The 57,671-nt window shown below is 38.5% G+C and carries 63 protein-coding genes and 1 riboswitch (1 of these 64 running past the window's edge); of the genes, 52 read left to right on the top strand and 11 right to left on the bottom strand.

Annotated elements, in window-relative coordinates:
• The first annotated feature begins 605 nt into the window (after positions 1 to 605).
• Both AC4D4B_RS00005 and rsgA read left to right on the top strand, forming a co-directional pair.
• Entirely contained in the window at positions 606 to 1,166 is a 561-nt protein-coding gene (locus AC4D4B_RS00005; RefSeq protein WP_490998832.1) for a histidine phosphatase family protein, read from the top strand.
• A gap of 282 nt (positions 1,167 to 1,448) precedes the next feature.
• On the top strand, positions 1,449 to 2,537 hold the full coding sequence (rsgA, locus tag AC4D4B_RS00010) for a ribosome small subunit-dependent GTPase A (protein WP_490998833.1): 1,089 nt from the start codon (positions 1,449 to 1,451) through the stop codon (positions 2,535 to 2,537).
• A gap of 229 nt (positions 2,538 to 2,766) precedes the next feature.
• On the opposite strand, the gene AC4D4B_RS00015 is transcribed toward rsgA, so the two are convergent.
• Both AC4D4B_RS00015 and AC4D4B_RS00020 read right to left on the bottom strand, forming a co-directional pair.
• Positions 2,767 to 3,690 carry an alpha/beta hydrolase gene (locus AC4D4B_RS00015; RefSeq protein WP_490998834.1) on the bottom strand — a complete coding sequence of 308 codons (924 nt, stop codon included), beginning with the start codon at positions 3,688 to 3,690 and terminating at the stop codon, positions 2,767 to 2,769.
• Positions 3,691 to 3,823: 133 nt separating this feature from the next.
• Positions 3,824 to 4,459, bottom strand: a complete 636-nt coding sequence (locus AC4D4B_RS00020; RefSeq protein ID WP_490998835.1) for a class I SAM-dependent DNA methyltransferase — start codon at positions 4,457 to 4,459, stop codon at positions 3,824 to 3,826.
• A 179-nt stretch (positions 4,460 to 4,638) separates the two neighbouring features.
• Here AC4D4B_RS00020 and AC4D4B_RS00025 point away from each other — a divergent pair, with 179 nt between their 5' ends.
• The 3 genes from AC4D4B_RS00025 (at position 4,639) to AC4D4B_RS00035 (ending at position 8,449) form a co-directional block, all read left to right on the top strand.
• On the top strand, positions 4,639 to 4,881 hold the full coding sequence (locus AC4D4B_RS00025) for a YqkE family protein (protein ID WP_490998836.1): 243 nt from the start codon (positions 4,639 to 4,641) through the stop codon (positions 4,879 to 4,881).
• A gap of 238 nt (positions 4,882 to 5,119) precedes the next feature.
• Positions 5,120 to 6,817 (top strand): methyl-accepting chemotaxis protein, encoded by a 1,698-nt coding sequence (locus tag AC4D4B_RS00030; protein ID WP_490998837.1) that lies wholly within the window; start codon positions 5,120 to 5,122, stop codon positions 6,815 to 6,817.
• A gap of 132 nt (positions 6,818 to 6,949) precedes the next feature.
• Positions 6,950 to 8,449, top strand: coding sequence for an aminotransferase class V-fold PLP-dependent enzyme (locus tag AC4D4B_RS00035; RefSeq protein ID WP_490998838.1), 1,500 nt, complete (start codon positions 6,950 to 6,952; stop codon positions 8,447 to 8,449).
• Between the two features lie 55 nt (positions 8,450 to 8,504).
• On the opposite strand, the gene AC4D4B_RS00040 is transcribed toward AC4D4B_RS00035, so the two are convergent.
• Both AC4D4B_RS00040 and mciZ read right to left on the bottom strand, forming a co-directional pair.
• On the bottom strand, positions 8,505 to 9,425 hold the full coding sequence (locus AC4D4B_RS00040) for an aldo/keto reductase (RefSeq protein WP_490998839.1): 921 nt from the start codon (positions 9,423 to 9,425) through the stop codon (positions 8,505 to 8,507).
• Positions 9,426 to 9,489: 64 nt separating this feature from the next.
• Positions 9,490 to 9,624, bottom strand: coding sequence for a Z-ring formation inhibitor MciZ (gene mciZ / locus AC4D4B_RS00045; protein ID WP_490994001.1), 135 nt, complete (start codon positions 9,622 to 9,624; stop codon positions 9,490 to 9,492).
• An 80-nt stretch (positions 9,625 to 9,704) separates the two neighbouring features.
• Here mciZ and AC4D4B_RS00050 point away from each other — a divergent pair, with 80 nt between their 5' ends.
• Together AC4D4B_RS00050 and AC4D4B_RS00055 are read left to right on the top strand one after the other, a co-directional pair.
• Positions 9,705 to 10,256, top strand: a complete 552-nt coding sequence (locus tag AC4D4B_RS00050) for an NUDIX domain-containing protein (RefSeq protein ID WP_139891700.1) — start codon at positions 9,705 to 9,707, stop codon at positions 10,254 to 10,256.
• Positions 10,256 to 11,431 carry an endonuclease Q family protein gene (locus tag AC4D4B_RS00055; protein ID WP_490998840.1) on the top strand — a complete coding sequence of 392 codons (1,176 nt, stop codon included), beginning with the start codon at positions 10,256 to 10,258 and terminating at the stop codon, positions 11,429 to 11,431. Before AC4D4B_RS00050 ends, AC4D4B_RS00055 begins: the two co-directional genes overlap by 1 nt.
• Before the next feature lie 44 nt (positions 11,432 to 11,475).
• On the opposite strand, the gene AC4D4B_RS00060 is transcribed toward AC4D4B_RS00055, so the two are convergent.
• Positions 11,476 to 12,045: a GNAT family N-acetyltransferase gene (locus AC4D4B_RS00060; RefSeq protein ID WP_490998841.1), complete on the bottom strand. Its 570-nt coding sequence runs from the start codon at positions 12,043 to 12,045 to the stop codon at positions 11,476 to 11,478.
• A 137-nt stretch (positions 12,046 to 12,182) separates the two neighbouring features.
• Between AC4D4B_RS00060 and spoIIM the strand changes: the two genes are divergently transcribed.
• From spoIIM to lysA, 15 genes are all read left to right on the top strand, one after another.
• Entirely contained in the window at positions 12,183 to 12,824 is a 642-nt protein-coding gene (spoIIM, locus tag AC4D4B_RS00065; protein ID WP_490994005.1) for a stage II sporulation protein M, read from the top strand.
• Positions 12,825 to 13,002: 178 nt separating this feature from the next.
• Positions 13,003 to 13,488: a ferric iron uptake transcriptional regulator gene (gene fur / locus AC4D4B_RS00070; RefSeq protein WP_490994006.1), complete on the top strand. Its 486-nt coding sequence runs from the start codon at positions 13,003 to 13,005 to the stop codon at positions 13,486 to 13,488.
• Between the two features lie 112 nt (positions 13,489 to 13,600).
• Positions 13,601 to 13,831: a YqzK family protein gene (locus tag AC4D4B_RS00075; RefSeq protein WP_490994007.1), complete on the top strand. Its 231-nt coding sequence runs from the start codon at positions 13,601 to 13,603 to the stop codon at positions 13,829 to 13,831.
• A gap of 6 nt (positions 13,832 to 13,837) precedes the next feature.
• Positions 13,838 to 14,728: a site-specific tyrosine recombinase XerD gene (gene xerD, locus AC4D4B_RS00080; RefSeq protein ID WP_490998842.1), complete on the top strand. Its 891-nt coding sequence runs from the start codon at positions 13,838 to 13,840 to the stop codon at positions 14,726 to 14,728.
• A gap of 315 nt (positions 14,729 to 15,043) precedes the next feature.
• The gene (gene deoB, locus AC4D4B_RS00085; RefSeq protein WP_490551301.1) at positions 15,044 to 16,219 is read left to right on the top strand and encodes a phosphopentomutase; all 1,176 of its coding nucleotides are present in this window, start codon (positions 15,044 to 15,046) and stop codon (positions 16,217 to 16,219) included.
• 14 nt (positions 16,220 to 16,233) lie between these two features.
• Positions 16,234 to 17,058 (top strand): purine-nucleoside phosphorylase, encoded by an 825-nt coding sequence (locus AC4D4B_RS00090; protein ID WP_139891702.1) that lies wholly within the window; start codon positions 16,234 to 16,236, stop codon positions 17,056 to 17,058.
• Between the two features lie 798 nt (positions 17,059 to 17,856).
• The gene (locus tag AC4D4B_RS00095; protein ID WP_490998843.1) at positions 17,857 to 19,035 is read left to right on the top strand and encodes a D-alanyl-D-alanine carboxypeptidase family protein; all 1,179 of its coding nucleotides are present in this window, start codon (positions 17,857 to 17,859) and stop codon (positions 19,033 to 19,035) included.
• 123 nt (positions 19,036 to 19,158) lie between these two features.
• The gene (gene spoIIAA / locus AC4D4B_RS00100; protein ID WP_490994011.1) at positions 19,159 to 19,509 is read left to right on the top strand and encodes an anti-sigma F factor antagonist; all 351 of its coding nucleotides are present in this window, start codon (positions 19,159 to 19,161) and stop codon (positions 19,507 to 19,509) included.
• 1 nt (position 19,510) lies between these two features.
• Positions 19,511 to 19,957, top strand: coding sequence for an anti-sigma F factor (gene spoIIAB / locus AC4D4B_RS00105; RefSeq protein WP_490998844.1), 447 nt, complete (start codon positions 19,511 to 19,513; stop codon positions 19,955 to 19,957).
• 13 nt (positions 19,958 to 19,970) lie between these two features.
• Positions 19,971 to 20,726: an RNA polymerase sporulation sigma factor SigF gene (gene sigF, locus AC4D4B_RS00110; protein WP_490994012.1), complete on the top strand. Its 756-nt coding sequence runs from the start codon at positions 19,971 to 19,973 to the stop codon at positions 20,724 to 20,726.
• A 137-nt stretch (positions 20,727 to 20,863) separates the two neighbouring features.
• Positions 20,864 to 21,481, top strand: a complete 618-nt coding sequence (locus AC4D4B_RS00115) for a stage V sporulation protein AA (protein WP_490994013.1) — start codon at positions 20,864 to 20,866, stop codon at positions 21,479 to 21,481.
• Positions 21,474 to 21,887, top strand: coding sequence for a stage V sporulation protein AB (locus AC4D4B_RS00120; RefSeq protein WP_490994014.1), 414 nt, complete (start codon positions 21,474 to 21,476; stop codon positions 21,885 to 21,887). Before AC4D4B_RS00115 ends, AC4D4B_RS00120 begins: the two co-directional genes overlap by 8 nt.
• A 21-nt stretch (positions 21,888 to 21,908) precedes the next feature.
• Positions 21,909 to 22,511 carry a stage V sporulation protein SpoVABEA gene (gene spoVAEA, locus AC4D4B_RS00125; RefSeq protein WP_490998845.1) on the top strand — a complete coding sequence of 201 codons (603 nt, stop codon included), beginning with the start codon at positions 21,909 to 21,911 and terminating at the stop codon, positions 22,509 to 22,511.
• Positions 22,471 to 23,943, top strand: coding sequence for a spore germination protein (locus tag AC4D4B_RS00130; RefSeq protein ID WP_490994016.1), 1,473 nt, complete (start codon positions 22,471 to 22,473; stop codon positions 23,941 to 23,943). The genes spoVAEA and AC4D4B_RS00130 overlap by 41 nt, the downstream gene beginning before the upstream one ends.
• A 107-nt stretch (positions 23,944 to 24,050) precedes the next feature.
• Positions 24,051 to 25,358: a diaminopimelate decarboxylase gene (lysA, locus tag AC4D4B_RS00135; protein ID WP_490998846.1), complete on the top strand. Its 1,308-nt coding sequence runs from the start codon at positions 24,051 to 24,053 to the stop codon at positions 25,356 to 25,358.
• Between the two features lie 39 nt (positions 25,359 to 25,397).
• Here the strand turns inward: lysA and AC4D4B_RS00140 are convergent, their stop codons facing one another.
• Entirely contained in the window at positions 25,398 to 26,270 is an 873-nt protein-coding gene (locus AC4D4B_RS00140; RefSeq protein ID WP_490998847.1) for a DUF1002 domain-containing protein, read from the bottom strand.
• Positions 26,271 to 26,652: 382 nt separating this feature from the next.
• Between AC4D4B_RS00140 and AC4D4B_RS00145 the strand changes: the two genes are divergently transcribed.
• Positions 26,653 to 27,018: a GNAT family N-acetyltransferase gene (locus AC4D4B_RS00145; RefSeq protein ID WP_490994019.1), complete on the top strand. Its 366-nt coding sequence runs from the start codon at positions 26,653 to 26,655 to the stop codon at positions 27,016 to 27,018.
• Between the two features lie 32 nt (positions 27,019 to 27,050).
• On the opposite strand, the gene AC4D4B_RS00150 is transcribed toward AC4D4B_RS00145, so the two are convergent.
• Together AC4D4B_RS00150 and AC4D4B_RS00155 are read right to left on the bottom strand one after the other, a co-directional pair.
• The gene (locus tag AC4D4B_RS00150) at positions 27,051 to 27,575 is read right to left on the bottom strand and encodes a DUF309 domain-containing protein (protein ID WP_490998848.1); all 525 of its coding nucleotides are present in this window, start codon (positions 27,573 to 27,575) and stop codon (positions 27,051 to 27,053) included.
• A 176-nt stretch (positions 27,576 to 27,751) separates the two neighbouring features.
• The gene (locus AC4D4B_RS00155) at positions 27,752 to 27,847 is read right to left on the bottom strand and encodes a YjcZ family sporulation protein (RefSeq protein ID WP_066107625.1); all 96 of its coding nucleotides are present in this window, start codon (positions 27,845 to 27,847) and stop codon (positions 27,752 to 27,754) included.
• 175 nt (positions 27,848 to 28,022) lie between these two features.
• Between AC4D4B_RS00155 and AC4D4B_RS00160 the strand changes: the two genes are divergently transcribed.
• From AC4D4B_RS00160 to AC4D4B_RS00190, 7 genes are all read left to right on the top strand, one after another.
• Positions 28,023 to 28,790 carry a segregation/condensation protein A gene (locus AC4D4B_RS00160; protein WP_490994021.1) on the top strand — a complete coding sequence of 256 codons (768 nt, stop codon included), beginning with the start codon at positions 28,023 to 28,025 and terminating at the stop codon, positions 28,788 to 28,790.
• Entirely contained in the window at positions 28,777 to 29,355 is a 579-nt protein-coding gene (gene scpB, locus AC4D4B_RS00165) for an SMC-Scp complex subunit ScpB (protein ID WP_490998849.1), read from the top strand. Before AC4D4B_RS00160 ends, scpB begins: the two co-directional genes overlap by 14 nt.
• A gap of 13 nt (positions 29,356 to 29,368) precedes the next feature.
• Positions 29,369 to 29,746 carry a hypothetical protein gene (locus AC4D4B_RS00170; RefSeq protein ID WP_490994023.1) on the top strand — a complete coding sequence of 126 codons (378 nt, stop codon included), beginning with the start codon at positions 29,369 to 29,371 and terminating at the stop codon, positions 29,744 to 29,746.
• Between the two features lie 222 nt (positions 29,747 to 29,968).
• A complete protein-coding gene (locus tag AC4D4B_RS00175) occupies positions 29,969 to 30,457 on the top strand; it encodes a DUF3907 family protein (protein ID WP_490994024.1) in 489 nt (162 codons plus the stop codon).
• Positions 30,458 to 30,615: 158 nt separating this feature from the next.
• A complete protein-coding gene (locus AC4D4B_RS00180; protein ID WP_490998850.1) occupies positions 30,616 to 31,485 on the top strand; it encodes a superoxide dismutase in 870 nt (289 codons plus the stop codon).
• A gap of 147 nt (positions 31,486 to 31,632) precedes the next feature.
• Positions 31,633 to 32,145: a MogA/MoaB family molybdenum cofactor biosynthesis protein gene (locus tag AC4D4B_RS00185; RefSeq protein WP_490998851.1), complete on the top strand. Its 513-nt coding sequence runs from the start codon at positions 31,633 to 31,635 to the stop codon at positions 32,143 to 32,145.
• 195 nt (positions 32,146 to 32,340) lie between these two features.
• On the top strand, positions 32,341 to 33,360 hold the full coding sequence (locus tag AC4D4B_RS00190; RefSeq protein ID WP_490998852.1) for a ThiF family adenylyltransferase: 1,020 nt from the start codon (positions 32,341 to 32,343) through the stop codon (positions 33,358 to 33,360).
• Positions 33,361 to 33,497: 137 nt separating this feature from the next.
• Here AC4D4B_RS00190 and moaC read toward each other — a convergent pair whose 3' ends face one another.
• Positions 33,498 to 33,986, bottom strand: coding sequence for a cyclic pyranopterin monophosphate synthase MoaC (gene moaC / locus AC4D4B_RS00195; RefSeq protein ID WP_490998853.1), 489 nt, complete (start codon positions 33,984 to 33,986; stop codon positions 33,498 to 33,500).
• A 64-nt stretch (positions 33,987 to 34,050) separates the two neighbouring features.
• Here moaC and AC4D4B_RS00200 point away from each other — a divergent pair, with 64 nt between their 5' ends.
• The 19 genes from AC4D4B_RS00200 (at position 34,051) to AC4D4B_RS00290 (ending at position 51,715) form a co-directional block, all read left to right on the top strand.
• Positions 34,051 to 35,307 (top strand): molybdopterin molybdotransferase MoeA, encoded by a 1,257-nt coding sequence (locus AC4D4B_RS00200; RefSeq protein ID WP_490998854.1) that lies wholly within the window; start codon positions 34,051 to 34,053, stop codon positions 35,305 to 35,307.
• A gap of 167 nt (positions 35,308 to 35,474) precedes the next feature.
• Positions 35,475 to 35,900 (top strand): molybdenum cofactor biosynthesis protein MoaE, encoded by a 426-nt coding sequence (locus tag AC4D4B_RS00205; RefSeq protein WP_490999045.1) that lies wholly within the window; start codon positions 35,475 to 35,477, stop codon positions 35,898 to 35,900.
• 17 nt (positions 35,901 to 35,917) lie between these two features.
• A complete protein-coding gene (moaD, locus tag AC4D4B_RS00210; protein ID WP_490994031.1) occupies positions 35,918 to 36,151 on the top strand; it encodes a molybdopterin converting factor subunit 1 in 234 nt (77 codons plus the stop codon).
• Between the two features lie 109 nt (positions 36,152 to 36,260).
• Positions 36,261 to 37,277 (top strand): GTP 3',8-cyclase MoaA, encoded by a 1,017-nt coding sequence (gene moaA / locus AC4D4B_RS00215; RefSeq protein WP_490999046.1) that lies wholly within the window; start codon positions 36,261 to 36,263, stop codon positions 37,275 to 37,277.
• A gap of 130 nt (positions 37,278 to 37,407) precedes the next feature.
• Positions 37,408 to 38,190 carry a molybdate ABC transporter substrate-binding protein gene (gene modA, locus AC4D4B_RS00220; RefSeq protein ID WP_490998855.1) on the top strand — a complete coding sequence of 261 codons (783 nt, stop codon included), beginning with the start codon at positions 37,408 to 37,410 and terminating at the stop codon, positions 38,188 to 38,190.
• A gap of 10 nt (positions 38,191 to 38,200) precedes the next feature.
• Positions 38,201 to 38,857 carry a molybdate ABC transporter permease subunit gene (gene modB, locus AC4D4B_RS00225; protein WP_490994033.1) on the top strand — a complete coding sequence of 219 codons (657 nt, stop codon included), beginning with the start codon at positions 38,201 to 38,203 and terminating at the stop codon, positions 38,855 to 38,857.
• A 326-nt stretch (positions 38,858 to 39,183) separates the two neighbouring features.
• Complete coding sequence (locus tag AC4D4B_RS00230; RefSeq protein WP_490999047.1) at positions 39,184 to 40,299, top strand: serine hydrolase; 1,116 nt, start codon at positions 39,184 to 39,186, stop codon at positions 40,297 to 40,299.
• Positions 40,292 to 40,885, top strand: coding sequence for a nucleoside recognition domain-containing protein (locus AC4D4B_RS00235; protein ID WP_490994034.1), 594 nt, complete (start codon positions 40,292 to 40,294; stop codon positions 40,883 to 40,885). The genes AC4D4B_RS00230 and AC4D4B_RS00235 overlap by 8 nt, the downstream gene beginning before the upstream one ends.
• Complete coding sequence (locus AC4D4B_RS00240) at positions 40,885 to 41,415, top strand: spore maturation protein (protein ID WP_490998856.1); 531 nt, start codon at positions 40,885 to 40,887, stop codon at positions 41,413 to 41,415. The genes AC4D4B_RS00235 and AC4D4B_RS00240 overlap by 1 nt, the downstream gene beginning before the upstream one ends.
• A 225-nt stretch (positions 41,416 to 41,640) precedes the next feature.
• Entirely contained in the window at positions 41,641 to 42,369 is a 729-nt protein-coding gene (gene rluB / locus AC4D4B_RS00245; RefSeq protein WP_490994036.1) for a 23S rRNA pseudouridine(2605) synthase RluB, read from the top strand.
• Positions 42,370 to 42,455: 86 nt separating this feature from the next.
• On the top strand, positions 42,456 to 42,983 hold the full coding sequence (gene resA, locus AC4D4B_RS00250) for a thiol-disulfide oxidoreductase ResA (protein WP_066107578.1): 528 nt from the start codon (positions 42,456 to 42,458) through the stop codon (positions 42,981 to 42,983).
• Positions 42,984 to 42,998: 15 nt separating this feature from the next.
• A complete protein-coding gene (resB, locus tag AC4D4B_RS00255; protein ID WP_490998857.1) occupies positions 42,999 to 44,657 on the top strand; it encodes a cytochrome c biogenesis protein ResB in 1,659 nt (552 codons plus the stop codon).
• Positions 44,638 to 45,816 (top strand): c-type cytochrome biogenesis protein CcsB, encoded by a 1,179-nt coding sequence (gene ccsB, locus AC4D4B_RS00260; RefSeq protein WP_490994038.1) that lies wholly within the window; start codon positions 44,638 to 44,640, stop codon positions 45,814 to 45,816. Before resB ends, ccsB begins: the two co-directional genes overlap by 20 nt.
• A gap of 336 nt (positions 45,817 to 46,152) precedes the next feature.
• The gene (locus AC4D4B_RS00265) at positions 46,153 to 46,872 is read left to right on the top strand and encodes a response regulator transcription factor (protein WP_490998858.1); all 720 of its coding nucleotides are present in this window, start codon (positions 46,153 to 46,155) and stop codon (positions 46,870 to 46,872) included.
• Positions 46,872 to 48,644: an ATP-binding protein gene (locus AC4D4B_RS00270; RefSeq protein WP_490998859.1), complete on the top strand. Its 1,773-nt coding sequence runs from the start codon at positions 46,872 to 46,874 to the stop codon at positions 48,642 to 48,644. The genes AC4D4B_RS00265 and AC4D4B_RS00270 overlap by 1 nt, the downstream gene beginning before the upstream one ends.
• Positions 48,645 to 48,736: 92 nt before the next feature.
• Positions 48,737 to 49,057, top strand: a complete 321-nt coding sequence (locus AC4D4B_RS00275; protein WP_490994041.1) for a hypothetical protein — start codon at positions 48,737 to 48,739, stop codon at positions 49,055 to 49,057.
• Between the two features lie 680 nt (positions 49,058 to 49,737).
• Positions 49,738 to 51,183 carry a D-xylose transporter XylE gene (gene xylE, locus AC4D4B_RS00280; protein WP_490994042.1) on the top strand — a complete coding sequence of 482 codons (1,446 nt, stop codon included), beginning with the start codon at positions 49,738 to 49,740 and terminating at the stop codon, positions 51,181 to 51,183.
• Between the two features lie 161 nt (positions 51,184 to 51,344).
• Positions 51,345 to 51,455, top strand: a complete 111-nt coding sequence (locus tag AC4D4B_RS00285; RefSeq protein WP_490998860.1) for an SDR family NAD(P)-dependent oxidoreductase — start codon at positions 51,345 to 51,347, stop codon at positions 51,453 to 51,455.
• Positions 51,452 to 51,715 carry a hypothetical protein gene (locus AC4D4B_RS00290; RefSeq protein ID WP_490998861.1) on the top strand — a complete coding sequence of 88 codons (264 nt, stop codon included), beginning with the start codon at positions 51,452 to 51,454 and terminating at the stop codon, positions 51,713 to 51,715. The genes AC4D4B_RS00285 and AC4D4B_RS00290 overlap by 4 nt, the downstream gene beginning before the upstream one ends.
• Before the next feature lie 482 nt (positions 51,716 to 52,197).
• On the opposite strand, the gene serA is transcribed toward AC4D4B_RS00290, so the two are convergent.
• Positions 52,198 to 53,781, bottom strand: a complete 1,584-nt coding sequence (serA, locus tag AC4D4B_RS00295; protein ID WP_490994045.1) for a phosphoglycerate dehydrogenase — start codon at positions 53,779 to 53,781, stop codon at positions 52,198 to 52,200.
• Positions 53,782 to 54,161: 380 nt separating this feature from the next.
• Positions 54,162 to 54,292: riboswitch (FMN riboswitch) on the top strand.
• Positions 54,293 to 54,467: 175 nt separating this feature from the next.
• Between serA and AC4D4B_RS00300 the strand changes: the two genes are divergently transcribed.
• A complete protein-coding gene (locus AC4D4B_RS00300; RefSeq protein WP_148629896.1) occupies positions 54,468 to 55,055 on the top strand; it encodes an ECF transporter S component in 588 nt (195 codons plus the stop codon).
• A gap of 55 nt (positions 55,056 to 55,110) precedes the next feature.
• On the opposite strand, the gene AC4D4B_RS00305 is transcribed toward AC4D4B_RS00300, so the two are convergent.
• Complete coding sequence (locus AC4D4B_RS00305) at positions 55,111 to 55,359, bottom strand: ferredoxin (protein ID WP_066107552.1); 249 nt, start codon at positions 55,357 to 55,359, stop codon at positions 55,111 to 55,113.
• 219 nt (positions 55,360 to 55,578) lie between these two features.
• Here AC4D4B_RS00305 and AC4D4B_RS00310 point away from each other — a divergent pair, with 219 nt between their 5' ends.
• Both AC4D4B_RS00310 and AC4D4B_RS00315 read left to right on the top strand, forming a co-directional pair.
• Positions 55,579 to 56,634, top strand: coding sequence for a YpbB family protein (locus AC4D4B_RS00310; RefSeq protein WP_490994046.1), 1,056 nt, complete (start codon positions 55,579 to 55,581; stop codon positions 56,632 to 56,634).
• Positions 56,635 to 56,636: 2 nt separating this feature from the next.
• Positions 56,637 to 57,671: the 5' portion of a RecQ family ATP-dependent DNA helicase gene (locus AC4D4B_RS00315; protein WP_490994047.1), read on the top strand. The gene runs 441 nt beyond the window's last position; only the first 1,035 of its 1,476 coding nucleotides appear in the window; the start codon lies at positions 56,637 to 56,639; the stop codon falls past the right edge of the window.

Consider the following 57,671-nt stretch of genomic DNA (forward strand, 5'->3'; position numbering starts at 1 on the left):
GGCATACCCAAAAACAGTATAGCATATAAAAAAATGAAATATACAGAGAGATATTGACAACCTATTAGCTGGTTTAGTTCAAGAAGGAATATCTGAACTATACATATTGTGGAATGTAAGGGTGAGTAGATGATTAAATATATTAAAAGTATTAATAATACTTTTTTTACAGTAACACTATCTAGCTTAGCTGTGTATTTAGGAAATAAAACAAGAGATATTGATTTACCTGGTTTTCTGTATGTAGCTTTAGTTTCGTTAGCAGGCCTCATAATAACTTCTTTGATAATTCATTCGAAAAAAAGGAAGGAAACACACAAAAAATAAAAAATCAGGCTAACTTCTCCTGCTTCTTTATGCGGTTATAAATTCTTGATAGATTCTCATACTCGTTTAATCGCTCAATTTCTTCACCTTCCAACTGATGTAGCTAAAAAGTTGTGGAGTGAGCGTGGTGAAATTTATAAACGGGAGCGTTGATCCAAGGGTGAACTGCCCCGTTCTGTTGAACTCTTTATGTTACTAAAGGGGCCAGGTTAGCTGAAGAAGGAAATTGTTAGCGATGTTGAAATACATAAAGAAAAATAAAATGGGAGATGGCTTTTTTGGTAACTAATTTGTACTTAGTAAGACACGCACATTCAACATATACGCCCGATGAAATTGGAAGACCTTTGTCTACTAAAGGTTTTACTGATGCAGAGAGAATTAGTGACATTCTTGAATACGAAAATATAGAGGTTATTATTTCTAACCCCTACAAAAGAGCTGTTCAAACAGTCGAGAGAATCGCAAAAGACATAGGGAAAGAAATTATAATTGAGGAGGGCTTTAAGGAAAGGACCTTATCTTTAAAGCCGGTTGAAGACTTTAATATGGCTATAACAAAAGTATGGGAGGAACCCACATTTTCTTGGGAAGATGGAGAATCAAATGTTATAGCTCAGAAGCGTGGTATTAAGGCATTATTAAAGGTATTAAAAATGTATGAAGGTAAAAACATCGCAGTGGGAACACACGGGAATATAATGGTACTTATAATGAATTACTTTGATAGAATATATGATTTTAGTTTTTGGAAAGGCCTAGATATGCCAGATATTTATAAATTAACTTTCGATAATGTAAATTTAAAAGAAGTAAATAGGGTTTGGAATAGGAAATAGGAATGTTATTAACTATCGGGCGTTGATTAAAGAAAGATTAGGGTCCTTTTATATTAAACTTCTTATTGTAGAAACGGGGCAGGTTAGTGGAAGAACATTGTTTAATTTGTGTTGAACATTAGAGTTGGATTGTACTAATATAAAACTTATAAGTAATGAAAGGAGCTGCTGTGTTTATGTATAGCAAGCGAAATGTGGAGATTGTAACAAATAGGGAGGTATGCACAAAATAAACTAATGCATAAAACCTCCCAAAAGTTATTATCTAAACTTTAGGAGGAAATGAAATTGAATAATATTGATATGAAAAATTTAGGACTTACTGAAGAATTCATACAGGAGTCTACAATATATAAAGACCTTTTTATTGGGCGAATTTCATCACAATCTAAAAATTTATATAAGGTGATTACAGAAAGTGGTGAGGTTGTTGCTGAGATATCCGGTAAGTATCACTATAATGTAACAGGAATTTCTGAATATCCTGCTGTTGGAGATTTTGTTATGATCGACAGAACAAATAATTCAAAGGGGAACGGAATTATTCATCATATACTTTCACGAAAAAGCGTGTTTAGACGTAAAATGGTAGGAACCAAAAAAGATATTCAGATTGTCGCTACAAATATTGATACGGTTTTTATTTGTATGTCACTGAACAATGATTATAATCTGCGTAGACTAGAGCGTTATCTTTCTATCGCTTGGGACAGTGGTGCAAACCCAGTTGTTGTACTTACAAAGTCAGATTTATGTGATGATATAGCATCAAGACTTAATGAAATATATTCTATTGCAATTGGTATAGATGTGATTGTTACAACAAATACTTCTGATGAAGGATGCCAATCTTTAAAAAAGTATCTTTCAAATGGGAAGTCAGTAGCGTTTATAGGTTCATCTGGAGTTGGGAAATCAACCTTAATTAATTGCCTTATCGGCCAAAACTTATTAGATACAAATGAAATAAGGAATGATGATAAAGGCAAACATACTACTACAAGCCGTGAATTAATTATGTTGCAAAATTTAGGTGTTGTTATAGACACTCCTGGTATGAGAGAGCTTGGAATTATAAGTGCAGATTTAACCAAGTCTTTTTCTGATATTGAAGACCTTGCTAATGATTGTAAATTTAATGATTGTACACACCAACATGAGCCAAACTGTGCAGTACAAAAAGCAATGAAAGATGGATTTTTGTCAATTGAAAGGCTAGAAAGCTACTGGAAACTAAAAAAAGAGACTAAGTATCAAGGTTTGAATTCTAAAATGATTGAAAAAGAAAAGGCAAATGAAATGTTTAGTAGCATAGGCGGCATGAAAAATTTCAAGAAATTTAAAGAACAAAATAGAACGAAAAGAAGATGAAGTTTTATAGCTCTTTGAAGTGAAAAATAGGTAACAGCTCGATGTTGAGCTGTTACCTTATTTTTTGGTAAATAGTATAGTTAAATGAGATTTTATTTATAATATTTGTGAAGTAATGTACTTAAACAAACGTGGGCTTTAGTTGAATAACGAGTACAGCCACCACTTCCTTCCAGGCGGTGTCTGTATTCGCAACCTAGAAAACAAACAGCCATAAAAAAGTGCCACCCTAAAAGAAAGGGGGCACATGTGCTTTGAGAAAAGCATCGATTACTTTTTCATAAGCTTCAGGGTTCGTATTATAGGATTGGGCGTGTTGGCCTTTTTCGGCCAGGTACAGCTGTTTTGGTCCTTTTTTGTGTTCATATAATTCCTCGCTCATGGTTGAGGGGATATATGCATCCTCTAAACTATGGATAAAAAGAACAGGGCTTTTTATATTCTCTACTGCCTTTAAAGGAGAAACCTCTCTAAATGAATAGCCATCTCTCCGTTTAAGCCACCAATCCCCAAAGGGGAGAACCATCCATTTTGGAAGATGGAAGTCTTTTTTTAGCCGGTAAGCAATTTGCTCGGAGAATTCGGAGAATGGACAATCCGCTATGTAAAAATCAGCTCCATCCTCAACGGTGCCTGCATATAGTAACAGGGTGACCGCACCCATCGATTCACCATGGATGCCAAGCAAAATATCATGACCCTTTTGAGCCTTTAATTCATCTACAATAGCGGCAAGGTCGTCTTTTTCATAATACCCGTAGCTGCTTGTTTTTCCTTCCGAATCACCATGGCGGCGATGGTCATAAATGACGGTATTAAATCCTTTTTTGGCAAATAAATTGACATAGCGAATAGAATTCCACTTATTTTCAGTGATTCCGTGCGCAATGATCATCCATTTTTTTGATTCTTTATGTGGTTCTGTAAATATGGCATGAATCCGGTATCCGTGTTTGGACTGAATCCATTTCTCCTCCTGAGGCAGTTTTTGAAAGGAAGCAGTGTCAAAACGGCCTGCCTCGATTTCACGTTTCCGAACGACCTCCACATCTTTTCGTTTCATATACATAAGCATGTTAGAGAAGAATACACCAATACCGATTATGTATGTGATGATTACACCGAAGATAAAATACCATCTTTTCTTTTTCAAATGAAACCCTCCGAAAACACATTATCATCCTTTAGTTTACCATTCTGCAGAGAAAACAAACACAGAAATAATAGGCAGATTCACAAACGAAAAAAAACCCTATATTGCTATAGGGATAGAGGCTAGTATTTAATTATTGTTTAGTGGCATGCATGAGCCATACAAATTCATTAAGCTGTTCAAATGTTACGTGAAATTGATGCTTTTCCAGGATTGATTTCATGTAAGGAATCGTCGTGTAATATTCAGTTCGCAGATCCTCTGCTAATCGATCGAAATTGTTGCGATCAGCTTTATCAATGGCCGCCTGCTGATCCTCTTTCGTTAAAAACATCGTATCCGCAAAAACGATTTTACCGCCTGGTAGTAGAAGAGTGGAGTATAGAGCAAAAGCTTTCTCTTTTTCCTCATCGGTTAAATGATGAAAGGCATATGTGCTTACAAAGGTGTCGACTCCATTTTCAACTGGAAAGTGAAAAAAATCACCGTCTACAATGGATAAGGAGCCCAGCTTTTTCTTTGCCTTTTTTCTCATTTCTGTAGAAGGCTCGATTCCGAGAACTTGGTTCCCTTTTTCCAGTAGCCGTGCAGTCAAATTCCCTGTTCCAACTCCGAATTCGATTACAGACCCTTCCGTATGGGATGCAACTGTTTCAAGGATTTGTTCATAATGTAAAAAAACATCGGTATATTGGTCATCAGAACCGGATACCGTTTCATCATAATTAGCAGCCCATTCATCAAATAGCTGGTCAAATTCTCTGCCCATCATACCCCTCCTTTAGTTCCTAATAAATCATATCATATTTATATGAATAATATGGTATAAAGTTACAATTTTTACCTGAAATAAGAAAAAGGGATTAGAGGCTATTAAAAAGTATTAAACCTACCTGACTTAATTTGACTGACCTATTATAATAGAAAGAAAAAAGGAGCTATTATCCGATGATGAAACATAAGCCATCCAAGAAAAACGATGACGGCTCAATTAGCCTGGGAGATCTGCTTAATCAAGATGTTTTGGGCCAATTGCAGAATAAAAAAAGTGAATTAAAGGAAGAAGAGCAACGTCGAATACAGCAAATGGAAAAACAAAAGCGCGAGGAACGTAAACGCCGCGAGAAAAATAAAAGCTTTGAAGAGCTATTGAATGAGAGCAATCTGAACTGGAAGCAGTTTAAGGGCTAAAGGAAGGGACCGCCTAACTGTAATGCATTCTTAAAGGAAGTTGTAACACTACCTTTAAGAATGCATTGCGAAGCAGGGTGGTCTTTTTTTTTATTTGCACGAGCCAATAGTTCTACTCACTTTTGACTATCAGCCTGCAAAAATCATAGGTTTCTTCATAAAATGGTTACATATTACGTCGAACTGGCCGATATAGATAACGGGAAGATATATCGGAAATTATGGAGGAATTTTGAAAATGAATATCAGGCGGAAAATCGTTATTACTTTTATCAGCGTTACTGTTTTAAGTTTAATAGTTGCTGCTGTTCTCGCTTACAATCTGTATTCGAATGAAAGGCGCATTCAGGATATAAATAAGAGTTCTTTAAAGATTGTACTACATACAGATCAAATGAAAGTGAATGTTATACAGGTGCAGCAGGTATTCAAAGGAATCAGTGCGACGAAAGGCTCGGACGCGATCGATACATATTCGTTGGCTGATACGTATGCGGAAGAATTTAAGAATCATGCAGAGGAATTAAAAGAATTGGGTGTATCATCTGGAAAATTGGATTCGTTAGCAGATTCCTTTACCGAGTTTTATCAATCCGGGCAGCTAATGGCTGAGAGTTTCACAGAAAAGGGGATAGAAGCTGGTAATGAGTCTAAGGTGATCTTTACTCAATTTGAACAAACCATGGAACAGCAACTTGTTGATTTACAGAAACAGGCTGTTGATGGAATTCATAAGGATATAAATCAGTTGACAGAGCAGACGAGAAAGGCATTAACGACTGCGTTAACGGTTTTTGTTATGAACCTAGCGATCGGCTACACCATGGTTTATAGAGTGACACGTCCGGTTACGCGGGGAATAGAAAAGTTATCTAAGCAAGTCATGTTGATTGCCAAGGGAGATTTAACAAAACCAATTGTTGCAGAAACAAAGGATGAAGTCGGTACACTTGCGAGTGGAATGGAACAAATGCGTACAGAGCTTGTGTATTTAATAGGTGCCATCAAGGAATCATCTGATAAAATCCATGCCAATACCGTTAAGATGGCAGAGGGTACTCAGCAAACCGGTGTGGCTGCTGATCAAATTGCCACCACTGTTTCGTATATCGCATCCGGAATTGATACTCAGTCACATAAAGCCAACCATATCTTTGAGACAATGGTAAATATCACAAAACAGGTTGAAACAGGGACCTATTTTACAAAAGAAACATTAGGCAATGCCGAGGAATCATCCGTTATAGCAAGGGATGGACAAGTGATGATTCTTGAAGGACTACAGGTATTAGTAGCACTTGGTGATGATATTGCTCATGCCAATGAACAAGTGAAGCATTTAGGCGAACGAGCAAATGAAATTGAAAACATTATTCGGTTTATTACAGATATTTCGGCCCAAACGAACCTATTGGCTCTAAATGCCGCTATTGAAGCCGCAAGAGCGGGAGCGCAAGGGAAAGGCTTTGCTGTAGTGGCAGATGAGGTACGTAAGCTGGCAGAACAGACAAATAAGGCTACTGAAGAGATCAAGGATTTAATTAATAAAATTCAAAAAGACACATTTAACACCATGAACGTTATGGAAAATAATTTAAATCAGTTCCGTACTCAGGTTGATACAGTGATGGAAGGCAGCAGTACGCTGACAATCATAAATGATAAGGTCGGATATACAAAGAATCATTTAGAGAAATTAACTGAGTCCTTTCAAATGATTAATGAAGATGTTAAGAGAGTGGAGGGCATGATCGAAGAGACATCCACAACCATTCAGGAATCGGCGGCTTCTGCCGAAGAAGTTTCTGCATCCGCAGAGGAACAGAATGCGATGGTAAAAGAGACAGCTGAATATGCTAGTGGACTAGCTCAGATTACAAATGAACTTATTGCTCTTACAGGGAAATTTAAAACTGAGAAATCAATGGAAGAATAATTAAAGGCCCTCATCACTGAAAAAGTGATGAGGTTTTTTTTGTGAAAATCACTATTTTCTCCACTGTCAATAACCAATAGGCCATTTATTCATATACTGTTACTGACTTATGCAGATAGAAGGTGAACAGGATTGCTGAGGGCAAGAATTGGAAATCATCAGCGAGAATGGTTTGGAGAGCTGGAGCAATATTTCCATGGATTTCGCAAACATATTATAGGAAATGATCAAACGTTCTCAACCCCATACGGAGAAAAGCCGATTATATATGCGGATTGGACAGCAAGCGGAAGATTATATAAACCGATAGAGGACAAAATCACGAAGGAATTTGGGCCATTTATGGCAAATACCCATACGGAATCAAACCAAACCGGCTCGTTCATGACGAATGCATATCATCACGCGAAGAAAATCATAAAAGAGCATGTAAATGCAGATCCAGATGATGCGATTCTCCTTGATGGCTTTGGCATGACGTCGGTCATTAATAAATTTCAACGTATACTTGGTTTGCGCGTGTCGGAAAAATGGGAAACGAGGCTTAAACTAGAGCATGAGGAACGACCGGTTGTATTTACTACTCATCGAGAACATCATTCCAACCATACCTCCTGGCTTGAGACGATTTCCGATGTAGTTATCGTAGAACCTGATCGAGAAGGGAATGTGCGTCCGGAGCAATTAGATCGGCAGTTACAAACGTATTCAAACAGACCGTTGAAAATCGGTGCTTTTACGGCATGCTCCAATGTAACCGGACTCATTACTCCATATTATGAACTGGCACGTGTGATGCATAAGCATGGCGGTATCTGTGTAGTTGATTTTGCTGCGAGTGCCCCCTATGTAAATATGAATATGCATCCCGGGAATCCTGCAGAACAGCTGGATGCGATTTGTTTTTCACCGCATAAATTCCTGGGAGGACCCGGGACGAGTGGTGTTTTAATTTTTAATAAAAATCTGTATCACAATCACATACCTGACCATCCTGGCGGCGGCACAGTCAATTGGACGGATCCGTGGGGAAACAAAAGCTATTATGAGGATATTGAAACGCGGGAGGACGGTGGAACACCAGGAATCCTGCAATGCATTCGAACAGCATTATGTATAAGGCTAAAGGAGGAAATGGGGGTAGACAATATGTTGGCAAGAGAGAAAGAATTGCTTTCCATCCTTCTTCCGGGATTGTTATCCATACCTGAAATTAAGGTTCTTGAACCAGAGAAAGAAGAACGATTGGGGATTATTTCATTTATGGTTCCGGGGGTACACTATAATCTAATTGTCAAATTATTAAATGACCGGTTTGGAATACAGGTGCGGGGCGGTTGTTCCTGTGCGGGAACGTATGGGCATTATTTATTGGGAATCTCCAAGGAGAGTTCCAAACAAATCATGGAATTGGTTGATCAGGGCAATTTAGCGGTTAAACCTGGATGGATTCGATTTTCTATTCATCCAACCATGACGAATGCGGAAGCCTACCAATTTATTTCAGCTATGAAATGGATTGTTGATCACTTGGAAGAGTGTCAGCAGGATTATGTGTATGATTCAAAGACGAATGATTATTTTTATTGTGATTACCAACGGGAAGATTTTGATTGGTTATTCTATGTATAGGAAAAAATTAAGAAAAGGAATCAGGCTATTTAGATGGAAATAGCCTGATTCCCGTTTAATCGCGATGTGTCTCATATTTATTTGCTTTAGTTAAGGAACGCAATAGTTCCAGTTCTTCGGCGGTTAACGGTTTGCTGTTTATAGCCTTCATATTTTCAAGTAATTGTTTTTCGCTGCTTGCCCCGGGAATCACAGCAGCTACCGCTTTAGAAGAGAGAATATATTGTAAAGCCAGTTCATTCATGGAACGGCTCGCTAATTTTTCTTGAATGGATGGAAGCAGAGACTCTAGCTCCTCATATGTATAGTCTAAATATCCATTTTCTCGGATAGAGTCGGATGCTTTATTTAACATTTCCTCTGTTAAAAGGCCTTTTGCTACAGGGCCTCTGGCAATGATGCTGATTTGATGATCCTCCAGTAACGGCATCCATTCCTCCGCTCTTCGATCGAGAAGGCTGTATTGCATCATGACCGAGATGATGCCTGAGTGGTTTGCAAATTCCTTGATGACATTGGGACGGATGGAGGAAATGCCGTACTCACGTATATACCCTTCTTTCTTTAATTCTTCAAAGGCGGAAATGGTTTCATCCAGGGGATCGTCTATTGTACCACCATGAAGCTGGTATAAATCGATATAATCGGTCTGCAAACGCTTTAGGCTATCCTTTACGGCCTGCTTAATATAGGTTCGCGAAGGGTCCCAGGACCATGAAGTTTTCTCGTCATTCCATCTGTTACCTGCCTTCGTAGCCAATATCAGGTTCTGTCGATATGGTTTTAACACCCTTCCGACTATCTCCTCATTAAGGCCAAAATCATACAAATCGGCTGTATCAAAATAGTTGATTCCGTGTTCGATGGCTGTCTCCAGTATTAGACGGGCTTGTTTTTCGTCTTTGCCGAGAGACATGCATCCAAGTCCCATCTCCGTAACATATAAGTCAGATTCTCCAATTTGTCTCTTTTTCACAGGAAATCTCCTTTCGCTATTACAGTTTGTCTTTTCTTTATTGTAATAGAAGGAGTTAAATCCGTCATTTTATTTGCCGAGCGGCCTGCAGCCAGTCCTTGACATACACATATTGATTGCCATATTGCTTTAATTTCGCCTTTACTTCCCAAGCTTTTCCGCTCAGAATGATTTGATTGTCACTGATCCATATTTTCATAACGCACCCCTTTGGACATGCTATATGGTAAAATGTATGAACAGAGGAATGCTTTTTAGAACAAAAGGAGAGATTTAACGATGTACAAATATGAAGAGAAAACGATCAAATCAGAACCTATTTTTAAAGGAAGAATTCTAGATGTACGCGTGGATGAAGTGCTTCTTCCGAATGGAAAGACATCGACCAGAGAATTAATTAAACACCCTGGAGCGGTCGCAGTAATTGCCGTGACAGATGAAAATAAGCTCGTGCTTGTTGAACAATACCGTAAGCCGATGGAAAAAGCGTTAGTTGAAATTCCTGCCGGTAAATTGGATGCCGGTGAAGATCCAAGAGATTGTGTGGTTCGCGAGATGGAAGAGGAAACCGGATATGCTTGCGAGTCCATTGAACATATTATTTCCCTTTACACATCGCCTGGATTTGCAGATGAGATTGTACATATTTACCTGGCTAAGGGTCTTTCTAAAAAGGAAGATGCAAGAGGCCTGGATGAGGATGAATTCGTTGACTTGATGGAAGTCACATTGGAAGAGGCTTTGGAACTGATTAAAGAAGAGAGAATTCAGGATGCCAAAACAGCCTATGCGGTTCAATATTTACAGCTCCAAGAGGCACTGTCTAAATAATGAAGACGTATTACGCAGATTTTCATATTCATGTGGGGAGAACGAAATCTGGGAAGCCTGTCAAAATTACAGGAGCGCGGACCTTGACGATTTCAACTATTCTTGAATATGCTGCGACAAGAAAAGGACTTGATATGGTTGGAGTCATCGACTGTCATGTTCCTGAGGTGATAGAAGAACTTAAGGAGCTCATGGCAAAAGGAGAGATGAAAGAACTCGAGGGCGGCGGTCTTCAACATAAGGACGGCACGGTTTTGATTCCGGGCAGTGAGATTGAAATCAATGATGAAAACTGCAAAGGGCCCATACATGTGCTGGCTTATTTCCCTACTCTTGAAAAAATGAAGCTGTTTTCGGAATGGTTTGCAGCTAGAGTTAAAAATAATACTCTCAGCTCTCAGCGTATTTATGAGAGTGCTACCGTATTACAGAAAAAAGTAAAGGATTTGAGCGGGTTATTTATCCCTGCGCATATCTTTACTCCCCATAAAAGTTTATATGGCAGAGGGGTCTTAAAGAGCTTAGGTGAGGTTCTGAATCCAGACTGGATTGACGCTGTTGAGCTGGGACTCAGTGCAGATACTGCTATGGCATCCAGGTTAAGCGAGCTGAACCGCTATCCCTTTTTAACAAATAGTGATGCCCATTCATTACCAAAGCTGGCACGTGAATATCAAAAACTGTTGCTGCAGGAGCCTAACTTTACCGAATGGCATAAAGCACTTCAACAAGAAGATGGCCGTGCCATTTTAGCTAATTACGGACTGAATCCGTATTTAGGTAAATACCATGAAACAGTTTGCGAGAATTGCGGCGAAACTCTAGCTGTGTATTCAGAGCGCTGTCCTTATTGCGGCTCTAATCAGGTGACACGTGGAGTAGCCGAACGTATCGGTGATCTTGCAGATGCAGAGCCGGGAGATGTTCCGGAGGAGAGACCGCCTTATATTCATCATATTCCGCTTGAGTTTATTCCAGGGCTCGGTCCAAGAACGTTGGATAAACTAGTAGCTGGCTTTGGTTCAGAAATGGCTGTAATCCATGAAGCCAGCCTGGACGAGCTAAAGAGGTTGGTCCCTGAAAGAATAGCCATGCTCATCTATAAAGCACGGGGTGGCACATTGTCTTTGCAAAAAGGTGGAGGCGGTATTTACGGTAAAATTATTACGGATTAATGAAGAAAATGGGCGTGAATAGCATTCATAGCCCTTTTTCTATTTTACAAATCATTTCTGATTTTAGAGAAAATGCATGTGTCACGGAGGGAGGTGCCTGTGGAATCATAGCTGTCGTGTCTTAATGTCCCTTCAAGAGTGTAAGCCAGTTTTTCAGGAATCCGTCTGGAGTTTATGTTTTTTGGATCACAGCGAATTTCCACCCGGTTAGCCAGTAATTCATCGAATGTAAAGTTCGTCAATAATTCAACAGCCTCCGTCATATACCCTTTTTTAGTGTAACGAGAATCCATCCAATATCCGATCTCGAACTTTCTTGTTTCCCAATTCATTCTATGTAAACCGGTGGAACCAAGGAAGATATCATCTTCTTTTCTCATTACATAAAGACGTATATCTTCTCTTAAAATAAACTCTGCCTGTGCTCTTCGTAAATTTTCCTCCGTCTCCTCTAATGTCTGATCCCGATTAGCCCAGGGCATCCAGGGTTTTAACTCTTCTTTTGAATCCAATATGGCATCATGGACCATAGGCCCGTCTCCCGGCTTGCAAGAACGCAGATAAATTCGGTTTCCATCAAGTCTTTCTGGTATGTCCAGCAGAATCGGATTCATGCCAATATCCTCCTTTTGTGTAAATTAAAGAGATTGTATCATACTATTTAGACTAGTAAGAATTTATTTTTTACTAGAATACAATCTCTAGTAAATACATAGAATCTAGTAATGGAACCGGAGAGGAGAATTCCCCTGTGAAAAAATCGTATTATAAAAGAGCTTTACTTTTTAATATTAAAGATCATTTATCTATTTTCATTTTTATTATGGTCCTATTCCTGATGGGAATCATTTTTGGGGCAATCATTGTCAACAGCTTATCTTTAACTCAGAAAGAGGATCTGTTTTATTATTTGTCTCAGTTCTTCGGAGAATTAAAGCAAGGGAAAGTCAGTGCAAGCAGTGAAATCTTCATCTACAGCTTTAAGGAGAATGCGAAGTTTATTATCTTAATGTGGATTCTAGGAATCTCGATTATCGGGTTACCAATGATTTTAATTCTTCTTTTTATAAAAGGAATCGTGATCGGTTTTACTGTCGGTTTTCTGGTTAGTCAAACAGGGTGGCAGGGTTTTATGCTTGCGTGCGTATCAATTTTACCTCAGAATATCATCCTTGTACCCGTAACCATTATCATGGCCTCCTGCGCGGTCGTTATCTCAATTAAAATGATTAAACGCCAATTTTTAAAATCAAGCCGCGAAAAATTAAGGCCTTATTTTTTTCAGTATTCTCTGTTGCTTGGGATGGCCTTAGTGTCTTTTGTCGTTGCAGCCTTGATTGAATCCTTTTTATCACCAGGACTAATGAAAGCGGTAATTGATAATATGGGTTAATAATTATTATTAAATAATAATCATTATTATAAGTTGTTTATAATTATTATATTTTACATGGACGTATTTTTTGCTATACTATAAATGGTGATAGAAGGCCGGACTCATAATCCCTTTTGCCTTCTTCTATAATATGATGATGAAATCCGGACAGATTCAGCGGCGAGGAGGAAAAGGGTTGGAATCTAGATTAGATCGAATAAAAAAGCAATTACATTCTTCAAGTTACAAGCTGACGCCGCAGCGAGAGGCCACGGTTAGAGTGTTGCTCGAGAATGAAGAAGACCATTTAAGTGCAGAGGATGTATATTTGCTCGTTAAAGAAAAAGCACCGGAAATCGGTTTGGCAACTGTATATAGAACGCTTGAATTGCTTACTGAGCTTAAAATAGTAGATAAAATTAATTTTGGTGATGGGGTTTCCCGTTATGATTTGCGACAAGAGGGAGCAGCGCATTTTCATCATCATTTAGTCTGTATAGAATGTGGAGCAGTAGATGAAATTCTTGAAGATTTATTAGATGATGTAGAACCGATTGTTGAACAGAAATTCAGATTTAAAATTAAGGATCATCGTCTAACATTTCATGGGATTTGCCATCGCTGCCAAGATAAAAAAGAAGAGCCGGAGACTGCAGGGTCCGGGAATAACCATGCAAGATAAGCCTTTCCGTTATGGAAAGGTTTTATCTTTTACTCATAAAACGTAGATGATACGTATAAAACATGTCCAAACAGGCATAAATTGATAAAAAAGCCTGGAGGACTAGAGAATTATGAGAAACTTGATTAAATTATTTTGGCAAACAAGCAAGGTATTCATCATGTTTGTTGGCTTTACGATATTATTTTATTTTGCTATTGTTTGGTTTAATGAGGAATATGAAAATTTTCATCGCTATGACGAGCCTAAGGGAACGGCTGTAAAGGTTTTTCAATCCATCAATGATGAAGGGGAGCCTGGATGGAGGGAAAGACTCTTTCTATTTTATTTAGACGGGGAGTGAATGAAAATGAAAGATCCATTACAGGATTTTATCCATTATTTATCAATTGAAAAAGGGTTGGCTAAAAACACCCTATTATCGTATAAACGAGATTTGGATTCCTATTATAAGTTTTTGAAAGCTCAACAAATCGAGAACTGGAAGGATGTTTCCCGTGTTCATATTGTCCAGTTTCTGGGTAAATTAAGGGATGATGGGAAATCATCCAAAACGCTGGCACGCCATACAGCATCGATTCGATCCTTCCATCAATTTTTATTAAGGGAACGTATTTCGGAGACGGATCCGTCTGTCCTGATTGAAAGCCCTCATACTGAGAAATCATTGCCAAAGGTTTTGAGCCAGGAGGAAACGGAGGCATTGCTGAATGCACCTAACCCAGCTGACGCTTTCGGTATACGGGATAAGGCTATACTAGAGCTGCTCTATGCAACTGGTATGCGGGTGAGTGAATTAATAGATTTAAATATTGATAATGTACATATAGAAATGGGATTTGTTCGCTGTATAGGGAAGGGAAGTAAAGAGCGAATTATCCCGGTGGGGCAAATGGCCCTTGATTCAATTACCACCTACTTAACATCAGGTAGACCCAGATTGGTTAGCCAAAAGAATAAATCGGATGCTTTATTTTTGAACCATCACGGCGGACGTCTCAGCCGCCAAGGGTTATGGAAAATCATTAAGAAGCTTGCCGAGCAGGCGAATATTCAAAAGTCATTGACACCGCATACCCTTCGTCACTCATTTGCCACCCATTTACTTATGAATGGTGCGGATTTGCGGGCTGTTCAGGAGATGCTCGGACATGCTGATATCTCGACAACACAAATCTATACACATGTCACGAATGTCCGTTTAAAGGATGTATACAGTAAGTTCCATCCTCGAGCTTAAAAGGGGATTCTCATTGTTTGGGTTTGTTACGGCGGCATCCAATAAGGGATGCCGTTTTTTATTTTTGGGCACGTTTTTAAAGAGAAATAAGCAGTAGGTCTAATTGACTTTTTGAATATTGCGTGAATACCGAAAAATAAAACTATTAAAATTTGGTAAACTTAAATTGGCAACGTTTCCCCGGTGATGTAAAATAAAGAAGTCAGACCTCTGACGCCTGCAACTTTTGACCCGTAAATTCTGCTGAAATTTATGGAAGATTACAGGCGCTGAGAAAGGGTAACCTACATATAAAAGAAGCTGGAGGTTTCATGTATGAAATTTAAGCGAGTATTTTTAACTGTAATGGATTCTGTTGGGATTGGCGAAGCGCCAGATGCAGAGAAATTTGGCGATAAAGGTTCAGATACACTTGGACATATTGCTGAAAAAATGAATGGGTTGAACATGCCTGTCATGGGTAAATTAGGCCTATCAAACATCAGAGAAATTAAAGGAATTCAAAAGGCAGAAAAGCCAATGGCTTATTATACAAAAATGCAAGAGGCTTCCAATGGGAAAGATACGATGACTGGTCACTGGGAAATTATGGGGCTTCGTATTGATACACCATTCCGTGTATTTCCGGATGGATTTCCACCGGAATTAATTCAGGAGCTGGAAGAAAAGAGCGGCAGAAAAATTATTGGGAATAAACCGGCGAGCGGTACAGAAATCCTGGTAGAATTGGGAGAAGAGCACGTAAAAACCGGAGCGTTAATCGTGTACACTTCTGCTGATTCCGTTCTGCAAATTGCAGCTCATGAAGATGTAGTACCTCTTGAAGAACTCTATCGCATTTGTGAAATTGCCAGAGAAATGACTCTACGTGAAGAGTATATGGTAGGCAGAATCATTGCTCGCCCATTTGTTGGAGAGCCTGGTGATTTCAAACGTACGCCAAATCGCCATGACTATGCGTTAAAACCATTTGGACGCACGGTTATGAATGAGCTGAAGGATAGCAATTTTGACGTAATCTCTATTGGTAAAATTGCTGATATCTACGATGGCGAGGGCGTAACAAAAGCGCTTCGCACAACAAGTAATATGGATGGAATGGATAAGCAGGTCCAAACATTGGATATGGACTTTACTGGCCTAAGCTTCCTGAACCTTGTTGATTTTGATGCCGTATTTGGCCACAGACGCGATCCTATTGGATACGGTAAAGCATTAGAAGAGTATGATGGAAGATTGCAGGAAGTACTGGATAAAATGAAGGAAGACGATCTGCTGATTATTACGGCAGACCATGGTAATGATCCGGTTCATCCTGGAACAGATCATACGAGAGAATACGTTCCTTTACTTGTATACTCCAAACAATTTAAAGAAGGTAAAGAACTGCCGATCCGCAGTACATTTGCGGACATTGGTGCAACCGTTGCTGATAACTTCGGTGTGAAAATGCCTGAGCATGGAGTAAGCTTCCTTAAGGAACTAAATTAAAAGGAGAGAACAGAATGTTTGAAAAAGTAAATGAAGCAGCAGCGCATATTTTAGAGGTATCCGGTCAAAAGCCTGAACTAGGATTGATTCTTGGTTCAGGGTTGGGAGTATTGGCTGATGAAATCGAAAATGCCACTGTAATCCCATACAGCGAAATACCTCATTTCCCAGTTTCTACTGTTGAAGGACATGCTGGCCAACTTGTTGTTGGTACGCTGGCAGGCAAAACAGTAGCGGCTATGCAGGGGCGTTTCCACTATTATGAAGGATATTCCATGCAAGAAGTTACGTTCCCAGTACGTGTTATGAAGGCAATGGGAATGACGCATATCCTTGTAACAAATGCAGCAGGCGGAGTAAATGAAAGCTTCAAGCCTGGTGATTTGATGATTATCACAGATCATATTAATTACATGGGCGCACACCCATTAATTGGACCAAATCACAGTGAGTTTGGACCAAGATTCCCTGATATGACAAGTGCTTACACAAAATCATTAGTGGAATTGGCAGAACAAGTTGCTTCTAAACAAAATATTGCGATTCAAAAAGGTGTTTACATTGGATTTACAGGTCCTACTTACGAAACACCTGCAGAAGTGAGAATGGCACGTATTTTAGGCGGAGATGCAGTTGGAATGTCAACAGTTCCTGAAGTTATCGTTGCTGCTCATGGAGGCATGAAAGTACTCGGTATTTCATGCATTACAAACATGGCTGCTGGAATCCTGGATCAGCCTTTGGCGCATGACGAGGTAATTGAAACGACTGAAAAAGTAAAATCTACGTTCTTGAACTTAGTAAAATCAATCGTATCAGAAATGAAAATTGAAGCTTAATAAGTTTTAACAGGAGGCTGTCTAGTAGTTTTTATTAGATGGCCTCTATTTTTTTATGGTTAATAATAGGAGTAAGATGCCGTGAGTAGTGACATATTAGGGTAAAAGAATAAATGAATTCACTTTGGCCTGATATAAATTGCTCTGTTGTCCAAATTTGGTTCAATCACTGTGTAAATCGTTCAAATGCTTACATGATCGCACAATCAACATGCACATCGCACAAAGGCTTACATAATCACTCAATCACTATGCAAATCGCTCAATGCCTTATATGATCGCGCAATCACGATATAAATCGCTCAATCACCGGAATTCCCGCTCAATTAACCTCATTTTTCGCTAATCTCCTTATGGTTCGCTCAATAAATTAAAATATTGCTCAATTCCTCTCAAAATCGCAACTATTACTATAAAATATCGCTCAATTGTTTATAGGTTGCCTGTTATATAGAAAATTTAAATACTGATTATAAAAAGCAGACTGAAAAGTCTTCACTTTAACCAATTTCCTTTAAAAATATGGATTTTTTTATGATTTACAGGCTTAAATTTCTCTCCTCTCGAGTTTTCCTCGATAATTTAATTTCAGAACATCTAATGTTAGTTAATATGGTTTCTACTAACACAGAGATAGCTAGAATTCCCTTTGAAATTAAGACTGCGTATTTAAAATTTTCATTCAAATTAGTCGGGTCCTAATCAGGAAATATAATTTTATCTGAGATAAGATTCTGGACTGTATAAAAGTAGTGTTGTTGGTAAAACTGGAATTTATCATGAGTAGGAGGTCTGTCCATGAAACGGTATGTTTCAGCTTTATTAGTAGTAGTGTTCACTTTAAGTATGTCTGTACCATCATTTGCAGCCGAAAAAACAAAAACGGCGGAATTAGATTTAGCACCTAAAACGAAGTCAGCAATACTGATAGAAAAGGATACGGGTTCTGTCATATATGATAAAAATAAAGATGAGCGGCTGTCTCCCGCCAGCATGACGAAGATTATGACCATGCTGTTAATCATGGAGGCATTAGATCAAAAGCGTATAACGATGGAAGATAAAGTTCGAACAAGTGAATATGCGGCCTCAATGGGTGGTTCGCAAATATTCCTGGAGCCAGGTGAGGAAATGACGGTTGAGCAAATGCTCAGAGGAATTGCAATTGGTTCAGGGAATGATGCCTCCGTTGCCATGGCTGAAAAAATTGCTGGAAGCGAAGAGGAATTCGTGAAAAGAATGAATGCCAAAGTGCAGGAATTGGGGTTGAAAAACACTAAATTTCAAAATTGCACGGGACTACCGACAACTGATCATTACAGTTCAGCCTTTGATATGGCGACCATAGCAAAAGAGTTACTAAAGCATGAGGAAATTACGAATTTTACAAGTTTATATGAATCTTATTTACGTGAGGATTCGGATAAAAAATTCTGGCTTGTGAATACGAACAAACTGGTGAAATTTTACCCTGGTGTGGACGGATTAAAAACTGGTTTTACACATCAAGCGGGATATTGCTTAACCGCAACAGCTAAAAAAGATAATTTACGAGTCATTGCAGTTGTATTTGGGGCTGAGAATCCAAAAGAACGAAATTCACAAATTACGCAAATGCTGGATTATGCCTTTGCTAATTATCAATCACGTCCGGTTTATAAGAAAGAACAGCCTCTGGCTCTTTTGAAAATAGAAAAAGGTCAACAGAAAAAAGTGAGTTTGGTCACAAGCGATTCAGTTTCTCTTTTAAATAAAAAAGGGGAAGACAAGGTGAATATCCGTCCGAATATCATATTGAAAAAAGACGTGCAGGCCCCAATCAAAAAAGGAGATCAGCTTGGTGTCTTAAAAATGATGAGAGACGACAAAGTCATTTCAGAAACCCCTCTTATTGCATCAAAAGATGTAAAACGAGCAAGCTGGTATGATTTATATAAACGTTCATTCGGCATGTTTACCCATACCGGCGACGAATAACCGTTGGTATGCGAAATTAAACGAATAGAAAGAGAATATCACTAGTTTTGTCTTTAAGAAGGAATTGAAGTGGAGCTTGGCGAAAATCACCACTATACTTTCTTTGAAGGGGGCAAAGGTACTGTGAGTCTAGAAATTGATATGAAGACTATTGAGGATATATTATGTATTCGCCTGAAGGGAGAATTGGATCATCATACAGCGGAGGATTTAAAGAACAAGGCATCTCAATTAATAGAAACTGGTGGCATTCGCCATATCATTCTAAATTTGGGCGAGTTGAGTTTCATGGATAGCTCCGGTCTTGGAGTGATATTGGGCAGATATAAACAAATTCAGCAATTTGAAGGGGAAATGATTGTTTGTGCCATCTCACCATCTGTCCATAGGTTATTTGAGATGTCCGGAATGTTTAAAATTCTTCGTCTTGAACCTTCGGAGGAAGCAGCTATACAGGGATTGGGGGTAGCGTAACATGAAAAACGAAATGGCTATAGAATTTTCTGCATTGAGTCAAAACGAATCATTTGCCCGGATTACGGTGGCAGCTTTTATCGCGCAATTGGATCCAACACTTGATGAGTTAACCGAAATTAAAACGGTTGTATCGGAGGCAGTCACTAACGCAATTATCCATGGCTATGAGGGAGACGCCAAGGGTAAAATCAATATCACTGCGATATTGGATCTTGAGGAAGAAAGAGTGGAGCTGACGATCCGGGATAATGGCATTGGAATCAGAGATATTGATGAAGCAAGGCAGCCTTTGTATACAACAAAGCCAGAATTGGAAAGGTCCGGTATGGGCTTTACCATAATGGAGAACTTTATGGATGAGATTTATATCGATTCATCCAGAGGTGAAGGAACAGAGGTAAGGCTTATGAAAAATCTTTCCAAAAGCAAAGCTTTATGTAATTAAGGAGACTAATACAATGGATGTGGAAGTCAAAAAGGGTAAAAAGACCGCCCAGCTTAAGGACGAAGAGGTAAAAACACTTATACTTCAAAGCCAGCAAGGTGACCAATTAGCTAGAGACGAAATCATCCAGAAAAACATGAGGCTTGTATGGTCAGTTGTACAAAGATTTCTTAACAGAGGATATGAACCTGATGATTTATTTCAGATAGGGTGTATTGGTTTATTGAAATCTGTAGATAAATTTGATTTATCCTATAATGTAAAATTTTCAACCTATGCAGTTCCCATGATTATTGGGGAGATTCAGCGTTTTATTCGTGATGACGGCACGGTAAAAGTTAGCCGTTCATTGAAGGAAATGTCCAACAAAATCAGAAGAGCGAAGGATGAATTATCTAAGCAATTCGGACGGACGCCAACCATTACAGAAATCAGTGAGTATTTGGATTTATCACCTGAGGAAATCATTATGGCACAGGAGGCCAGCCGATCTCCTTCTTCAATTCATGAGACGGTTTATGAGAATGACGGTGATCCAATTACCTTGCTGGACCAAATTGCAGATAGTTCAGAGTCAAAGTGGTTTGAAAAAATTGCTTTAAAAGAGGCGATCGCCTTATTGGATGAGCGAGAGAAACTAATAGTTTATTTACGTTATTATAAAGATCAAACGCAGACGGAGGTTGCAGAGAGGCTAGGAATCTCCCAGGTACAGGTATCTAGATTGGAAAAGAAGATTTTAAATCAAATGAAAGACCGTATGGACTAGAGTGCTGGTTCGTACGGTTTTTTTTTGCTAGTGGTTGCTTCTCTCTGAAACTAATTTGTGATTTTTGGTATGGTTCCTAAATTTTCTAACCATACTATAAACACATGTGAATTTAGGAAATGGGGATGAAAATATTCATGGAGGAATGTGTTTATATCCGTTTGAAATATCGGGCGAGAGTTTTGCCGAATCATCCGATAAGACTTTTGGATATTGCCAATATAATTGGGACAGACGAAGTAAAAGAAAAGGTAGGAAGTTTAATTCTGGGTGAATTTTCAAAGAATAAAAATGTTTTTATTCTGGATGTGACGGTTGTTCTCCAAGCGATTTTTCAGCATTTTCCCGAAATGAAAATGGATACCTATGGTCCATCACAAACCATTGTAGAGGTAGAACGTAAAACGAAAAAAGTATCGAACCTTTTGTTTATTCTTGTGTGGATTGTTCTATTTATAGGAGCTGGCTTTGCGATTATGAATTTCCATGAGGATGTCAGCATGAGGGAACTCCATGAGCGCCTCTATTATATGATTACCGGTAAGCATTCTGCAAATCCACTTGTATTTCAAATACCCTATTCATTTGGACTCGGAATTGGGATGATTTTGTTCTTTAATCATATTTTCACGAAAAGATTGAATGATGAACCAAGTCCAATGGAAGTAGAGATGTTTAACTATCAGCAGGATTTAGATCAATATATCATCATGAATGAAAACAAACATTCGATTACTTCTGTAAAAGATGATTGAGTTTATTTATGTGCTGATCGTTGGATTCTCAGGTGGGGTATCGGTCGGAGCCGGTTATGTGGCGTTTTTGACTGTCCTTAATATTATCCCAAGGCTTACACAGCTTACGAAGGTTCAGTCTGTTCATTATTTTGAAAGTGCGGTTATACTTGGAGCGATAGGTGGGACCATATCCAGCTTATGGGACTTTTCATTGGGGTTAACACCCATCCTCCTATCACTCATGGGCATATTTAGCGGTGTTTTTAACGGGATGCTGGCAGCAGCTTTGACAGAGGTTTTAAATGTCTTTCCAATCTTGGCAAAAAGAATCGGTATGCAGGATCGGATTTTATATATCCTGATGGCGCTTGTTCTCGGCAAAATATTGGGCTCACTATTTCAGTGGATTATTTATAATCAATAAATGTCTTAGGGCGGTGAAGAGTTGAAAGGGAAGCGAAATATCATCATTATCACAGATGGAGATGAATATGCGAAAAGAACAATCGAACATGTAGCAAAAGAAATCGGTGGCCGCTGCATTTCCTCCTCCTATGGAAATCCAACAAAAGTGGATGGTGCTGAACTGATTAAACTCATTAAATCTGCAGCCCATGACCCGGTTTTGGTTATGTTTGATGACAGCGGTCTGGTCGGAGAAGGGACTGGTGAGCAGTTAATGAAATATGTTGCGGAACACCCTGATATCAATCTTCTGGGAATTCTTGCCGTTGCTTCAAAAACGAAACAGGAAGAATGGACAAAAGTAGATGTTTGTATTGATCGCGAAGGGAATCTTACCGGATTTGGCGTTGATAAATTTGGAATACCAGAAATGGATGTTAAACGAATTAATGGAGATACAGTCTATAGTATCGATTCTATTCATGCACCTATTGTAGTCGGTATTGGTGATATAGGCAAAATGTCTAAATATGATGACATTGCGAAAGGCAGCCCTATAACACTTAGTGCTGTAAAACTGATTCTCGAAAGGAGTGGATACCATGCAGGCCAATCAAAAGGAGAAAACACCGATATCGAGTGACTTACAGGCCGTAAAGAAATACATGGAGAAAAATGTAGGTCTTGGAGTAAGTTTTGATTTAGGAGTAAGAGAAATCCTGATCCGCGATACAATGATGCAAATGTATTATGTAAATGGTTTATGTGATACCAGTTTTATTATAGAGATTTTGGAGACATTGACTGATATTAATGAACAAGAAGACAATGCCTTGGATGTCCCTATTTATGACCTGATTAAAAACCGTTTGGTCCAGCAATCCGTTGTAGTTGTTCAAACAATGGATGAAATGGTGGATCAGGTATTGTCAGGTTTGATTTCCATTATTGTAGCAGGCAGCGGAAAAGCTCTGATCGTTGATGTAAGAAGTTATCCGGGGAGACAGCCTCAGGAACCGGATACAGAGAGAATCACTAGAGGAGCAAGGGACGGTTATGTTGAAAATATTATTATTAACACTGCCTTAACACGCAGGAGAATTCGCGATGAACGTTTGCGATTCGAAATTATGCGTGTTGGGGAACGCTCCAAAACAGATATTGCGATTGGATATATTGATGGGGTTGCTAATCCGAAGCTCGTTAATATCATTCGGGATGAACTGAAATCAATCGAGATTGATGGTTTGACAATGGCCGAAAAAACGGTTGAGGAATATTTAGTCAATCAGGGGTATAATCCTTATCCAATGGTTCGATATACCGAGCGGGCAGATGTAGGAGCCAACCATTTACTAGAAGGGCATGTCCTTATTTATGTAGATACTTCACCAAGCATCATGATTACACCGACGACCTTTTTCCATCATGTCCAGCATGCAGAGGAATACAGACAGGCAGCTTCAGTGGGTACCATTCTTAGATGGTTCCGTTTTCTCGGTATTTTTGCTTCTCTTTTTATATTGCCATTATGGTTATTATTTGTATTGGAACCCCATTTGCTACCAGAAACTATGAAGTTTATTGGGCCGCAGGATGATGCACATGTTCATATTCTATTACAGATTGCTGTAGCGGAGGTTGGAATTGAACTGCTCAGAATTGCGTCGATACATACACCTGCTCCTTTATCATCGGCCATGGGACTTATTGCTGCTGTCCTAATTGGTCAAATAGCGATTGATGTTGGTTGGATGGTACCTGAGGTATTACTTTATGTAGCTATTGCGTCGATTGGCAGTTTTGCCACTCCAAGCTTGGAGCTCGGCTTGGCCAATAAATATATGCGCTATCTAATTCTAATTTTGACTGCTCTGTTCCATGTACCTGGGTACATGATTGCCAATACTCTCTTCATTTTTTTCCTAACCAGATTAAATACGTTGTCTACGCCCTATTTATGGCCGTTTATCCCATTTGCACCCAAAGCCCTTTCGAATATTATTATTAGAAAGCCGGTGCCTGGCAGACATTTAAGACCGCGTATTTTACATCCGGTGGATCGTACAAAATAATTCATTTTGAATTAGGGTATTAGTGTGATAAAGTAGTTATACTATTCAAAAAATAGACAGCTTTAATGAGCTGTCTATTTTTGTTATAACGTCAAGGGGGAAATTACATGCACTTTTATGGAACAGGTAAAGTGAATAATCATGGTCATTTAATGATAGGGGGAGTAGATACTGTTTCTCTTGCGGAGCAATATGGCACTCCCTTATACATATATGATGTGGCTTTAATTAGAGAACGGGCAAGAATGTTCAGAGATACTTTTGGCAGGTTGGGTGTAGAAGCTCAGGTGGCCTATGCAAGCAAAGCCTTTTCTTCCATTGCGATGTTTCAGCTTGCTATGGAGGAGGGATTGTCTTTGGATGTAGTGTCTGCAGGTGAATTGTATACAGCTCTCCAGGCCGGATTTCCGGTTGAACGAATTCATTTACATGGAAATAATAAAAGCGTTGATGAATTAGATATGGCGCTTGAAGCGGGGGTCGGCTGTATCGTAGTTGATAATTTTCACGAGATTGCCATTTTAGAAGAGCTGTGCAAAATGAAAGGTAAAGTATGTTCCATCCTTTTACGGGTAACTCCTGGAATTGAAGCACATACTCATGATTATATTTTAACAGGGCAAGAGGATTCTAAATTTGGATTTGATCTATGGAATGGCCAGGCGGAACAAGCGCTGCAATCTGTACTTCGGACTGAGTATTTTGATGTATTGGGTATACACTGCCATATTGGTTCGCAAATATTTGAAACGACCGGATTTATTTTAGCTGCCAAAAAGATTAGTGAACAAATTGCGAACTGGAATCAAACATATGGATTTTCACCAAAGGTTTTAAATTTAGGTGGTGGTTTTGGAATCCGTTATACAGAAGAGGACGAGCCTATTCCTGTCTCTCGCTATGTAGAAGAAATTGTGAGTGAAGTAAAATTCGATTTTGAAGAAGCTGGTCTGGCTATGCCGGAAATTTGGATTGAACCAGGACGCTCATTGGTTGGGGATGCCGGAACAACCATTTATGAAATTGGCTCAAGTAAGCAAGTACCGGGAACTCGTAAATATTGGGCGGTTGATGGGGGAATGAGTGATAATATTCGTCCTGCTCTTTATCAGGCAAATTATGAAGCAGTTCTTGCCAATCGTATGAATGATGAAATATTTGAAGAAGTAGCAATAGCAGGGAAGTGCTGTGAAAGTGGAGATATGTTAATTTGGGATCTTCCGCTGCCTAAGGTTCAGCATGGGGATCTGCTGGCGGTCTTCTGTACAGGTGCATATGGGTACTCTATGTCCAATAACTACAACAGGCTCCGTCGTCCTGCGGTGGTGTTTGTAGAAAATGGGGAATCGCGTCTTGTTGTAAGAAGAGAGAGCCTTGAAGATCTAATAAAAAATGACCTGCCATTATATGAATAAATAATGAGAGGCTGCTATTTTCGGCAGCCTCTCATTGTATTAGGCGAATAAGGATTTAATTGCGTCGATGAGACTTACAAAAACTGCTTTTAATTTATCAAGGAAGGATTGTCCTTCTTCTGATTGTAGGTAATCGGTCACTTTATCTTTAGCGGCATTTATTTGCTCTCCAACTTTGTTCCAGTCAATTCCTAGATCCTGCAGCTTGTTAAACAAATCGATTAGGCTCTGGATCTGTTGTTCCGTTAACGTGATACCAAGCTGTTCTGCTGCCTTTACGATGATGCTGCGCAAATCAGTATCATTTTGAGGCGGGTTAATAGCAATCTCTTCTTTAATGGTCTCAACGAGTGATGTAGCTTCATCCGTACCGATTTGATCACCTAATTTGGCTGTCTCAACCATTTCCTCATTGGCTGCTTGTTTTTGTTCCTCAGATATTTTGGTGTCCGTTGTCAATTCGTATGCTTTAATTAAGCCCGTCAAGGCAGCAGTACCGGAAACTTCAAAAGGAGCCGTAACATAGATCTCTGCATCTTTTATACCGGCAGTCGCTAGTGCGTTTTTATACATATCTTCTGTTACCCAATTGATATTTTTCGTTTTGACCGTAATCCCGGAACCTTTGGCAGCAATCGTAATGGATGAAGAGGAGATTGCTTTTGTTCCAATCAGCCTGCTAGCAATTTTACCATCCAAGTATTTATGCTCTTCTGAATTAGAGACCGTTACAATCTCCACATCCTTTGGAGCGTCCATTTCAGCTAACAATAATTTTTTTTGTTCCTGAGTCAGGTTTTCGCCAAGTGTAACGACCATGTCGCCTCTTTGCATATCAGCCAAAGCTATACTGGGGATGAGAAAACTAACTGCCAACAAAACTGACATTAATTTTAAAAGCTGTTTTTTCATTATGATAACCTCCCGTACCAGTTAGACGTAAAAAAATGATAAAAAGTTTCATTTTTTTATGTAGTAATAGTAATCTAGGCAAACAAATTGCCAATTGTGTTAACTCTGTCATATTATAATGAAATTGGAAGATTGTCTATTCTTTCTTGCATTCTTTTACAGTAATTTCTATCCATTTTGGCTATATGGTATAGGGTTTGTATGGTATGAAATACTTATATAAAGCCATTTCTGGATAAAATGTATGTTTGTTAGCTAAAAAAGAATCAGCATGGCAAAAGGACTTTGCATTTGCATCAGTTGAATTCATAGGTAAAAACAAGTATGATAAGAAAGATTATTAAATACCAATCTATTATTCTCATTTAATGAGGGATCAAACATGTTAATTAGATACAAGAAGAGCTTTGAAAAAATCGCAATGGGTTTATTATCTTTTATGCCTGATGAAAAAGATTTAAAGAAGCTCCAGAATACTGTTAAATCATATGAAACAGAATCAGACAGGCAATTATATCTTTGGAAACAAGATGAGGACATTATAGGCCTGATCGGGATTGATTTGGATGGAAAGACGGTTACGGTAACCGATTTATCCGTTAATCCCTCTCATAGGGGTATGGGAGTTGGCCATGAAATGGTAAACTGTCTGATCGAATTATATGAGGGATACGAAATTATTTCCAGAGATATCACAGCAGAGTTTATTTCAAAATGTCTGGATTGTGAAGCCGATAATAGAGCATAAAAATAGAGAAACCCTTATTCAGGAGGGTTTCTCTATTTGTTTTTGCTGCGCTTTTGAAGTTGATTGAATCGTTCCTGAATAACATCTGTACGATCACGGGTAGAATGTCTATTCACTAATAATGAATCAGTAAGATTGCTGCTGCTATCCCGCGAATATCCATATTCTTTGCATATGGTTTGGCAGGCTGTTAGCAGTTTAGGATCTTTAATCGGCAAAAAGGGACTTTTGTATGGTTCATTGTTTTTCAACCTATGTATGGAGTCAGTCAGTAATTGGAGTAAACCATCTGAGTCCATACCTAATTGATTCACTTCTTCAGTATGCTTGTTTAAAATTTGCTTTGATTTTTGTAAGGTGCGAATAGCTCCTGATTCATTATTTCTACGGTAATGATACATACCGACGGCGAGCTGGATAAATCCGACCCATACAGATTCTCGATCTAACGGGAGATGTTTTTTCCAGTACTCTTCAAGTATTTCATGGCATTCAAAATAATCTCTGCTTCCATGAAATTCGGCTAGGTACTGGATGAACTCTATTGGGTAGTTCATTTGATTATTGTCACCTCATTAATTCTCGATATTATAGATAAATATACATGAACTAATACAGATAAGAAAAGAATAAGGATTTTAAGTGGAGAGAAGAGCATGATGATCTGGCTGATAAAAATAGAAACAGGCTATCAACTAAAGTCGACAGCCAGTTCCTTAGATTCATCATTTAATTAACACCAAGCTACTCCAACAATTACGAGTAGAATAAATAATACTACGATTAGCGCAAATCCGCTACCGTAACCTCCAACTGCGCCATCTCCCATTTGTGAATCCTCCTCTTTGGATCTTTTCTTTACATTGTCATACTATGTAATCCATACTGGAATGTATGGGCTTTTGCCCACCTTTTAGAAAATCAATTTGTTCATTCTATTGGAAAGAAGCTTGAGTTAAATTATACTTAAACTAGTTGAAATAAGTAGGAGTGCCTATAAAGAGATGAGTTATAAAATAAAGATAGATGCATTTGAAGGTCCACTCGATTTATTACTGCATTTAATAAATCGATTAGAAATAGATATTTATGATATTCCTGTTTCTGAAATCACCGAACAATATGTTGCTTACATCCATACCATGAAGGAGCTGGAATTGGATATAGCCAGTGAATATTTAGTCATGGCGGCAACACTTTTAGCTATTAAAAGTAAAATGCTCCTACCCAAGCATGAAGAGGAATGGGATGAAGAAGAGGATGAATTCTTTATGGGTGACGATCCCCGTGAAGAATTAGTTACACAGCTGCTCGAATATAAAAAATATAAAGAGGCAGCTGATGAATTTAAACAGATGGAAGCCGAAAGGGCCTTATTATTTACTAAACCTCCGATTGATTTATCGCCATATACGGAAGATGTAAAATCGGATCGACATGATTTAGATGTCAGCCTATATGATATGCTGAGCGCTTTTCAAAAATTAATGAGACGAAAAAAATTACGGAAACCGTTACAAACTCGAATTACACGTCAGGAAATTACGATAGATAAACGGATTCAGGAAATAAAGGATTATCTTAAGGAAAAAAGAGAAAAGGTATTATTTACCTCACTCTTTAATACAGAGGAAAAAGAGCAGTTAGTTGTCACCTTTCTTGCTGTCCTGGAATTGATGAAGCAAAATGAAATACAGGTGGAACAAACAAATAACTTCGAGGATATTTTCATAGAATGGAAGCAGGAGGATTTTACAGTTGGATATCGTTAATTGGAAATCAATATTGGAAGCATTACTTTTTGCGGCGGGTGATGAAGGGTTATCTCTTGAGCAAATTTCATCCGTATTGGAAGTGACTGAACAAGAGGCAAAAGATGCTTTATATGATCTTAAAGAGCTGTATCAAAATGAAGACCGGGGAATCTGTGTGGTTGAATTGGCTGGTGTATACCAATTGGCGACAAAAAAAGTGCATGCCCCTTATTTGAAGAAGCTTGTTGAAACACCTTCAGCACATACACTCTCGCAGGCTTCTCTGGAAACCTTGGCGATAGTCGCCTATAAACAGCCTATAACTAGAATTGAGATAGAGGCCATCCGCGGTGTCAAAACGGAACGCCCTCTACAAACCTTAATGGCCAAGGCTTTAATTCAGGAAACGGGTCGTGCGGAAGGGGCGGGAAGGCCCTATTTATACGGAACGACCAAGGAGTTTTTGGATTACTTCGGTTTAAAATCTTTGGACGAGCTGCCAGCGCTGCAGGATGACACAGATGATGGATTTAATGACGAGGAAGCAGATTTGTTTTTTCATAAATTCCAAGAGATGGAATGAAGGAGGATGAAGCTTGAAAATCTTGTCTTGTATAGGATATGAGTTAGAAAAGGAAAAACCCAATTCACCTGAGGATTTTTTCAATCGTTCAACCGTGACATACAAGCAAAATGGAAAAATAAAAGAATTTCAGGTTATTTATCTTCGGTATTTTGAAGAAGTTTTATTAGAACAAAAGGGTGAGTGGATGTCCCAGGTTCAGGAATTACTGACAGGATATACGTTGAAAGATATTATTGCCGTCCTTTGTTTGATGCAAAACTCGCATTTTCATGAAAGGAAACGGGTATATATAAATTCTGAGGATATATTTTTAACTATTTTTAAGGATTTACCATATGCCCAGATAAAAGAAATTTTAAATAAAATGCAGAAAAATCCAGAAGTTTGAGTTGGAATTGTCGTATAATAATGTAAATTATTCCTCCCTGAACGTTAATCAACAATAAAAATAGGTTGAATATGGTAAACTATTTAGTAACTGAGCTTAAAAGAAATGATTGTGGCCAGGGAAGGTTAAGAGTTTGTTTGTCCTATAAGAAAGTAAATGAACACAAGGATTAGTGAAGTTTTACATGATCAAAGGGTTTGAATTTTTAAGGGAGGGTTCCGGTTGGGTAATACATTAGTGAAGAGCCAGTTGGAGGATGTAACATCATTTTTGGAGCAAACAGTACAAACTCTCGAGATTTACATGAATGATATGACAATTGAACGTTTAATGGAGGAAAAAAACGGCGATGAGCTCTATTATAAGGGCTTGTTTTCAACAATCCGCAAGCTGTTGGTTTATTGTGAAGAAGGCTTGGAGGCTTGCAGGATTGTCCTTAAAAACGAACCATTTAATAAAGGGGCTGCTGAGCGAGTTCTTTACCGCGTATACCACAAATGTATTGAAGAATATTTTGCTCCAAAAAGTGACTTATGGTTTGAGGACAGCCGTTCAGCGTATACAGGGCGCAATTGTATAAAATTCCGTGAAGAGGCACCTGAAAGCTTGAAAAACCTGATTACTAAACTGGAATTTGATGTTCAAAAAATAAGAGAAGAACTTGAATACTATGAAACCGATTATCGGACAAAGATGGTTCAATCAAATTAATAAGATATGAATGCGATTACGTATAGTGTAATCGCATTTTTATTTGGGTTTATCTTTTTAGAAGCAACGTTATATATAACTGCCTATTCGATTTAAAAACAAGAATGAAGTCAACCCTCTCTGGAATATAGTAGTACGACGGGGAGGTTGATTTTTGTATGAATCCTTTTAAAAAGTATTGGGAAGAGGTAGATAAATGGAAGACAGCGGTTGTTGATTGGGCGGCCGATCAAGAGGAGTCATTTCGGGGTATGATCATGGACCGAGTTGATCATCTCACGGCTTATTTAAACAGCATGAAAAATAAAACCCCATCCCAAAATGAGTTAATAGAGCTGCAGAATATGATGAAGGAGCTGGATGAATCTGTTCAAAAGGTACAAAACGGCGATTCGTTTGTACCGCCTGGAAGGCATGCCCTACCGCCATTGCCATACTCCTATAATGCTTTGGAGCCCTTCATAGACCGGGAGATTATGAGATTGCATCATACTATTCATCATCAGACATATGTCGATGGGCTGAATAAAGCAGAAACTGAAATGAAAAAAGCTCGTGATAAGGATGATTATGGCCTTTTAAAGCATTGGGAAAGAGAAGCTGCTTTTCACGGATCAGGACACTATTTGCACACCATATTTTGGTACAATATGAAGCCTGATGGCGGTGGAGAACCAACAGGTGAATTAATGAACTTTATTAAAAGAGACTTTGGCAGCTTTGCAAAGTTCAAAAAGGAATTTACTGAAGCTGCCAAAAAGGTGGAGGGTGTAGGTTGGGCGATTTTAGTTTGGTCCAATCGAGCCCATCGGCTGGAAATTCTACAATCTGAACGGCATATGATTCTAACTCAATGGGATACAATTCCTTTATTAGTATTAGATGTTTGGGAGCACGCATATTATTTACAATACAAGACCGACCGTCCAGCTTATATAAACAACTGGTGGAATTTGGTGAATTGGGACGATGTCAGCGAACGATTTGAGCAGGCACGGAAAATTGGCTGGAAGATATATAAGAAATAAAAGTACGTTCAAATACACCAGGTTTATTATATCGGGTTGACCAAGATTTTTGGTTGACCTTTTTAGTTGCGGTCTAGTTTATTACCCTATACTTCCTTACCTGAGCAAGTCTATTACATGATAATATGATGTAAGGGAGGGATGGGCATGAGTTTAATAGAGCATCGTGAAGCTGCTCCGGATTATGTGAAGGTAATGGTGCTTACGGTAAGTGATACAAGAGATGAGCATACGGATCGAAGCGGGCAGCTTATGATGCGTTTGTTGCAGTCAGCTGGACATATTATTACGCGCTACCAGATAGTGAAGGATGAGCAGGATGCGATTCAGCAGGAACTCTCAGCTGGATTAGAGGATAAAGAGGTTGATGCCATTATAAGTAATGGTGGCACTGGGATTGCCTATCGAGATGTAACGATTGAAACAATTAAGGGTTTATTAGATAAAGAGATGCCCGGGTTTGGTGAGATTTTTCGAATGCTGAGTTATCAGGAGGATATTGGTTCCGCAGCTATTTTATCCAGAGCCATCGCCGGAGTAACCCAAGGGAAGGTAATCTTCGCAACACCTGGTTCCACTGGCGCAGTAAAGTTAGCAATGGATAAACTGATTTTGCCGGAGTTAGCACATGTCGTAAGAGAACTGAAAAAGGACTTATAAGTTATATAAAAGATGAAGCCTTGATTTAATAGGTTTCATCTTTTTTAGTCACATAATGATTCCCTAGTAAGGTCTATTGTATTTAATTTTCTGATAATATAAAATGGAATACAATCCAATATCTGGTCGCTGGATTGGAGGACTACGATTAACTAGATGAGTGGATAGTACGGTTAAATAAAGGAGCCAATGAACATGGATACTCGATTTTCTAGGCAAGAGTTGTTTAAGCCTATTGGCCGGGATGGTCAAATACGCTTGGCTGAATCAACAGTAGGTATTATCGGGTGTGGTGCACTTGGTTCGGTCATTGCGGAGACACTAGTTCGTGCAGGTGTAGGGGCGATACATTTAGTGGATCGTGATTTCGTAGAAATGTCCAATTTACATAGACAGCAGTTATTTGTGGAGAAAGATGCTTTGGATCTGACAGCTAAAGTGATAGCTGCTGAGCAACGATTGAAGGAAATTCGTTCAGATGTTCACCTCTTTACGTATTTAGAAAATGCAGATGGTCCTCTCATCGAAGATATAGCAGAAAAATGTGATATCTTGGTAGACGCAACTGACAACTTTGAGACAAGAATGGCTATAAATGATGCTGCACATAAATATGGGATACCTTGGGTGTATGGGGCCTGTGTAAGTGCGAGTGGGACTGTTTTCACTTTCATACCAGGTAAAACGGCTTGTTTTAGATGCCTTTTCCCGGCCTTGCCCTCGTTAAATGAAACCTGTGATACGGTTGGAGTTATTTCTCCAGCAGTTCAAATTACGGCAGCCCATCAATGTACAGAGGTTATACAATGGTTAACTGGCCATCCGGAGAAGCTTCGGGAAAAAGTATATCATTTTGATGTTTGGAATCATACCAGCTTGGAGGTTGGAGTGGCTCGTATTAAAAAACAGGGTTGTCCTACTTGCGGACATTACCCTGTATATCCTTCGCTGGAAAAAAGTGGAGATATAAAATCGATGGTGTTATGCGGGCGAGATACTATACAAATCATCCCTCATGCTAATCGCCGTGTATCTTTAGAAGATGCAGAGAGACTGGTCAAAAGACAGGGGTATCGATATAAAAGGACTCCTTATTTTATCCAATTTCATACAGAACACTATCGGATGATCTTGTTTACAAACGGGAGACTGTTAATACATGGGTTGAAGGATAGCACAGAGGGACGGAAATTATACCATCAAATGTTTGGGTAATACAGTGTCGGAAAAAGTCCATGGAAGATTGAACAACTCTGTCTAGCTTGCTGCAGGAGAAATGGAAGGAAGTCCATTCCGGTTAACTTATTTAAAAACAGCTAACCGAAATGTGCAATGAAACCTTCAGTTTATCTTCAATTACGCGTGTAATCACCGTTTTTGCCACCAGTCTTTTTTAAAAGCATGGTTGGTCCAATGACCATTTCTTTACCGGAGGCTTTGCACATATCATAAATGGTTAATGCTGAAACAGATGCAGCCGTAAGTGCTTCCATTTCAACACCAGTAGATCCTATTGTTTTAACTTCAGCAAGAATACTAATTTTATAATGGGAGTTTGCTTCGTCTATTTCCCAATTGAATTCAATATTAATACCAGATAGCGGGATAGGGTGACACATAGGAATAATAGAAGATGTTTGTTTGGCAGCCATAATTCCAGCAACCTGGGCAACAGCAAAGACATCCCCTTTTTTATTAGAATAATCAGTAATTTGAGAATAAATAGATTGGTTTACAAGAATAGAAGATTTAGCAAGAGCAGTCCGAACGGTTGCATCTTTATGGGATACATCAACCATTTTGGCACGACCCTGTTCATTAAAATGGGTGAATTGTGTCATAGAAAACATCCTTTCTATATGATTTATCCATAGTATAGCATTCTATTTGTAAGGAGATAAAAGAATGGTAGAAAAAAGATTACCAATTCCAATTTCAGAAGCAATAGAGAAAATTATGCAAGAAATACAGCCTGCTTCAACTGAAATGGTCCCTTTGTCAGAAGCTTATGGCCGAATTTTAGCAGAGCCGATTATAGCTAAACATGATGTTCCTCCATTTGATCGATCGGCATACGACGGATTTGCCATTCATTCCTCCGACTCAGTTGGAGCCTCAGACGAGCATCATGTATCCTTTCAGGTCATTGATGAGGTTGGGGCTGGATATATTTCTAAAAAGACACTTGCTCCCGGAGAAGCCATTCGGATTATGACTGGGGCCATGATGCCTGAGGGTGCAGATGCTGTTGTGATGCTGGAACAGGTAGTAGAACAGGAAAATCAAATATCTATTTGTCAATCATTTGAAATGTATGAGAATGTGTCTCCTAAAGGGGAGGATGCCAGGAAAGATGAACGTCTTATCGAAGAGGGGGCATTCATTACACCAGGTGTGATTGCATTGCTGGCAACCTTTGGATATGCGCATGTGAAAGTAGCCAAGAAGCCAGTAGTTGGTATTTTATCTACAGGTACAGAATTATTGGCAGTGGAGGATGATCTTGTACCAGGCAAAATCCGCAATAGTAACGGACCTATGATTGAGGCACAGCTGAGGCGGATGGGAATTGAAAATCATACATATGGTATTCAAGCAGATAATCTCAAGCAATCCCTGCAAACAGTGGAAAGAGCAATTGATGAGACAAATTGCCTTATTACAACTGGTGGTGTTTCGGTTGGTGATTTTGATTTTATGCCAGTCATTTATTCACATCTTGGAGCCGATGTCTTATTTAATAAAGTGGCCATACGCCCGGGCAGTGTTACGACAGTAGCGGTGAAAAAAGGAAAATATTTATTTGGTTTATCTGGAAATCCATCTGCCTGCTATTCGGGCTTTGAATTATTTGTCCGTCCCACCTTGCTGAAAATGATGGGTAGCTGTAAACCATTTATGCCAAACGTAAAGGCTACATTAACAGAAGATTTTTTGACGGCTAATCCGTTTACTCGCTTTATTCGGGCAACGTATGAAGTAACTTCCTCAGGTTTAAGTACCACTCCTGCAGGCTTTAATAAATCGAATGCGGTGACTTCCATTGCAAGAGGAAATGCATTTATCGTTCTCCCTGGTGGAAAAAAGGTCTGGAAGGCTGGAGATGAAGTCGATATATTGCTATTGGGTGTAGAGGAAGGGATATCTCGATGGATGCTATGATAGTTGATATTAGGATTATAAACTGGTGAGAAAACAATACTTTTCGAGATAGTTGGATCTCTTATTAATAAAAATTCACGAATCGGTTTGTAAACATATATGTCGTGGGCGGTAGAAGAAGAGTCATAGAATAGATGGATGCTAGATTATGCAGGGATGTGATTATCATGAAACCATTTGAAATAGTTCAGGGTCCAATAGAGGTTCAAAAATATGCAGATTATGTATTACACAAGGGAGCAGGGGCAGTAACCGTGTTCTCCGGTCATGTAAGGGAATGGACAAACGGTGTTCGGACATTATCTTTAGCCTACGAGGCATATGAACCAATGGCTGAAAAAAAGCTAGCGGAAATCGGAAGAGAAATTGAAGTGAAATGGCCGGATACACGAGTGGCGATTGCACATCGTATCGGACAACTGGAAATATCAGATATAGCCGTTGTTATAGCTGTTTCTTCACCTCATAGAAAGGATGCTTATGAAGCAAACGAATATGCGATTGAACGGATTAAACAAATTGTCCCAATCTGGAAAAAGGAAATTTGGGAAAATGGTGAAGAATGGGTGGGCAATCAACATAAAAAGCCATGATCAAAGGAGTCAATAAAATGATAAAAATTCTCTATTTTGCAAGTATGCGAGACTTGACCGGTAAAGCGGAAGAGGATATCGCACGAATGGAATGGTCTGTCCGAGAGTTGCTGCAATGGGCAGAGGAAAGCTATCCAAACTTCAACAGGCATTCAGTCCTCGTTGCGATAAACGAAGAATATGTGACTGAAGATGAGAAAATTAGCGATGGAGATGTGGTGGTTTTTATTCCGCCTGTTAGCGGTGGCTAAAGAAAACCGTTTTTACAGCTGTTAAGGACAATAAGAGTTAAATGAATAAATGGAATTTCGCTTTAAACTATTAATGACCTGGAAAACGAATGAAAAGAAGGGAATAACCATGACCTCACAGCCTTTGTTGGATAAATTAAAAAGACCAATTCGTGATTTGCGACTATCTGTTACGGATCGCTGCAATTTTCGCTGTACATATTGTATGCCTAAAGAAATTTTTGGAGATGATTATGCGTTTTTACCGAAACAAGAGCTTTTGACTTTTGAAGAGATAGAACGGACAGTCCGTTTATTTGCAGGGCTTGGTGTGAAGAAGCTGCGTTTAACAGGTGGGGAGCCCCTATTACGCAGTCATTTAACTGAATTAGTTGAAAGATTAGTAAAAATAGAGGGAATTGAGGATATTGGTCTAACTACGAATGGTCTTTTGCTTTCAAAGTATGCTCATGACTTATACAATGCTGGACTAAGACGTTTAAATATTAGTCTTGATTCTTTAGATAACGAAGTATTCGGTCATGTAAACGGTCGTGGCATTAAGCCCTCTGCTATCTTGAGGAATATTGAGAATGCCGTTAACCTTGGTTTTCTTGTCAAGGTGAATATGGTTGTCCAAAAGGGAATCAATGATCATGACATCATCCCCATGGCTTCTTATTTTAAAAAAATGGGCGTAACTCTACGCTTTATCGAATTTATGGATGTAGGTAATGATAATGGATGGAGCTTAAAAGAGGTTGTAACGAAAAAAGAACTATACGAAAAGCTGTCTAAGGTTTTCGATTTAGAGGCAGTGGATGAGCAGTATTTTGGAGAGGTGGCTAAACGCTATCGCTATAAAGATAGCAAGAGCGAAATTGGTTTTATCACATCCGTGTCCGATTCATTTTGTTCTTCCTGTACACGGGCTCGGGTTTCCTCGAACGGTCATCTTTATACGTGCTTATTTGCTTCAAATGGCTATAATTTAAAAGAATTAATCCGTAGAGGTGCAACAGATGAGGAACTGCTGGAATGCATTCGTCAGGTTTGGGAATTAAGAGCGGACCGTTATTCTAATGAGCGGACGGAACAAACGCTATCGAATAGAAAAAAGATAGGGATGAACTTTATAGGTGGTTAAGCTATCCATAAACCCTTGAGGAACCAGGAGACAAAACTGGATTAAGTGAAAATCAGAAACGGTTTTCATTAAAAAAGACTGAATTTTAGGATGATTTCTGTTTAAGTAGGTATACATCAAGGAGGATTACATGAAAAAATCAGTATCCTTTTTTATAATGCTATTCCTTGTAATCAGTGCTCTGGTAGGATGTTCTGAACAAGAAGTAAAAAATGAAAAAGTAGAGCTAAGAATTTCAGCTGCAGCTAGTTTGCAGGATGCGCTGCGAGACATTCAAGCGGTTTTTGAAAAAGAAAATCAAGAAATAAATATTACATATAATTTTGCTGGCTCAGGTGTCCTTCAGCAGCAAATCATACAAGGTGCTCCTGTGGATTTGTTTTTTTCATCTTCAGAAGATAAGTTTGAATCATTAATAAGGGCAGAAATGATTGCGGACGGGGAGCATATTAATTTATTAGAAAATGAACTTGTCTTAATTGCGCCTAGTCCTAATGAAAATAACCAAATTAGTGGTTTTGAAGATTTAAGGAATGGAACAATCGATAAGATCGCAATTGGTATTCCTGAATCTGTTCCTGCAGGAAAATATGCCAAGGAAACATTAGAGGTGCTAGAAATATGGGATAAGGTAGAGAGTAAGCTCATTTTAGCAAATGATGTTCGACAAGTTCTTTCGTACGTTGAAACAGGTAATGTAGACGCTGGTATTGTATATAAAACAGATGCTCTTGTATCTGATAAAAGCAGAATCATCTCGACGGCAAATAAAGAACACCATACACCTATTTTGTATCCTTTAGGTATTCTAAACGATACAAAATATCCTATTGAAGCAAAGAGATTTTATGACTATCTGCAATTAAAAGGAGCAAAGGCCATATTTGAGGAGTATGGATTCATAGTGAATTGAGGAATTTAATATGTTACATGATTTTTTATCACCTATTATTCTGTCAATTGAAATAGCAGTGGTTTCGGGAATGATTGTTATTGTATCAGGGACTTTCATTGGCCACTATTTATCTATGAAATCTTTTAAAGGCAAAGCGGTTTTTGAGACGTTTCTTATGTTGCCATTAGTTCTGCCGCCATCAGTGGTAGGATTTATTTTGATTGTCTTGTTTGGAAAGCAAAGTATCATTGGACAAGCCATTGAGTGGATTTTTGAGAAGCCCGTCATATTTACTTGGTGGGCGGCTGTCATTGCTGCAACGGTTGTGGCTTTTCCCCTTATGTACCAATCAGCTAAGTCGGGATTTCAAGGTATTGACCATGAAATCGAGGATGCTGCTCGAGTAGATGGAGCAAATAAATGGCAGGTTTTTCTTTATGTTTCCATTCCGTTAGCAGCGAGAGCGCTTATGACGGGCGGTATTCTAAGCTTTGCCCGAGCTTTGGGGGAGTTTGGCGCTACTTTAATGTTTGCTGGAAATATTCCGGGCGTTACGCAAACCGTTCCTATAGCTGTTTATACAGCCCTTGACTCTGGCAATATGCTTATGGCGTGGATGTGGGTTATAGCTATTGTTTTACTATCTTTTCTCATGCTGTTCGCAGTTCAATTAAAAAAAGAGTGATGCTTGTAAAAGGCAACGAAGTTTACGTAAACGTTTCGTTGCCTTTTTTGCATGTAATTATATAGCTGAAGAACCCTGACATTCTCCATCATCCCAAATTTGGTTCACCTACCACTTCCCCCTGAATAACCTGACTTCGAATATTTAAGAATTTAAGCGCATAGACTTGTACAAAAACATGAAGGGGACGAGTGTGGGTGAAAGTGTACTCTTTCAAATATAAACGTAATAAATATAACTCGAAACGTAATCTTTCAGTAAAGAACGATCCAATCCGCTTATTGTTATGGAAGCTGGCAGGCACCATCCTCATTGTGATTTTGTGTTTGGCAAGTTTACTTTCGCCGGTAAAAACAGTTTCTGCACAAGCACAAGAACTTGAAAAAATCCAAACAGGGGCTAAAAGTGCAATTATGATTGAGCAGAGCACTGGTCGGATTTTATATGAGAAGGATGCCCATACAAAACGAAGGATAGCGAGTATTACTAAAATTATGACCGCTATTCTTGCGATTGAATCGGGGAAGATGGATAAAACTGTAACGGTGACAGATGCGATTTTAAAAGCAGAGGGTTCGGCGATCTATTTGCAGGTAGGAGAAAAAATAAAATTAAGCGACCTTGTCTATGGGCTTATGCTCAGGTCAGGAAATGATGCAGCGATTGCCATTGCTGAATATGTTGGAGGAAGTGTGGAGGGTTTTTCTGCATTAATGAATCAAAAAGCAGAATGGATTGGCATGGAGAATAGTCATTTCACCAATCCGCATGGTCTTGATGATTCTGATAACCATTATTCCACAGCCTATGACATGGCAATCCTAACCAAGTATGCGATGGGGAATAAAATGTATCAGAAAATTGCCGGAACTAAGATCCATCGGGCACCTAACCCAAACGAAGTATGGGACCGTGTTTGGAAAAACAAAAACAGACTGTTAACGGAAAAATATAAATACACTACAGGCGGTAAAACAGGGTATACAAAAAAGGCCCACCGCACATTAGTAACAACCGCATCGAAGGAAGGATTGGATCTTATTACGGTTACAATCGATGATTCTACAGATTGGGCCGATCATATAGCTCTTTTTGAGGCTGGATTTAACAATTACACATTAATTGAAGTAGTGCCAAGTGGAAAAATAAAAGCGATAAAAAAAGGGTTTTATAAAAATAAAGCCTATTTAAAATCATCACTATCCTACCCGCTTACGAAAGAAGAACAAGAGCAGGTCGAAGTAAAGTATGAACTGAAAAAGCCAAAAAAACAGTGGAAAAAAGGAAAAAATCTTCCGGCAAAGGTTGGAAAGGTAAATTTAATTCTTGATGGACAAACGCTACTATCTAAACCGGTTTATCTACATAAAAAAGACCAAACTGTCTTCAGTATATGGAAAGACGTCTTCTATACTTTTTCAGGTGTAAACTCAAATGGTTAATTATATATGGGTTGGAATCAGTATAATTGGAATCATTTATGCGATGTTTACTGGAACAATGGCGGAAGTGAATGAAGCAATCTTTAAGAGCGCAAAAGAATCGGTCACCTTATGCTTCGGCTTAATGAGTGTCCTTGTTTTTTGGTTAGGTATTATGAAAATCGCAGAAGAGGCAGGTCTATTGGATAGTTTAACCCGTTTGACTAAGCCGATCGTATCCAGACTTTTCCCGGAGGTGCCGCCAAATCATCCGGCAATGGGATATATAGTATCCAATATAATGGCCAACACATTTGGACTGGGAAATGCAGCAACACCCCTGGGTATAAAGGCGATGGAACAATTAAAGGACTTAAATGGCGGAAAGGATACAGCAAGCCGCTCTATGATTACGTTTCTGGCATTGAATACCTCGGGGCTGACGCTTATTCCAACAACGGTCATTGGAATCCGTATTCATTATAATTCAGCCAATCCGACAGAAATTGTCGGCCCTACCTTTTTGGCAACCGTCATAGCAACGATTGCAGCTATTATTTTAGATCGGTACTTCTACTGGAAAAGAGCAAGAAAGGGGATGGACTGATGCACTGGATCTCGACCATTTCAATTTGGATGATACCTGTGGTTATCTTGCTCATCCTTGTGATGGGGGCCATAAAAAAGGTCCCGACCTATGAGAGCTTTGTGGAAGGCGGGAAAGAAGGGATAAAAATCACATTTTCGATTATTCCCTATCTGATTGGTATGATGGTGGCCATTTCTATTTTTCGCGCTTCCGGTGCGATGGATTTGTTGATAGGCTGGATGAAACCGGTATTAAACTTTTTGGGTGTGCCATCAGAGGTAGTGCCTTTAGCATTAATAAGACCCATATCGGGAAATGCATCTCTCGGAATGGTCAGTGATTTGATTGCCACATATGGACCGGATTCTTTTATAGGGAAGGTTGCTTCTACCATCCAGGGGAGCACAGATACAACCTTATATGTCTTAACAGTTTATTTCGGTGCAGTGGGAATTAAAAAAATGGGGGATGCCTTAAAGGTGGGATTGTTAGCTGATCTCGTCGGGATAGGTGCGGCTATTCTTTTGGCTGCCATTATGTTCCAATAGACACAAAATTGTCACAAAATGATAAAATAGGTGAAAAAAATAGTCAGATTTAACAAAAATCGGTATAAAAAGCCGATTTTTTTGTGTTTCTTAGTAAGTAATGAAATAATATGCGTGATAGGACATATCACTTTCTGCAAAAACAAAGTATAATGAACAACTAGGTAGAATGCCTATTATTTGAGTAAAGAATACAGAAAAAGTAAAATTAGACAGGTGATTAAAATGGAAAGATTACAAAAAGTGATAGCACAGGCAGGAATCGCCTCCCGAAGAAAAGCGGAACAGTTAATCGTAGAAGGCAAAGTAACTGTTAACGGTAAGATTGTAAAAGAGCTTGGCGTTAAGGTTGGCCCAAATGATCAAATAGAGGTAAGTGGAGTACCTGTAGAAAAGGAAGAGCCGGTATATTTTCTGCTTTATAAGCCAAGAGGTGTCATTTCAGCTGCCAACGATGACAAAGGGAGAAAGACCGTAACAGATTTATTTCCACTGATCAAACAACGGATTTATCCAGTAGGCAGACTGGATTACGATACATCAGGTTTGATCCTGCTGACGAATGATGGTGAGTTTGCCAATGCCCTGATGCATCCAAAGTACGAAATAGAAAAAACGTACGTAGCGAAAATTCAAGGTATTCCATCCCGCGAAATAATAAAGAAATTGGAACGTGGTGTTCAATTGGAAGACGGTAAAACAGCCCCTGCGAAAGCTAAATTGCTTTCAATGGATCGCAGAAAACAGTCCTCTATTATAGAGCTGACGATTCATGAGGGCAGAAACCGCCAAGTCCGCCGTATGTTTGAAGCGATTGGGATGCCCGTTATCAAACTTAAACGTGAAAGATATGGATTCTTGACGTTGCACGGTGTTAGTCCTGGAGATTACAGAGAGTTAACACCACATGAAGTAAAGCAACTGCGTTCTATGGCGCTTCATAAAGATAAGTAAATACAACCGTAGCGCTGCCCTAAATTAGTGCCTTTCTGGCAGCGCTATATTCTTGTGTGTTTAAAGCATAGCGGGAGGGGACTTTTTTGACCAAACAAAAGCGTAAATGGATGAGAATAGGGGTTTTGGCCCTTTTGGCCGGAGCCGTCATTTATGTGGTATTTTCGAGTTTAACCATGGACAAGGAAAAAACCCTTAAAATGAATGAAACCGCTCCAAACTTTGCTCTGACAGATCTTGAAGGGGTTAAACATGTGTTAGAGGACTATAAGGGGCAGGGAGTGTTTCTGAATTTCTGGGGGACGTGGTGTAAACCATGTGAATATGAAATGCCTTATATTCAAAGTCAATATGAAGTGTTCAAAGATAAAGGTGTACAGGTATTAGCTGTCAATGTAAATGAATCTGATTTTGTCGTGAATAAATTTGTCCAAAGACATGGGCTTACTTTTCCGGTTGTCATCGATAAGGACAATCAGGTGCAGCATCAGTATCTGATTAATCCCTTGCCGGCCACATTTTTAATTGATAAAAATGGTAAGGTCGTAGATTCAACTACTGGTAGTTTAACTGAAGAGAAGATTCAAAAGATGATGGAGAAAATACAGCCATAACAAGGGGTAATAAGGATGAAGGAAATAACTTGTGAATGTGGTCATGTTAATCCATATGGAACGATATTTTGTGAAGCATGCGGTAAGGTGCTCAATAAGGAAGAAGAAGAAAAAAAATTATTGGATATGAAATATGAAGGCAGTGCAAGAAGATCGCAAACCTACAATAAATCAGTAGTTGATAAGATTTGGAATTTTTTCTCGTCCGTAAAGGTTGGCGTCACCTTAATCATTCTTCCATTAATTGCAGCTTCTATCGGTACCATCTTCCCGCAAGAAATGTATATTCCAAATGGAGAACCCGCTGAAACGTTTTATGAAAGTAAATACGGCTGGTTTGGTGAAGTGTATTATGAGTTAGGATTACATAATTTGTATAGTTCATGGTGGTTTTTGCTGTTAGTGTCCCTCTTAGGAGTTTCACTTGTTATCGCCAGTCTTGACCGCTTTATTCCGCTATTTAGAGCTTTAAAGAATCAGAGAGTAATCAGGAATGAGGGCTTTTTACGCAGACAGCGGATTTTTGGTGAAGCTGATATAGCAGAGGAAAAAGAAAACTATGAATTAATCAAAACGAGATTAAAAGAAAAGCGTTATAACATAAGAGAAGAGAACGGCAATATTTTAGCAGAGAAGAACCGTTTTTCGAGGTGGGGTCCTTATGTTAATCATATAGGCCTGATCATTTTCTTAATTGGCGGAATGTTGCGTTTTATTCCAGGGATGTATGTGAATGATTACCTCAGAATTCAAGAAGGTGAAAAGAAAGCTGTACCGGGAACGAATGGTGAGTACTTTGTTGAAAACCATAAATTTACGGTAGAAGTTTATGATAAAGATAAGGAAAAAGAAGAGTTTGAGGCAACGCTTGACCGGGTTGGTACGGTCGTGAAGAATTATCAAACAGATGCCACTCTTTATCAAGCGGTAGGGGATACCTTGCCAGGAGAAGAAGTAAAGCTTAAAAAAGTTAAAGATTATCCGATACGTGTAAATGAACCTTTGAAATTTGATTCCTTTGCTTTATATCAAACATCCTACGAGGAAAACATGACTAAAATGTCATTCACCTTAATTGATAAAGCAACTGAAAAGGAGCATGGCAACTTAACTGTTGATTTGAATAATCCGAAAGATAGCTATGACCTGGGTAATGGATACTCCGTGCACCTGGAGAGTTATTTTCCTGATTTTGAATTTAATGAGAATGAGCAGCCGACAACAAAGAGTCGATTTCCAAATAACCCTGCGTTTATTTTCAAAATGGTATCACCAGAGCATCCAGAAGGAGAAGTTAGCTTTGTTGCGATTAAACAAACCCTTGAGCCATTGGGTGAGACCGAATATAAACTTAAATTCAAAAATATAGAGACTGGTTTTGCAACTGTCTTAACAGTACGTAAAGATCTGACTTTATGGATACTTGCTCTCGGAGGGCTTATCTTTATGATTGGTGTAATACAGGGGGCATATTGGAATCATAGACGTATTTGGATTCAAAAGAGTGGGGATAAAATATTTGTGGCCGCTCATACGAATAAAAACTGGTTTGGTATCAGACGGGAGATTAATGAAATATTAGAGGGGACTTCTATTCCATTACCGTATGATCAAGCCGAAGGGGAAGAGATTCAAGAAAGAGGGGGAAAACAGAGTGGCGACTTTAAGCAGTAATTTGCTATATATTGCTTTTGTGCTGTACTTAATAGCAACTTTTGTATTTGCGGGATCCATAAAAGGTAAGAACGATAAGTGGAGTTATGAAAAATGGGCAAAAGCTGGAATCATTATCACTATTATTGGATTTGTTGCACAGCTGGGTTATTTTATCACACGTTGGATAGTGTCAGGACATGCTCCTGTCAGTAATCTATTTGAGTTTACAACATTCTTTGGAATGATGTTGGTTGGAGCATTTATATTGATTTATTTCATATATAAAACAGCCATTCTGGGGGTATTCGCGCTTCCGATTGCGCTACTAGTTATTGCGTATGCCAGCATGTTTCCGCGGGATATCTCACCACTTATTCCGGCATTAAAAAGTGATTGGTTGTATATACATGTTACTACTGTAGCAGCGGGAGAAGCGATTTTAGCAATAAGTTTTGTGGCCGGATTAATTTATCTGATACGTGCTGTTAATCAAACGAAAGCATCAAAAAGTACGTTTTGGCTGGAAGCCGTTTTATTAGGATTAATTTGTACGATTGGTTTTGTTGTATCTACTACTGTTTTTTCGATAGCTGATTATAAAACTGAATATACCTGGGTCAATAAGAGCGGTGCAGAGCAAACAGAGGAATATAATATGCCCGCGTTGTTTGTCCCGAAGGAAGCAAAATTGGTTTCTGGTACAGGGATGGATCCGTTAATTGAATTGCCATTAATAATCAATTCAAAAAAACTGAATACAGTAGTTTGGTCTATCATGATAGGTGTCGTGCTATATGGAGCGCTACGTTTAATTTTACGTAAGCGTATAGGGGCAGCTATACAGCCATTGGCAAAATCAGTGAATTTAGATTTACTTGATGAGGTTGGATACAGATCCATTCTAATCGGATTCCCTGTATTTACTTTGGGAGGATTGATATTTGCCATGATCTGGGCCCAAATAGCCTGGTCAAGATTTTGGGGTTGGGATCCTAAAGAAGTATGGGCTTTAATTACATGGCTATTTTATGCAGCATTTCTGCATCTGCGCATTTCGAAGGGGTGGCATGGTGAAAAGTCAGCCTGGCTTGCAGTTATAGGATTTATTATCATTATGTTTAATCTTATCGCGGTGAATTTAATTATCGTGGGATTACACTCATATGCAAGCATGTAAGAAAAAAGAGGACTTCCAAGTATGGAAGCCCTTTGTTTTAACTCTTCTTTTAAAAATTTAAGCTTAACCTTTTAGCTGGCAATTGTATCCCGATTTTCCGGATGTTAAGTACATATGAGAGTATGCGGACAGTAGGAAGATAGTCAAAATCTTATATTAAAAAATCTTGTTTGTAAGATTGATAGTATTATTCTATAAATTTAACTTTATAGAATAGCTTTATTTATGTAAATATTCACTTTTCTATTCCTAAATATTTGGTATCCATGTATAATAAAACACATATCGTGGATAAATTTGTATAGTTATTAGTTGATGCTTAAGGAGGTCCGGGTGATGGAAGAAAACAACATACGATTGCTTATAGTGGATGATGAGGACCGTATTAGAAGACTATTGAAAATGTATTTAGAGCGTGAAAAATATACAATTGATGAGGCTGCTAATGGGGAAGATGCTTTAGAACTTGCTTTGGCGCATGATTATGATTTAATCCTTCTGGATTTAATGATGCCTGGCAAGGATGGAATTGAGGTTTGTAAAGAACTGCGTGAAAAAAAGGCAACGCCTGTTATTATGTTGACTGCTAAAGGGGAAGAAATAAACCGAGTGCAAGGCTTTGAAGCAGGCACAGATGATTATATCGTAAAGCCTTTCAGTCCAAGGGAAGTAGTCTTACGAGTGAAAGCATTGTTAAGAAGGTCATCAAAAAATTCCTATATTCAATCAGAGACCTCAACTAAAGATGTTGTCGTCTTTAATCATCTAACCATCGATAATGATGCGCATAGAGTATTGGCGGATGGTATAGAGGTTGCATTAACACCTAAAGAATATGAACTATTATACTTTCTCGCCAAAACCCCGGATAAGGTGTATGACCGGGAACAATTGCTAAAAGAAGTTTGGCACTATGAATTCTTTGGGGATTTACGTACCGTTGATACACATATTAAAAGATTAAGAGAAAAATTAAATAAAGTATCTGAGGATGCAGCTAGAATGATTGTAACCGTTTGGGGCGTTGGTTATAAATTCGAGGTAGTCAACGACTAATGTTTTGGAAAAGTGTAGTCGGGAAACTATGGATGACCATTATTTTGCTGTTTTCCTTCGTTCTATTTATCTTAACTGTATTACTGCTGGAATTTTTCCATAATCAAAGCATGGAGGAAGCTAAATCTTCTTTGTTTCGAACCGCCAAACAAGTTGAAACGATTCTAGAGGAACATTCAGATATCGAGCAATCAACACAAATTGTTTGGCAAATCATCGACCCGAATAAGGATATTGTTATTATTTTTGATGATACCAATATATACAGCAGTTTGAATGATATGAATAAGAAAGAAGTTTATCAACTCTTTTCTCGTGATGAAACCTTAAATAAGGCATTGGTGGGTGATAGACAAGTTTCAGAAACCACTTATCTATCGTCTATTTTGGGTGGAGATAATGTTACTCAGGGTACAATTGTCGGAATTCCAATTACTAATGATGGAATGGATGGAGCCATCTATGCATTTCAGTCTGTTGATTCGAGTGAGAGTACAAACGCACAAACGACAATCTTTATTTTAATAGCTGTCGGGATAGGAATCGTTTTAACAACGATTTTTGCTTTCTTCCTCTTATCGAGAGTGACTGCTCCGCTTAGAAAAATGAGGGAAGCGGCATCTGAATTAGCCAGAGGCAAGTTTGACATGAAGGTTCCCATTTTAACAAATGATGAGATTGGTGAATTGGCGATTGCATTCAATCAAATGGCACGGCAGCTGAAGTATAATATGACTGCATTACAGCAGGAGAAAGAGAATTTATCAAATATTTTAATTAATATGGCTGATGGAGTGATCATGTTTAACAGAGACGGTGAAATTCTTGTAACAAATCCTCCAGCAGATGACTTTTTAAGATATAGTTTTCTGGATGAAACCAATCAAAAAAAACAGTCTGGAATGCAAGTCCCTGATGCATTAAGCAATCTATTCCTCGAGGTTAAAGGAACGGGAAAAGCTAAAATAGCCGAGGTTACCACGCAGGGGCACGATTGGGTCATTCTTATGAATCCCCTTTATCGTCAAAATGATATCCGTGGAGCTGTTGCTGTATTACGGGATATGACGGAGGAGCGTCGGCTTGATAAGATGCGAAAAGATTTTATTGCCAATGTATCGCATGAGCTTCGTACGCCTATTGCTATGCTGCAAGGCTATAGTGAAGCAATCATAGATGATATTGCGGAAACAGCAGATGAGAAGAAAGAAATGGCACAGGTCATATATGATGAATCATTAAGAATGGGACGCTTGGTTAATGAACTCTTGGACTTGGCTCGAATGGAAGCAGGACATCAGACTTTAAATATGGAAGAAATAGAAGTTGGCAGTTTCTTGGGTAGAATATCAAAAAAATTCCAGCGGGCAGCTCAGGAAAAAAATGTTGATGTCTATACAACTCTTGATCATCCTGAGGCGCTTGTTGAGCTGGACCCTGACCGTATTGAACAGGTATTTACCAATTTGATTGATAATGCCCTGCGCCATACACATGAGGGTGGCGAAGTGCAAATTATCCAAAGAACGTTGGATAATGGTACTCAATTTGACGTGAAGGATTCTGGCGTAGGTATTTCTGAGGAAGAGCTTCCATTTGTTTTCGAAAGATTTTACAAGGTTGATAAAGCAAGAACAAGAGGTAGATCTGGCACAGGCCTTGGTCTTGCAATAGCAAAAAATATTATTCATGGTCATGGCGGTAAAATAGATGTCTACAGCAAGGTTGGACAGGGTACGACATTTACATTTTTCCTGCCAGCGAAAAAGTAGAATTAAGAAGATAATTCTTGTTACACAAGGAACTGTTTGATGAAAGCATATCACTTAGGTGATGTGCTTTTTTGCATTCAGATTCCTGAAATTTGGAGCATGTTACTGTTATCAAACATCATTATCTTCTTGGCGTGAATGATAGGGGAGATAGAATAGCTATCAGTCCCGATCCTCTATTAGAAGATTTGCAGGAGTATCTCTATGGAATCAAGTTTGGTCAACCTGAATCAGTTAATAATCAATTACAGCCTATACTTTCAAGCAAACGAATTTTTGGAGTAAATCTATATGATGTTGGCTTGGGAAACAAAATAGAAGTCTATTTCAAACACCTGATTCAAGGGCCAGGTGCTGTTAGAGAGACATTGCATGAACAAATTCTTAAACATGAGAGTCATGTGACTTATTAAGTTGATAGGAAGAACCTTAATCTATAAAACTAAGCGATATTCTCTCTACAATCAGTTTATTGTTAGAGGGGTAGCTGCTTAGTTTTTTTATACTTATTTATCTTTCTTTTGAATATTTAGATGAGAAATTTGGAGGTTTCTAAGCTCCATTACATAAAATAGGAAAAAAGAATTACTATTGATTATTTAATATAGATCTTTAGTTTTATATATCAAGATACTTAGTTTATCTATTAGACAAACAAAGTATTCGTTGCTATAATTTGAAATATAATAAAATGAAAACGATTTCAACTAGGAGGAATAATCAATGAATCATTTTGTCTTTTTTAAACAAGTAAACGAAGAATCCGATTCATCAAATCCATATGCATTTAAATATTATAATCTTAAAGTTGATGGATAAGCTGCTTCTGCCCTTGCTTTGATTAATTCATTACTAAAAATACGTACTCAACCACATTTAGCAAGGTATGAAATTCCTAGATAGCCTAAACTTTGATATATGGATTAGATGCGGTTCATTAAAAACAGAGGATTTATTCTTTAATCACATAGCTAGGATGGACGCTTAGTTATCGGAGCAAAACGTTACTCTATAATTAACATGGTCTTTAATGAAATGTAAAGGTTTACAAATAGTGAGTTAGCTAAAACAAACTTAAAAGGGGAAAGCAGCTATGATTAATCGGGGAAAGAATTCTTTTTACATTGTATTTTTAACACTGATTGCCGCCATCGGGGGTCTTCTTTTTGGCTATGATACAGCCGTTATCTCTGGTGCGGAAAAATCACTGGAGGTCTATTTTATCGATAGCCTTGATTTAAGTTCCTTTGTGCATGGGGCAACTACATCAAGTGCTTTGATTGGCTGTATTATTGGTGGAATTATATCAGGATATTTTTCTTCGAAATTTGGGCGGAAAAATTCATTGATTATAGCATCTATATTATTTACTCTTTCAGCTTTAGGTTCAGCTTATCCTGAATTTTTATTTTTTACAATGGGAGAACCAACTATTGCTTTGTTGCTAACATTTAATTTATATCGAATCATTGGAGGAATTGGTGTCGGTTTGGCTTCTGCAGTTGTTCCTATATACATAGGAGAGATTGCACCTGCTGATATTCGAGGAAAACTAGTATCCTTTAATCAGTTTGCCATTATTTTTGGTATGCTGGTTGTCTACTTTGTCAATTGGAAAATTGCAGACGGACAGTCGATTTCCTGGATTAATGATATTGGATGGCGATATATGTTTGCTTCAGAAGCAATCCCAGCTTTGCTATTTATGCTTCTACTGTTTATGGTACCGGAAACGCCTCGTTATTTGGCTTTGAAAAATGAAGATCGGAAAGCATTGGACATTTTAACGAAAATTAACGGTAAAACCCAAGCCCAATCTATTTTACGGGATATAAAATCATCAATTCATACAACTGCCTCCAATGGAAAGTTATTTGCCTATGGAAAATTGGTTATTGTAGTTGGAATCCTGCTTTCAGTATTTCAACAATTTGTCGGAATCAATGTTGCGCTTTATTATGCTCCGCGTATATTTGAAAGTATGGGCGCAGCTAAAGATGCATCCATGCTACAGACAATCGTGATGGGTTTGGTTAATGTCATTTTTACCATTATCGCCATTATGACTGTTGACAAATGGGGACGAAAGCCTTTACTAATTACCGGTTCTATCGGGATGGCTGTGGGAATGATTGGCATATCCGGATTAGCTTTTTCTAATATTATTGGTATTGGAACATTGATTTTTATCATCATTTATACAGCGTCATTTATGATGTCCTGGGGGCCAATATGCTGGGTTTTAACTTCTGAAATTTTTCCAAATAAAATACGTGGACAAGCTGTTGCAATTGCTGTTTCTGCTCAGTGGGCAGCTAACTATTTCATATCTTCTACCTATCCGATGATGATGGAATTTAGCGGAGGGTTCACGTATGGATTCTATGGCTTGATGAGTATCCTGTCTGCCATCTTCGTGTGGAAATTTGTGCCGGAAACAAAAGGGAAAACGCTCGAACAATTGGAAGAAACATGGACAAAAAAAGTGCCGGAAATAAAAACATCTTATACAGATGTGCTTAATCAAAAACATAGCTAAGGGATCTATAAAGGCCTCATCATAGTGATGAGGCCTTTTTGTGTGATAACGAACTGTGAAGTTCGTATAAATGATAAGGTATCAGACTTGTGCGAAAAAACAGCATTTGATCGTTTAATGAACATTAGCGTATACCTTGGTATTGAACCGTTATTCCTGTCATGCTAGAAAATAGAGGAGGAACAATCGTCAATACTGTATCCACTAATTCTTATAAAACAACTGCATATAACGGAGTTTATTCAGCTTCAAAACATGCACTGGCTGGATGACAAAATCAATCGTTCAGGATTTTCAAAACAACGGAATATATGCGGTAGGTGTAGCTCCAAATACGATGCCAACCAATATCTCTGCAGCTGCTTCGACAACATATACAGAAGAAATAGGAGCCGCTATTCAAGCAACTACAGCTCCAAATATAGCTGCAACTGCAGATGAAGTAGCAGAGGCAATGATTTTTGCGATAGAGAATGGTAAATTATTAACGGGCTCAATCATCAACTGTGCCGGCGGTCAAATTTATAACTAAAGGGAAAATAGTAACTTCATTGCTAGATTTTCTACGTAGAAAATAATAAAGAGGCTGGGACAAACGTATTTCAGTCAACGATAAATTCGAACTATTAGGTGATATTTTGATAAATATTTCGCCTAATAGTTCGAATTTTTATTTGTACTCATAGATTGGTTACTTTTGTATACCATTATTAAACTTAGTGGAATGGAGCGGAAGCCACCGACTCCTGCGGGAAGTAACGGAGGCTAAAGCCTTACTCCCCGCGGAAGGCCAGTGGAGTAAGCGCGCAATGGAACGTACTTTTCTTCCAACTTAACACTTTAATAAGTAACAAAGTCGATAAATCAGGATCGTTTATAAGTTATGTCCCATCTTCTTTTGTTTTGATAGTCGGCTATACAAGATTATATAGGGCATTGTTCTCATTATAAATGATGACTTAACAAGAGCATCTCTCAATCTAATAAATTATGAAATGCACTGGACTTATTATTTTATACCTCACTCAAATTGATTGCTTTGGCGACGGATATTTCATCATTGCCGGCAAGTTCATTTATGACAGAATGAGGAATTTTTTCATCAAATGTAAGAATCATAATGGCTTCGCCGCCGGCTTCTTTACGTCCTACCTGCATGGTGGCAATATTGAGATTAAGATCGCCAAGTTTTTTACCGACAATGCCAATCACACCTGGTCTGTCGTGGTGCTGGATATATAGGATATGGCCATCAGGGTAAAAGTCGATTTTGAAGTCATCGATGGCAATGATACGCGGTCCATATTCTTTTATATAGGTTGCTTTCATTTCAATTTGTCTGGTCTCGCCTTTAATTCTTACCGTTATACTGTTTGAATAGCCATATGTTTCGTTTGAGATTTTTTCACCTATGGTGATGGAGCGTTCCTTAGCGTATAACAGGGCATTTACTTCGTTGATGGTAACATCAGCCCGTTCTTTAAAAAATCCTGAAACAAGTGATTTTGTTAAAATCGATGAATCAAAATCAAAAGAATCACCGCCATATGTAATGGAAATTTCTTTTATGCCCTCGTTTATATATTGGGATAGGAAAGAGCCAAGTTTTTTCACTAATTGGTAATACGGCTGTATTCTATTAAATAATTCAGCAGGTATAGCTGGTAGGTTGATGGAGTTTGACACTGGTATTCCATCCACAAATGAGACTACTTCTTTTGCCACCTGCTTAGCCACATTTAATTGTGCTTCCGCAGTGGACGCTCCAAGGTGAGGTGTTACAATAATTTGATCCAAGGACAATAATTTATTATTCACTGGAGGTTCTTCTACAAATACATCCAGTGCAGCTCCGGCTACTTTTCCCTCAAGAATAGCATCATATAAAGCGTCCTCGTCAATTATACCCCCTCTGGCGCAGTTGATAAGATAGACACCATCTTTGCATGTTTGTATCGTACTTTTATTTAATAATCCTTTTGTATCCTTGTTTAATGGGGTGTGGACGGTGATGAAATCAGATACTTGAAGCAGGTTATCGAGTGAACCTACCGTTATGCCTAATTCTTTTGCCCGATCTGTCGTAATAAAAGGATCAAAGGCGAAAATATTCATCTGAAAAGCTCTCGCCCGTTTGGATAATTCAGTTCCAATTCTCCCCATCCCAACGATTCCTAACGTTTTACCTTTTAATTCAGCTCCGGCAAAGCGGTTTCGCTCCCAAGCGCCATTTTTTAAAGATTGGTGTGCCTGAGGGATGTTTCGGGCCAGGGATGCCATCATGGCAAAAGTGTGTTCAGCGGTAGAAATGGTATTGCCATCAGGTGCATTGACCACAATGATTCCACGATTTGTACAGGAAGGAACATCTATATTGTCGATTCCTACGCCAGCCCGGGCTACAATTTTTAGGTTTGTCATTTTGTGAAGCAAATCATTTGTTACCTTTGTAGCACTTCTGACTAAAAGTGCATCAAACAGATGCAATTCACTGCTTACTTCATCTATCTTTTTTTGGACAACCTCGATGTCATCCCTGCCAACGAATGGTGTTAAACCATCAGGCTTTATTGAATCAGCTATGAGTACTTTAAACAATCTTGTCACCATCCTGTAGAAGTATTTAATCTTGTTTCCACTCTACAAGACTTATAATCTATGTGTCAATCAAGATTCCGTATTGCAAACGCTTACTATTTTAAAATTTAGAAGAATCTAAATTTTATTGCTGCTGATACTAAAAAAAGTTTAAATTTTTATAATTTGAACTACTTAGGTGGTCGGATAAAAGAGGTGAGACCATTAGTTTAAGGTATATTTACAAATATATATTTTTTTGTTCTATTCATATAGTGATTTTAATCTCTTGTATTATTTAGTTTATTGGGATAAAATCAATATAGAAATGGTCTAGTTAAATTTACAGGTGGAATGTCTAGCCTGATTATTTTCTTAAGCCATTTTACCAATTAAATACGGTCTATCTTCGGGGCAGGGTGTAATTCCCTACCGGCGGTGATGATGTATAATCTAAGCCCGCGAGCCTGTAAAGGCAGGATTTGGTGTGATTCCAAAGCCGACAGTATAGTCTGGATGGGAGAAGATGGAGGTCTCTGTTAACGTTCAAAAAACAATCTTTCATGAACGTTTGTTTCACATTGCCTTTTCTCCCTTTATCTAATAAAGATAAAGGGATTTTTTGTGGCATGGCTTCATGATTGACGTTTTAGGCAGAGCCTTTCTTCTGGAAGAGGTAGTACCAAAACCTAAAGGAGAGAGGAATAATGAAAAGCAGTGGTGTAAGTAAGATTCAAAAAATGGTTACGATTGGGATGTTGGGTGCGATTGGATATGTTTTGATGATTATAAACTTTCCATTCCCAGGTTTTCCGGCATTTCTCCAAATTGATTTCAGTGATATTCCAGCCTTAATTGCGGCCATCATTTTTGGGCCGATTGCGGGTATCCTGGTTGAATTATTAAAAAATATTTTGGATTACATCATGACAGGAAGCGATACAGGAATTCCAGTTGGTCATTTTGCTAACTTTATCGGAGGCGTCGCGTTTATCCTTCCAGCCTACTATTTTTATAAAAAAATCGGCACTAAAAGAGGCATGGTATACGGACTAGTAGGAGGCACAATCGTATTAGCTGTATTTATGAGTCTTGTCAATTACTTCATTTTACTGCCAAGCTACAGTGTGTTAATGAATTGGAACATGTCTGGTACAGAGATTCGAGCAATGATCACCACGGCGATCATTCCTTTCAATTTAATAAAAGGAACCTTAATAGCCATTGTATTTATGCTGTTATTCACTAAAATGCAGGGTTGGTTTTCGAAGCAATCTGTAGTGCGAAATGTATAAAATAGATTAAATAAAAGCCTCTGCGAAACCGCAGAGGCTTTTATTAATGGGGAGACTATTCGAATTTTAATGCGTCTCCATCAAAGGATTCGTCAGCAACTTTAATAGAATCTGTTGGGCATCCTTCGAAAGCATCCATCATGTCATCAAGCAGAACATCTGGAATTTCGACAATACCTTGGTTATCATCTAAAGTAACAAATGCAATACCTTCATCATCATAATCGTAAATATCTGGAGCTGCTGCTCCGCAAGCACCACAAGCAATGCAAGTTTCTTTGTCAACAATAGTAAATTTAGCCATGCTAAATACCTCCCAGGTAAAAAAATATATATTTTGATACCGAACTGGATATCAAACCCCTCACCTTATTGTAAAACTCATGGTATAACTTTTCAATAGCCAATATTTCGCGTGTTTTTAGCGAATTAAGGAAAAATAGGCTATTGAATTTTAAGCATGAGAGTACAACTATTTGGTAAGATAAAAAGTGACAGACAGGTAGAATAAAGGGGTTAAAACATGATTATACCATATTTTGATGGATTAATACTGTATTTAATAAATGCATTAAAGGGGCAAAGAACGGTGTATTCCCCCTTACATATACTAAATGGAAAAAAATCCTCACAGCCCATTCAAGATGCACGTTTGTTTAATATATCCGAGTTCTTTGGTATTCTTCCAAAGTTAAAAAGAGAGATATGGGATCAAAAGATTAGTGAATTAATCAAAGAAGGATATATAAAAGAAACAGGAATCAACACCTATGTTTGTACAGAGCATGGTAAACAAGCGCTTAACATTTGGGTAAATGATTATCCTTCGTTCACTAACCTGGATGGCCGTACCTTGCAAGATGCAGCTCATGGGTTTTGGATAAGACTGCAATTATTGGTGCAAACGTCTTCCTGTTTACTAAATGGCAATCATTCTTTCATCCCTGTTTCCCGTAATCAAGAGGAACAATTGTTAGTGAAAAAATTATTTAAAAAGATTCCTCTCTCTTCATTGGAACTGGGGCAGCTTCTATTTCAGGAGCTTGAAGATTTATTAAGTAAAGTAAATGAAACAGGAGCAGAATTGATTGTTTTAGCTTTTTCGGGTCACCAGCATGCGGGTTTAACAATCGAACAGGCTGCACGAAAGCTTAATATAGATGTATTTTATGCAAGACTTCTCTTTTGGGATACTGTTCATTATATGCTTAAAGCCAGTGTTCAGTCTCCTTATATACTATTGAAAGAACTTGTTCTAATAGGTAAACCTGTTCAATCTCTTTTAACTGCTTCTACACAAAGAACGTTAAAAATGCTTCAAGCCGGGATGTCAAAAGAAGAAGTTGCAGCCGTACGGAATTTAAAGACGAATACGATTGAAGATCATCTGGTTGAGATTGTTTCAAACGTACCAGATTTTCCGATAGATGATTTTGTAAGTGAGACAGAGAAAGAGCAAATTAAACAGGCAATTGCTACTCATGAAACAAAACAGCTAAGATCGTTAAAAATGGTCCTTCCATCTGAGATAACTTATTTTAAAATTAGGCTCGTTATGGCAACTATAAAGGAAGTGTAAGTATGCAGCCGCTAGAAGCTCAATTAGAAAAAATGTTTGGATTCCAAACGTTTCGAACCGGACAAAAGGAAGTAATTGAATCCATTATCGATGGCAAAGATACACTAGCTATGCTGCCAACCGGGACGGGCAAAACCTTGTGTTTTCAGATGCCCGGATACTTGATGAATGGATTGGTTATTATCATTTCACCATTATTGGCTCTTATGCAAGATCAGGTAGAACAAATGAAGGCGAAAGGTGAAAAAAAGGTTGCCTCCTTAAATTCATTTTTGACCTTGCAGGAACGGGATATGGTACTGAGGTCATTGCCATTATTAAAATTTTTATATATCTCGCCTGAAATGCTGCAATCCAGATTTATTTTGGATAAATTAAAAAGGCTCAATATTGCCTTGTTTGTTGTCGATGAAGCGCATTGTATATCCCAATGGGGTTATGATTTCAGACCGAGTTATTTGCAGCTCGGCCGGATTAGGAAAGAACTGGATAACCCATTGACCTTAGCTTTAACAGCAACAGCTACTCCTGAGGTTCAAGAGGATATTTTAAAAAATTTATGCATGGAGGATGCAGCGAGAGTAATCCATAGTGTGAACAGGGAAAATATCAGTATCCTGGTAGAAGAAGCAGCTGATTATCAGCATAAGCTTCAGATTTTAATTGATGCGCTGAATAAAGTGCCAGGTGCAGGGGTTATATATGTATCCAGCCGAAAACTTGCTGAACAATTGAGCGGATTTTTATTGGAAAAGGGGTTTGACGGTGTTGCTTATTACCATGGCGGTATGGAAACTGGTGACCGAATCCTGATTCAGCAGCAATTTTTATCTGGGCAACTAAGGATCATCGTGGCCACCAATGCGTTTGGTATGGGAATCAATAAAAATGATATACGATTTATTTTTCATGTAAACATGCCCTTGAGTGTGGAAGCATATGTCCAGGAAATAGGCAGGGCAGGGAGAGATGGATTGCCGGCAGTGGCCATATTGTTATATTCAGAAGGAGATGAATGGCAAGCTTCCCATCTGATT

This window comes from Pradoshia sp. Z6_59 (assembly GCF_058267515.1).

Bases quoted from the DNA above. Each gene is read 5' to 3' on its own strand.
- rsgA (WP_490998833.1), top strand. From the start codon at position 1,449: ATGAAATTGAATAATATTGATATGAAAAATTTAGGACTTACTGAAGAA.
- AC4D4B_RS00020 (WP_490998835.1), bottom strand. From the start codon at position 4,459: ATGGGCAGAGAATTTGACCAGCTATTTGATGAATGGGCTGCTAATTAT.
- AC4D4B_RS00025 (WP_490998836.1), top strand. From the start codon at position 4,639: ATGATGAAACATAAGCCATCCAAGAAAAACGATGACGGCTCAATTAGC.
- AC4D4B_RS00030 (WP_490998837.1), top strand. From the start codon at position 5,120: ATGAATATCAGGCGGAAAATCGTTATTACTTTTATCAGCGTTACTGTT.
- mciZ (WP_490994001.1), bottom strand. From the start codon at position 9,624: ATGAAAATATGGATCAGTGACAATCAAATCATTCTGAGCGGAAAAGCT.
- AC4D4B_RS00050 (WP_139891700.1), top strand. From the start codon at position 9,705: ATGTACAAATATGAAGAGAAAACGATCAAATCAGAACCTATTTTTAAA.
- AC4D4B_RS00055 (WP_490998840.1), top strand. From the start codon at position 10,256: ATGAAGACGTATTACGCAGATTTTCATATTCATGTGGGGAGAACGAAA.
- AC4D4B_RS00060 (WP_490998841.1), bottom strand. From the start codon at position 12,045: ATGAATCCGATTCTGCTGGACATACCAGAAAGACTTGATGGAAACCGA.
- AC4D4B_RS00075 (WP_490994007.1), top strand. From the start codon at position 13,601: ATGAGAAACTTGATTAAATTATTTTGGCAAACAAGCAAGGTATTCATC.
- xerD (WP_490998842.1), top strand. From the start codon at position 13,838: ATGAAAGATCCATTACAGGATTTTATCCATTATTTATCAATTGAAAAA.
- deoB (WP_490551301.1), top strand. From the start codon at position 15,044: ATGAAATTTAAGCGAGTATTTTTAACTGTAATGGATTCTGTTGGGATT.
- AC4D4B_RS00090 (WP_139891702.1), top strand. From the start codon at position 16,234: ATGTTTGAAAAAGTAAATGAAGCAGCAGCGCATATTTTAGAGGTATCC.
- AC4D4B_RS00095 (WP_490998843.1), top strand. From the start codon at position 17,857: ATGAAACGGTATGTTTCAGCTTTATTAGTAGTAGTGTTCACTTTAAGT.
- spoIIAB (WP_490998844.1), top strand. From the start codon at position 19,511: ATGAAAAACGAAATGGCTATAGAATTTTCTGCATTGAGTCAAAACGAA.
- sigF (WP_490994012.1), top strand. From the start codon at position 19,971: ATGGATGTGGAAGTCAAAAAGGGTAAAAAGACCGCCCAGCTTAAGGAC.
- AC4D4B_RS00115 (WP_490994013.1), top strand. From the start codon at position 20,864: ATGGAGGAATGTGTTTATATCCGTTTGAAATATCGGGCGAGAGTTTTG.
- AC4D4B_RS00120 (WP_490994014.1), top strand. From the start codon at position 21,474: ATGATTGAGTTTATTTATGTGCTGATCGTTGGATTCTCAGGTGGGGTA.
- AC4D4B_RS00130 (WP_490994016.1), top strand. From the start codon at position 22,471: ATGCAGGCCAATCAAAAGGAGAAAACACCGATATCGAGTGACTTACAG.
- lysA (WP_490998846.1), top strand. From the start codon at position 24,051: ATGCACTTTTATGGAACAGGTAAAGTGAATAATCATGGTCATTTAATG.
- AC4D4B_RS00140 (WP_490998847.1), bottom strand. From the start codon at position 26,270: ATGAAAAAACAGCTTTTAAAATTAATGTCAGTTTTGTTGGCAGTTAGT.
- AC4D4B_RS00145 (WP_490994019.1), top strand. From the start codon at position 26,653: ATGTTAATTAGATACAAGAAGAGCTTTGAAAAAATCGCAATGGGTTTA.
- AC4D4B_RS00150 (WP_490998848.1), bottom strand. From the start codon at position 27,575: ATGAACTACCCAATAGAGTTCATCCAGTACCTAGCCGAATTTCATGGA.
- AC4D4B_RS00155 (WP_066107625.1), bottom strand. From the start codon at position 27,847: ATGGGAGATGGCGCAGTTGGAGGTTACGGTAGCGGATTTGCGCTAATC.
- AC4D4B_RS00160 (WP_490994021.1), top strand. From the start codon at position 28,023: ATGAGTTATAAAATAAAGATAGATGCATTTGAAGGTCCACTCGATTTA.
- AC4D4B_RS00180 (WP_490998850.1), top strand. From the start codon at position 30,616: ATGAATCCTTTTAAAAAGTATTGGGAAGAGGTAGATAAATGGAAGACA.
- AC4D4B_RS00185 (WP_490998851.1), top strand. From the start codon at position 31,633: ATGAGTTTAATAGAGCATCGTGAAGCTGCTCCGGATTATGTGAAGGTA.
- AC4D4B_RS00190 (WP_490998852.1), top strand. From the start codon at position 32,341: ATGGATACTCGATTTTCTAGGCAAGAGTTGTTTAAGCCTATTGGCCGG.
- moaC (WP_490998853.1), bottom strand. From the start codon at position 33,986: ATGACACAATTCACCCATTTTAATGAACAGGGTCGTGCCAAAATGGTT.
- AC4D4B_RS00200 (WP_490998854.1), top strand. From the start codon at position 34,051: ATGGTAGAAAAAAGATTACCAATTCCAATTTCAGAAGCAATAGAGAAA.
- AC4D4B_RS00205 (WP_490999045.1), top strand. From the start codon at position 35,475: ATGAAACCATTTGAAATAGTTCAGGGTCCAATAGAGGTTCAAAAATAT.
- moaD (WP_490994031.1), top strand. From the start codon at position 35,918: ATGATAAAAATTCTCTATTTTGCAAGTATGCGAGACTTGACCGGTAAA.
- moaA (WP_490999046.1), top strand. From the start codon at position 36,261: ATGACCTCACAGCCTTTGTTGGATAAATTAAAAAGACCAATTCGTGAT.
- modA (WP_490998855.1), top strand. From the start codon at position 37,408: ATGAAAAAATCAGTATCCTTTTTTATAATGCTATTCCTTGTAATCAGT.
- modB (WP_490994033.1), top strand. From the start codon at position 38,201: ATGTTACATGATTTTTTATCACCTATTATTCTGTCAATTGAAATAGCA.
- AC4D4B_RS00235 (WP_490994034.1), top strand. From the start codon at position 40,292: ATGGTTAATTATATATGGGTTGGAATCAGTATAATTGGAATCATTTAT.
- AC4D4B_RS00240 (WP_490998856.1), top strand. From the start codon at position 40,885: ATGCACTGGATCTCGACCATTTCAATTTGGATGATACCTGTGGTTATC.
- rluB (WP_490994036.1), top strand. From the start codon at position 41,641: ATGGAAAGATTACAAAAAGTGATAGCACAGGCAGGAATCGCCTCCCGA.
- resB (WP_490998857.1), top strand. From the start codon at position 42,999: ATGAAGGAAATAACTTGTGAATGTGGTCATGTTAATCCATATGGAACG.
- AC4D4B_RS00265 (WP_490998858.1), top strand. From the start codon at position 46,153: ATGGAAGAAAACAACATACGATTGCTTATAGTGGATGATGAGGACCGT.
- AC4D4B_RS00270 (WP_490998859.1), top strand. From the start codon at position 46,872: ATGTTTTGGAAAAGTGTAGTCGGGAAACTATGGATGACCATTATTTTG.
- xylE (WP_490994042.1), top strand. From the start codon at position 49,738: ATGATTAATCGGGGAAAGAATTCTTTTTACATTGTATTTTTAACACTG.
- AC4D4B_RS00285 (WP_490998860.1), top strand. From the start codon at position 51,345: ATGCTAGAAAATAGAGGAGGAACAATCGTCAATACTGTATCCACTAAT.
- AC4D4B_RS00290 (WP_490998861.1), top strand. From the start codon at position 51,452: ATGACAAAATCAATCGTTCAGGATTTTCAAAACAACGGAATATATGCG.
- AC4D4B_RS00300 (WP_148629896.1), top strand. From the start codon at position 54,468: ATGAAAAGCAGTGGTGTAAGTAAGATTCAAAAAATGGTTACGATTGGG.
- AC4D4B_RS00305 (WP_066107552.1), bottom strand. From the start codon at position 55,359: ATGGCTAAATTTACTATTGTTGACAAAGAAACTTGCATTGCTTGTGGT.
- AC4D4B_RS00310 (WP_490994046.1), top strand. From the start codon at position 55,579: ATGATTATACCATATTTTGATGGATTAATACTGTATTTAATAAATGCA.